Annotated in this window: 46 protein-coding genes and 2 riboswitches (1 of these 48 running past the window's edge); of the genes, 28 read left to right on the top strand and 18 right to left on the bottom strand. The window is 61.2% G+C overall.

Features of this window, described 5'->3' with window-relative positions; genetic code table 11:
* On the top strand, positions 1 to 287 hold the final stretch of the coding sequence (locus tag EJD88_RS00230) for a GNAT family N-acetyltransferase (protein WP_099582784.1). It extends 295 nt beyond the left edge of the window; only the last 287 of its 582 coding nucleotides appear in the window; its start codon lies beyond the left edge, outside the window; its stop codon occupies positions 285 to 287.
* On the opposite strand, the gene EJD88_RS00225 is transcribed toward EJD88_RS00230, so the two are convergent.
* A complete protein-coding gene (locus EJD88_RS00225; RefSeq protein ID WP_112194975.1) occupies positions 284 to 1,177 on the bottom strand; it encodes a LysR substrate-binding domain-containing protein in 894 nt (297 codons plus the stop codon). The two genes, EJD88_RS00230 and EJD88_RS00225, sit on opposite strands and share 4 nt — an antisense overlap.
* A gap of 181 nt (positions 1,178 to 1,358) precedes the next feature.
* Between EJD88_RS00225 and EJD88_RS00220 the strand changes: the two genes are divergently transcribed.
* Positions 1,359 to 1,694: a hypothetical protein gene (locus EJD88_RS00220; protein WP_099582786.1), complete on the top strand. Its 336-nt coding sequence runs from the start codon at positions 1,359 to 1,361 to the stop codon at positions 1,692 to 1,694.
* Positions 1,695 to 1,755: 61 nt separating this feature from the next.
* On the opposite strand, the gene EJD88_RS00215 is transcribed toward EJD88_RS00220, so the two are convergent.
* A complete protein-coding gene (locus tag EJD88_RS00215) occupies positions 1,756 to 1,992 on the bottom strand; it encodes a hypothetical protein (RefSeq protein WP_099582787.1) in 237 nt (78 codons plus the stop codon).
* Between the two features lie 228 nt (positions 1,993 to 2,220).
* Here EJD88_RS00215 and EJD88_RS00210 point away from each other — a divergent pair, with 228 nt between their 5' ends.
* Positions 2,221 to 2,778: an NADPH-dependent FMN reductase gene (locus EJD88_RS00210; RefSeq protein WP_158876174.1), complete on the top strand. Its 558-nt coding sequence runs from the start codon at positions 2,221 to 2,223 to the stop codon at positions 2,776 to 2,778.
* Between the two features lie 169 nt (positions 2,779 to 2,947).
* Here EJD88_RS00210 and poxB read toward each other — a convergent pair whose 3' ends face one another.
* Together poxB and EJD88_RS00200 are read right to left on the bottom strand one after the other, a co-directional pair.
* Positions 2,948 to 4,672, bottom strand: coding sequence for a ubiquinone-dependent pyruvate dehydrogenase (gene poxB, locus EJD88_RS00205; RefSeq protein WP_099582789.1), 1,725 nt, complete (start codon positions 4,670 to 4,672; stop codon positions 2,948 to 2,950).
* 77 nt (positions 4,673 to 4,749) lie between these two features.
* Positions 4,750 to 5,982: an NADH:flavin oxidoreductase/NADH oxidase family protein gene (locus EJD88_RS00200; protein WP_158876173.1), complete on the bottom strand. Its 1,233-nt coding sequence runs from the start codon at positions 5,980 to 5,982 to the stop codon at positions 4,750 to 4,752.
* Positions 5,983 to 6,053: 71 nt separating this feature from the next.
* On the opposite strand from EJD88_RS00200, the gene EJD88_RS00195 reads away from it, so the two are divergent.
* Positions 6,054 to 6,458, top strand: a complete 405-nt coding sequence (locus EJD88_RS00195; protein WP_158876172.1) for a MerR family transcriptional regulator — start codon at positions 6,054 to 6,056, stop codon at positions 6,456 to 6,458.
* A gap of 40 nt (positions 6,459 to 6,498) precedes the next feature.
* On the opposite strand, the gene EJD88_RS00190 is transcribed toward EJD88_RS00195, so the two are convergent.
* On the bottom strand, positions 6,499 to 6,993 hold the full coding sequence (locus tag EJD88_RS00190; protein ID WP_003235539.1) for a DUF934 domain-containing protein: 495 nt from the start codon (positions 6,991 to 6,993) through the stop codon (positions 6,499 to 6,501).
* Positions 6,977 to 8,635: a nitrite/sulfite reductase gene (locus EJD88_RS00185; protein WP_099582792.1), complete on the bottom strand. Its 1,659-nt coding sequence runs from the start codon at positions 8,633 to 8,635 to the stop codon at positions 6,977 to 6,979. Before EJD88_RS00185 ends, EJD88_RS00190 begins: the two co-directional genes overlap by 17 nt.
* 422 nt (positions 8,636 to 9,057) lie before the next feature.
* Here EJD88_RS00185 and EJD88_RS00180 point away from each other — a divergent pair, with 422 nt between their 5' ends.
* Positions 9,058 to 10,125: an ABC transporter substrate-binding protein gene (locus EJD88_RS00180; RefSeq protein WP_158876171.1), complete on the top strand. Its 1,068-nt coding sequence runs from the start codon at positions 9,058 to 9,060 to the stop codon at positions 10,123 to 10,125.
* On the opposite strand, the gene EJD88_RS00175 is transcribed toward EJD88_RS00180, so the two are convergent.
* On the bottom strand, positions 10,122 to 10,337 hold the full coding sequence (locus EJD88_RS00175) for a DUF2970 domain-containing protein (RefSeq protein ID WP_158876169.1): 216 nt from the start codon (positions 10,335 to 10,337) through the stop codon (positions 10,122 to 10,124). The genes EJD88_RS00180 and EJD88_RS00175 overlap by 4 nt on opposite strands.
* A 132-nt stretch (positions 10,338 to 10,469) precedes the next feature.
* Between EJD88_RS00175 and EJD88_RS00170 the strand changes: the two genes are divergently transcribed.
* The gene (locus EJD88_RS00170; protein ID WP_158876167.1) at positions 10,470 to 17,624 is read left to right on the top strand and encodes an NEL-type E3 ubiquitin ligase domain-containing protein; all 7,155 of its coding nucleotides are present in this window, start codon (positions 10,470 to 10,472) and stop codon (positions 17,622 to 17,624) included.
* A 20-nt stretch (positions 17,625 to 17,644) separates the two neighbouring features.
* On the opposite strand, the gene metH is transcribed toward EJD88_RS00170, so the two are convergent.
* Complete coding sequence (gene metH, locus EJD88_RS00165) at positions 17,645 to 21,355, bottom strand: methionine synthase (RefSeq protein WP_099582796.1); 3,711 nt, start codon at positions 21,353 to 21,355, stop codon at positions 17,645 to 17,647.
* Between the two features lie 165 nt (positions 21,356 to 21,520).
* Here metH and EJD88_RS00160 point away from each other — a divergent pair, with 165 nt between their 5' ends.
* Positions 21,521 to 23,812: a fatty acid cis/trans isomerase gene (locus tag EJD88_RS00160; RefSeq protein WP_158876165.1), complete on the top strand. Its 2,292-nt coding sequence runs from the start codon at positions 21,521 to 21,523 to the stop codon at positions 23,810 to 23,812.
* 219 nt (positions 23,813 to 24,031) lie between these two features.
* Entirely contained in the window at positions 24,032 to 24,616 is a 585-nt protein-coding gene (gene nfuA, locus EJD88_RS00155; protein WP_032887092.1) for a Fe-S biogenesis protein NfuA, read from the top strand.
* A gap of 185 nt (positions 24,617 to 24,801) precedes the next feature.
* On the opposite strand, the gene cobM is transcribed toward nfuA, so the two are convergent.
* The 4 genes from cobM to EJD88_RS00135 all read right to left on the bottom strand — a co-directional run bounded on the left by cobM (position 24,802) and on the right by EJD88_RS00135 (position 26,911).
* Complete coding sequence (gene cobM / locus EJD88_RS00150; RefSeq protein ID WP_158876163.1) at positions 24,802 to 25,548, bottom strand: precorrin-4 C(11)-methyltransferase; 747 nt, start codon at positions 25,546 to 25,548, stop codon at positions 24,802 to 24,804.
* A gap of 69 nt (positions 25,549 to 25,617) precedes the next feature.
* On the bottom strand, positions 25,618 to 26,010 hold the full coding sequence (locus tag EJD88_RS00145; RefSeq protein WP_099585259.1) for a cobalamin biosynthesis protein: 393 nt from the start codon (positions 26,008 to 26,010) through the stop codon (positions 25,618 to 25,620).
* The gene (locus EJD88_RS00140) at positions 26,007 to 26,711 is read right to left on the bottom strand and encodes a CbtA family protein (RefSeq protein WP_158876161.1); all 705 of its coding nucleotides are present in this window, start codon (positions 26,709 to 26,711) and stop codon (positions 26,007 to 26,009) included. The genes EJD88_RS00145 and EJD88_RS00140 overlap by 4 nt, the downstream gene beginning before the upstream one ends.
* Before the next feature lie 11 nt (positions 26,712 to 26,722).
* A complete protein-coding gene (locus tag EJD88_RS00135) occupies positions 26,723 to 26,911 on the bottom strand; it encodes a CbtB-domain containing protein (protein ID WP_112194995.1) in 189 nt (62 codons plus the stop codon).
* A gap of 95 nt (positions 26,912 to 27,006) precedes the next feature.
* A riboswitch (cobalamin riboswitch) is annotated at positions 27,007 to 27,213 on the bottom strand.
* Between the two features lie 42 nt (positions 27,214 to 27,255).
* Positions 27,256 to 27,457, top strand: a riboswitch (cobalamin riboswitch).
* A 92-nt stretch (positions 27,458 to 27,549) separates the two neighbouring features.
* Between EJD88_RS00135 and cobW the strand changes: the two genes are divergently transcribed.
* Genes cobW through EJD88_RS00115 form a run of 4 tightly spaced genes read left to right on the top strand, consistent with a single transcriptional unit; the run spans position 27,550 to position 34,030 of the window.
* Complete coding sequence (gene cobW, locus EJD88_RS00130; protein ID WP_158876159.1) at positions 27,550 to 28,611, top strand: cobalamin biosynthesis protein CobW; 1,062 nt, start codon at positions 27,550 to 27,552, stop codon at positions 28,609 to 28,611.
* A gap of 3 nt (positions 28,612 to 28,614) precedes the next feature.
* Positions 28,615 to 32,376, top strand: coding sequence for a cobaltochelatase subunit CobN (cobN, locus tag EJD88_RS00125; protein WP_158876157.1), 3,762 nt, complete (start codon positions 28,615 to 28,617; stop codon positions 32,374 to 32,376).
* A complete protein-coding gene (locus EJD88_RS00120) occupies positions 32,376 to 33,374 on the top strand; it encodes an ATP-binding protein (RefSeq protein ID WP_158876155.1) in 999 nt (332 codons plus the stop codon). The genes cobN and EJD88_RS00120 overlap by 1 nt, the downstream gene beginning before the upstream one ends.
* Positions 33,375 to 33,427: 53 nt before the next feature.
* Positions 33,428 to 34,030, top strand: a complete 603-nt coding sequence (locus tag EJD88_RS00115) for a VWA domain-containing protein (RefSeq protein ID WP_099585266.1) — start codon at positions 33,428 to 33,430, stop codon at positions 34,028 to 34,030.
* A gap of 107 nt (positions 34,031 to 34,137) precedes the next feature.
* Here EJD88_RS00115 and EJD88_RS00110 read toward each other — a convergent pair whose 3' ends face one another.
* Positions 34,138 to 35,088, bottom strand: coding sequence for a DUF1853 family protein (locus EJD88_RS00110; protein WP_158876153.1), 951 nt, complete (start codon positions 35,086 to 35,088; stop codon positions 34,138 to 34,140).
* Positions 35,089 to 35,234: 146 nt separating this feature from the next.
* Between EJD88_RS00110 and EJD88_RS00105 the strand changes: the two genes are divergently transcribed.
* From EJD88_RS00105 to EJD88_RS00050, 12 genes are all read left to right on the top strand, one after another.
* The gene (locus EJD88_RS00105; RefSeq protein ID WP_032887076.1) at positions 35,235 to 36,125 is read left to right on the top strand and encodes an NAD(+) kinase; all 891 of its coding nucleotides are present in this window, start codon (positions 35,235 to 35,237) and stop codon (positions 36,123 to 36,125) included.
* Positions 36,122 to 37,096, top strand: a complete 975-nt coding sequence (locus tag EJD88_RS00100) for a metallophosphoesterase (RefSeq protein ID WP_371926525.1) — start codon at positions 36,122 to 36,124, stop codon at positions 37,094 to 37,096. Before EJD88_RS00105 ends, EJD88_RS00100 begins: the two co-directional genes overlap by 4 nt.
* A gap of 38 nt (positions 37,097 to 37,134) precedes the next feature.
* Positions 37,135 to 38,484, top strand: a complete 1,350-nt coding sequence (locus EJD88_RS00095) for a 26S protease regulatory subunit (protein ID WP_099585250.1) — start codon at positions 37,135 to 37,137, stop codon at positions 38,482 to 38,484.
* Complete coding sequence (locus EJD88_RS00090; protein WP_112195007.1) at positions 38,484 to 38,969, top strand: hypothetical protein; 486 nt, start codon at positions 38,484 to 38,486, stop codon at positions 38,967 to 38,969. The genes EJD88_RS00095 and EJD88_RS00090 overlap by 1 nt, the downstream gene beginning before the upstream one ends.
* Positions 38,969 to 39,892, top strand: a complete 924-nt coding sequence (locus tag EJD88_RS00085; protein ID WP_112195009.1) for a lipopolysaccharide assembly protein LapB — start codon at positions 38,969 to 38,971, stop codon at positions 39,890 to 39,892. Before EJD88_RS00090 ends, EJD88_RS00085 begins: the two co-directional genes overlap by 1 nt.
* A gap of 62 nt (positions 39,893 to 39,954) precedes the next feature.
* Positions 39,955 to 40,215 carry a YeaC family protein gene (locus EJD88_RS00080; protein WP_158876149.1) on the top strand — a complete coding sequence of 87 codons (261 nt, stop codon included), beginning with the start codon at positions 39,955 to 39,957 and terminating at the stop codon, positions 40,213 to 40,215.
* Positions 40,212 to 41,042: a DUF2797 domain-containing protein gene (locus EJD88_RS00075; RefSeq protein WP_099585247.1), complete on the top strand. Its 831-nt coding sequence runs from the start codon at positions 40,212 to 40,214 to the stop codon at positions 41,040 to 41,042. The genes EJD88_RS00080 and EJD88_RS00075 overlap by 4 nt, the downstream gene beginning before the upstream one ends.
* 13 nt (positions 41,043 to 41,055) lie before the next feature.
* Positions 41,056 to 43,713, top strand: a complete 2,658-nt coding sequence (gene pepN, locus EJD88_RS00070) for an aminopeptidase N (RefSeq protein ID WP_158876147.1) — start codon at positions 41,056 to 41,058, stop codon at positions 43,711 to 43,713.
* 161 nt (positions 43,714 to 43,874) lie between these two features.
* Positions 43,875 to 44,591 (top strand): YafY family protein, encoded by a 717-nt coding sequence (locus EJD88_RS00065; protein ID WP_099585245.1) that lies wholly within the window; start codon positions 43,875 to 43,877, stop codon positions 44,589 to 44,591.
* 52 nt (positions 44,592 to 44,643) lie between these two features.
* Complete coding sequence (locus EJD88_RS00060; protein WP_099585244.1) at positions 44,644 to 44,979, top strand: nuclear transport factor 2 family protein; 336 nt, start codon at positions 44,644 to 44,646, stop codon at positions 44,977 to 44,979.
* A gap of 15 nt (positions 44,980 to 44,994) precedes the next feature.
* Complete coding sequence (gene zapE / locus EJD88_RS00055; RefSeq protein ID WP_112195015.1) at positions 44,995 to 46,107, top strand: cell division protein ZapE; 1,113 nt, start codon at positions 44,995 to 44,997, stop codon at positions 46,105 to 46,107.
* A gap of 158 nt (positions 46,108 to 46,265) precedes the next feature.
* Positions 46,266 to 46,760, top strand: a complete 495-nt coding sequence (locus EJD88_RS00050; protein ID WP_158876145.1) for a GNAT family N-acetyltransferase — start codon at positions 46,266 to 46,268, stop codon at positions 46,758 to 46,760.
* A 98-nt stretch (positions 46,761 to 46,858) separates the two neighbouring features.
* On the opposite strand, the gene EJD88_RS00045 is transcribed toward EJD88_RS00050, so the two are convergent.
* The 4 genes from EJD88_RS00045 to EJD88_RS26940 form a co-directional block, all read right to left on the bottom strand.
* Positions 46,859 to 47,068 (bottom strand): hypothetical protein, encoded by a 210-nt coding sequence (locus EJD88_RS00045; RefSeq protein WP_099585241.1) that lies wholly within the window; start codon positions 47,066 to 47,068, stop codon positions 46,859 to 46,861.
* Positions 47,069 to 47,213: 145 nt separating this feature from the next.
* Positions 47,214 to 49,442 (bottom strand): TonB-dependent siderophore receptor, encoded by a 2,229-nt coding sequence (locus EJD88_RS00040; protein ID WP_158876143.1) that lies wholly within the window; start codon positions 49,440 to 49,442, stop codon positions 47,214 to 47,216.
* A gap of 114 nt (positions 49,443 to 49,556) precedes the next feature.
* Positions 49,557 to 51,314: a phosphoethanolamine transferase CptA gene (locus tag EJD88_RS00035; RefSeq protein ID WP_158876141.1), complete on the bottom strand. Its 1,758-nt coding sequence runs from the start codon at positions 51,312 to 51,314 to the stop codon at positions 49,557 to 49,559.
* Between the two features lie 160 nt (positions 51,315 to 51,474).
* Positions 51,475 to 51,654 (bottom strand): DUF6026 family protein, encoded by a 180-nt coding sequence (locus tag EJD88_RS26940; protein ID WP_256592840.1) that lies wholly within the window; start codon positions 51,652 to 51,654, stop codon positions 51,475 to 51,477.
* Between the two features lie 271 nt (positions 51,655 to 51,925).
* On the opposite strand from EJD88_RS26940, the gene gnd reads away from it, so the two are divergent.
* The 3 genes from gnd to EJD88_RS00020 are packed head-to-tail and all read left to right on the top strand — an operon-like array spanning position 51,926 to position 55,250.
* A complete protein-coding gene (gene gnd / locus EJD88_RS00030) occupies positions 51,926 to 52,909 on the top strand; it encodes a phosphogluconate dehydrogenase (NAD(+)-dependent, decarboxylating) (RefSeq protein WP_122310264.1) in 984 nt (327 codons plus the stop codon).
* Positions 52,906 to 54,429 (top strand): glucose-6-phosphate dehydrogenase, encoded by a 1,524-nt coding sequence (gene zwf / locus EJD88_RS00025; protein ID WP_158876139.1) that lies wholly within the window; start codon positions 52,906 to 52,908, stop codon positions 54,427 to 54,429. The genes gnd and zwf overlap by 4 nt, the downstream gene beginning before the upstream one ends.
* Positions 54,426 to 55,250 carry an HAD family hydrolase gene (locus EJD88_RS00020; RefSeq protein WP_158876137.1) on the top strand — a complete coding sequence of 275 codons (825 nt, stop codon included), beginning with the start codon at positions 54,426 to 54,428 and terminating at the stop codon, positions 55,248 to 55,250. Before zwf ends, EJD88_RS00020 begins: the two co-directional genes overlap by 4 nt.
* Before the next feature lie 69 nt (positions 55,251 to 55,319).
* Here EJD88_RS00020 and EJD88_RS00015 read toward each other — a convergent pair whose 3' ends face one another.
* A complete protein-coding gene (locus EJD88_RS00015) occupies positions 55,320 to 55,580 on the bottom strand; it encodes a hypothetical protein (protein WP_158876135.1) in 261 nt (86 codons plus the stop codon).
* 356 nt (positions 55,581 to 55,936) lie between these two features.
* Between EJD88_RS00015 and EJD88_RS00010 the strand changes: the two genes are divergently transcribed.
* A complete protein-coding gene (locus EJD88_RS00010; protein WP_099585234.1) occupies positions 55,937 to 57,259 on the top strand; it encodes a sigma-54 dependent transcriptional regulator in 1,323 nt (440 codons plus the stop codon).
* Positions 57,260 to 57,671: the final 412 nt, after the last annotated feature.

Genomic DNA, 57,671 nt, shown 5'->3' with positions numbered 1-57,671 from the left:
ATGGTTTTGCCCATGTGGATGAACTGGCGGTGGTCCTGCCGGCACGGCGGCACGGCGTGGCCAAGGCGTTGCTGGATGTGGCGCAGTTCTGGAGCCGCAAGAAAAACCTGCCGGGCATGATGCTCGAAACCCAAAACAACAACCTCGGCGCCTGCCGTCTTTATGAGCGCTGCGGTTATGTGATGGGGGGGATCGACCACCTGCGTTATCGCGGCATCGACCCGCAAACGCGCGAAGTGGCGATTTTCTGGTATCGGTTGTTCAAGTCCGAAGTCGACAAGACTTAACCCAACAGCAGGCTTTCAGCCTTCTGCGTGACAATCTCCAGCAATGCATTCAAGGCTGCAGAAGCCATCCCATCCTTGAGGGTCAGCGCGTACAGATGGATCGTGATCGGCGGCGACACCGGGCATGCATCCAGCCCGGCCTCCCGTGCGCCGAACGCGGTGAACGGGTCGACAATCGCCAGGCCTTCTCCCGCTTCCACCATGCTGCGCATCATCTGGTAGGTCTGCACGCGGGTTTGCACCACCGGCAGTGGCCGAAGGGCTTGCAGCTTGGCGTCCAGCAGGCGGCTGAGTGGGTCTTGCCCCTCCAGCCCGATCATCGACTGCCCGGCCAGGTCCTGCAGCGCAATGTACTTTTGCTTGGGCTTGAGCCAACCGTGGGGTGCGAGTAGCTGCAGTTTGCCCTGGGCGAGCACGGTGCTGAGGATTTGCGGGTGTTCCGGGTCATGCAGGCTCAGGCCGACGTCGGCCTCGTGCAGCAACAGGCTCCTGACGATTTCTCGTGTGGGCTGGCTCGACAGGTTGCAGGGGGTGTCCTGGAACCGTCGGCGCAGCACCGCGATGCTGTGCGGCAACAGTTGATTGGCCAGGGGTGGGGTGCAGAGCGCTCGCAGGGGTGGGGCGTGATGGTGTTTCAGGCGGCTGGCCAGCCGTTGCACCGGCTCCAACGCTTCGTACACATGGGCGATTTCTGCCTGCAACGCCAGGGTTTCCCGCGTTGCCTGCAAGCGCCCGCGCACGCTGGCGAACAGCATAAAACCCAGTTGCTGCTCGGCTTCCTTGAGCGACGCCTCCACATCGCCCACGGGGAGCTGCAACCATTCGGCGGCCGTGCCGAGGTGTCCGGTCTGCAGAATGGCCTGAATCACTTCGAGATGACGTAAACGCATGGCCGGAGTCTATGTGCAGTGCAGTGGGGTTTCAATGGTACAAGTGGTCGTGCGTAAAAAAGACGGTGCAGGTCGCCTGTGCCACTGGCGTTCAATCACGACCTCACTAGAATGGCTTGTCTGATCATCAACGACCAAAGCCGGATACCGGCACTTACAACAAAAACAGGTCTGGTCTCAAATGCCTATTCCCTCGACGTTCTTCGGGGTAACGGCCAAGCAACTCCTGGTCCTGGTGACCGTAGGGTGCGCGGCGGCTTATCTCTTCAGCAATCACGACGACACACCGCAGAGCCTCGCGCTCGAAGCGTTTATCCGTGCCCAGGAACAGGTGGGCGAGCAGGTGGGGGCGGTGTTGGGGGTTACTCTGGTCAGGCAGGTGGAGGCATATCCCGCCTACAACACGTCAGGCTACACGCGCACCGTGTACGCCGTTGAAGGGGAGCGGGGGCACTTGCTGGTGACGCTCAAGCAGAGCGAGCAGGGTCTTGAAGTCACGGAGATCCGCAGCCCTTGATCACCCCGGCCCAGTCGATGCCATCAATGGCCAGGACTGAGCAGGTCATCAAGGCGAGATCTTATGACGCGAGGGTGGTTTGCGATTCGCGGACAATAATGATGCCCGACTGGATCAGTTTGAACTCATCGCCTTCCAGTTTTTCTACACGGTCGCCAATGGCCAGCTTGTAGGTCGTGGTGGGCGTCGAGCCAGCCAAGTCGGCTTGCGCCGGGTTGGATTCCTGGAACTCATGCACGGAATACACGCGGCCTTCCGCGTCTCTGGCATGGAACTGTCCGACAAGTACTGCTGCCATCTGTTTAGAACCTCTGGAGATAAACACTCGATTTACGGTTCTGTAGACCGCCATAAAGAGAGGTAGTTTGCCTACACAAAAAAAATACTATTCATTGAGGTTTTCAGACACTTCCTACGCAGCAGCGTGCGACGCAAACGCCTGGAGGAATCTCAAAACCTTCTGGTGAACCCGTCGTGAAGTCTCTATAACTACAAGCTCCATTAGTCAGACATCGGGAAAACCTCCATGAGCAAGGTCTACACGATTGCCGTCCTGGTTGGCAGCTTGAGAAAACAGTCGATCAACCGCAAGGTCGCGTTGGCATTGGCCGAACTGGCTCCGGCCAATCTGAAGTTGAGCATTGTCGAAATCGGCGATCTGCCGCTCTACAACGAAGACATCGACGCTGATTCACCGCCGGCAGCCTACAGTACTTTCCGCAAACAGGTGAGTTCATCCGACGCGGTGCTGTTCGTGACACCGGAATACAACCGCTCGGTGCCGGCCCCATTAAAGAATGCGATTGACGTGGGTTCCCGCCCTTATGGAAAAAGCGCCTGGAGCGGCAAACCGGGAGCGATCATCAGCGTGTCGCCGGGCGCCATTGGCGGCTTTGGCGCCAACCACCATCTGCGCCAGTCCCTGGTGTTCCTGGATGTGTGGTGCATGCAGCAGCCGGAAGCCTACCTGGGTGGGGCGGGCAGTGTGTTTGATGAGTCGGGCAAGGTGTCAGAAAAGACCAAGCCGTTTTTGCAGACCTTCATTGATGCCTACGCACAATGGGTAGAAAAACAGACCGCATAGGTATCTACGCAAGTTCCACAGGATAATGCGAAGCGGCTGCCAAGTATCCCCGTCACCCGTAGCAGCTGCCGAGCGCAAGCGAGGCTGCGTTGGGCGCCCCGCAGATCGCGGGGTGTCAATACGTCCGCCACGCAGCCTCGCCAGGCAAGCCCCTCTTCACCTGTTCAGATCAGCGCAGCCAGTTGGTCCGCGCTAATTCGATCACCTCATCGCCACGCCCACTCATCACCGCCTTGAGCATATACAGGCTGAACCCCTTGGCCTGTTCCAGCTTGATGCTCGGCGGCATCACCAGTTCCTGAGTGGCGGTTACCACATCCACCAGCACCGGGCCATCGTGGGCCAGGGCGCGGCGCAGGGCGGGTTCCAGATCTGCGGATTGCTCCACGCGAATGCCGAGGATTCCCATGGCGTTGGACATCGCCGCGAAATCCGGATTCTTCAGCTCAGTGCCCGTGTCCAGATAACCCGCGGCCTTCATCTCCATGGCGACAAATCCCAGTGACGAGTTATCAAATACGATGACTTTGACCGGCAACTTCAGCTGCGCCAGCGAGATGAAATCCCCCATCAGCATGGCGAAACCGCCGTCGCCGGACATGGAAATCACTTGCCGACCCGCAAATGCGGCCTGCGCGCCAATCGCCTGGGGCATCGCGTTGGCCATGGAGCCATGGTTGAACGAGCCGATCAGGCGGCGCTTGCCGTTCATCTTCAGGTAGCGCGCCGCCCAGACCGTGGGCGAGCCGACATCGGCGGTAAAGATCGCGTCATCGTCGGCCAACTCACTGAGCAGTCGCGCAACGTATTGCGGGTGGATCGGTCGATTGGCCTTGGACGGTTGCGCAAGGTCGTCCAGCCCCTGACGGGCTTTTACGTAATGCTTCAACGAGGTTTCAAGGAAGCTGCGATCCGTCTTGCGGGTCAAGCGCGGCAGCAGGGCATCGATGGTTTCGCTGACATCCGCGGCGATACCCAGGTCCAAGGTGGCGCGACGGCCCAGTGCCTGCGGATTGCGGTCGACCTGGATGATTTTTGCGTCGGTGGGGTAGAACTGGCGATACGGGAAGTCGGTGCCGAGCATGATCAGCGTGTCGCAGTCGAGCATGGCGTGGTAACCGGAGCTGAAACCGATCAGGCCGGTCATGCCCACATCAAAGGGGTTATCCCATTCCACATGTTCCTTGCCGCGCAAGGCGTGCACCACCGGCGCGCCCAACATGTCCGCCAGGGCCACCACCTGCGCATGGGCGCCGGCACAGCCGCTGCCACACAGCAGCGTGACTTTTTCACTGCGCGAGAGGATCTCGCTCAATTGCAGCAGATCGGCCTCTGCCGGCAAGGTGCGTGGCGCGTGCAGGGCCGGCCACGGCTTGAGGGTGTCTTCGACTTCCAGCAGCGACACATCCCCCGGAATCACCACCACCGCCACGCCGCGATTGAGGATCGCCGAGCGCATGGCGCGGTGCAGCACCTGGGGCATCTGCGCGGGGTTGGTGACCAGCTCGATGAAATGGCTGCACTCCTTGAACAGTTCCTGGGGATGGGTCTCCTGGAAGTAGTTCAGGCCGATTTCCGAGGATGGAATCTGTGCGGCAATCGCCAGCACCGGCACATGGTTGCGATGGCAGTCGAACAGACCATTGATCAAGTGCAGATTTCCCGGCCCGCAACTGCCGGCGCACACCGACAACTCGCCGGTGGCGGCGGCCTCTGCACCGGCGGCAAAGGCCGCGACTTCTTCGTGGCGCACGTGCATCCACTCGATACTGTCCATGGTGCGCAGCGCATCGGTGAGACCGTTGAGGCTGTCGCCGGTCAGGCCCCAGATGCGCTTGATGCCCGCCTGTTCAAGGGTGGTCGCCAGTTGCTGGGCCAGGTTGATTTTCGCCATGAAGCACTCCAATCGTCAGTGAGGTTAAAAGCTGCTGATCAATAGGGGACAGTTCGATCACGACGAATGCTCCTTCTTTAATGTGAAGATTGCGTCATGGCAGCGCGGTATTGCCGTGTGCGGCGGGCGATAAACCATTGGTCACACGCCAGTGCCAACCAGGGCATCACCTTGGGGTTGGGCCGCCGACCACGGCTGAGGCGGCGCATCTGGTTGCGCACCACGGCGAGCGTGGCGAGCGAGGCCAGGGGTTTGCGCTTCCAGTCGATCGGCTTGAGTTGCGGGTTGAGGTCGCGACCTTCGCGCCAGTGTTTGATCAGTTGCGGTTCCAGCGTCAGGGCGGTGGCGATACCGGCCATGGCAATGCCGCTGTCCAGCACTTGCTGCACGATAGGCAGGCGGCGAATGCCCCCGGTGACCATCACGGGCATGCTGGCGACGCTGGCCATTTGGGCGGCAAATTCAAGGAAGTACGCTTCACGGGCGAGCGTGCGACCGTCCCGTGCTTCGCCTTGCATGGCGGGCGCTTCATAGCTGCCGCCGGACAGTTCCAGCAGGTCGATGGGTAATGGGTTGAGCATTTCCACCACTGCCCGCGCATCGGTTTCGTCAAAGCCGCCACGCTGGAAATCCGCCGAATTGAGTTTGACCGCCACGCAAAACGACGGGCTGACGCTGGCGCGCACGGCGTGAATCACTTCCAGCAGCAGGCGTGCACGGTTGTCCAGCGAGCCGCCCCAGCGGTCAGTGCGGTGGTTGCTCAAGGGCGAGAGAAACTGACTCAGCAAATAGCCGTGGGCGCCGTGGATCTGCACGCCGGTAAAGCCGGCTTTCTCGGCCAGGCGTGCGCTGGTGGCGAAGCGCTGGATCACGTCCTGGATTTCGTCTTCGCTCATGGCTTTGGGCTTGGCGAACATCTTGGAAAAACTGCCCAGGTCGAGGGCAATGGCGGACGGCGCCAACGCTTGCTGGCCGAGATTGGCCATGGTCTGGCGCCCTGGATGGCTGAGCTGCACCCAGAAGTGCACGCCCTTGTTGCGCGCCACATCGGCCCATTCGCGAAAGCTGTCCAGGTGTTGCTCGTTTTCCAGGGCCACGCCGCCGGGGCCGGTCATGGCGTGGCGGTCGATCATCACATTGCCGGTCAACAGCAGGCCGGGTTCGCCGTCTGCCCAGGCCTTGTACAACTGCTTCAATTCGCGGGACGGCGCCTGGTGGATATCGGCCATGTTTTCTTCCATCGCCGCCTTGGCGATGCGGTTGGCGATGACTTGGCCGTTGGGCAGTTGCAAGGCTTCAAAAGGTGACATGCGTTGACTCCTGAGTAGGGGAGGCCTCAGGCTAAGCTTAAAGTTAACTTTAATGTCAAGCAGGCGTTGTGATGAATATTGGTGAGCTGGCAAAACAGAGCGGCCTGGCGGCTTCGCGCATCCGCTTTTACGAGAGTGAAGGCTTGATCAGTCAGGTGGGACGCCAAGCCAATGGCTATCGGCGCTATTCAGAAGACGCGTTGCAAACCTTGCAGTTGATCCAGAGCGCGCAACAGGCCGGGTTTACCTTGCAGGAACTCAAGGCGTTGATGCCCGCGCCGGGGGAGCACAAGCGCGACGAACTCATCGTGGCCTTGGAGAGCAAGGTGGCGCAGATCGAAGTGATGCAGGCGCAACTGGTCCACAGCAAAGCCCAGTTGCTGGGAGTGATTGAGGCCGTACGTGCGCAGCCGGAAGGCGTCCCATGCTCCATGGGGCAGAAACAGGTGCTGGCGTCGATCAAACTCCAGCCATGAAAAAGCCCTGGCATGCCAGGGCTTTTTCATGTCCGCAAACTTACCGGCGACGAAACAGCGGCAGCGGCTCATCCGTTGCAGCCTGGTACGTCACCGAGAAGTCCTTGAGGCTTTCCAGCGCTTCGTACGGGTCTTTGTCTGCGCGCAGGGCGAAGGCATCGAACCCGCAGCGGCGCAGGTAGAACAACTGGTCGCGCAGCACGTCGCCAATCGCCCGCAGCTCGCCCTTGTAACCGTAGCGGTCACGCAGCAGGCGGGCGTTGGAGTAGTTGCGACCGTCGGTGAAGGCCGGGAAATTCAGCGCGATGACCTGGAAGTGTTCCACGTCGGCGCCGATCTCTTCGGCTTCTTCATCGGCGTCCAGCCACACACCCAGGCCGCCGTCGCGGGCCTTGAGGGCGTGGCCGTGTTCGCGCCACAGCGCCAACGGCACGATCAGGTCGTCGCAGTTGGAGATGCCGTCGAAGCTTGCGTCCTTGGGCAGCAGGTGCCAGGTTTCGTCGAGGACTTCGTTGTTCTTAATGATTCGCTGCATAGACGCGCTCCTTGAACAGGTCAATGCCGATGCGCTGGTAGGTGTCGATGAAACGCTCATCTTCGGTGCGCTGTTCGATGTACACATCGATCAGTTTGCCGATCACCTCGGGCATGGCTTCCTGGGCGAAGGACGGGCCGAGGATCTTGCCCAGGCTCGCATCGCGGCTGGCGCTGCCACCCAGGGACACTTGGTAGAATTCTTCGCCTTTCTTGTCCACGCCCAGGATGCCGATGTGGCCGACGTGGTGGTGACCACAGGCGTTCATGCAACCGGAAATGTTCAGGTCCAGCTCGCCGATGTCGAACAGGTAGTCCAGGTCGTCGAAACGGCGCTGGATCGATTCGGCAATCGGGATCGACTTGGCGTTGGCCAGGGAGCAGAAGTCGCCACCCGGGCAGCAGATGATGTCGGTCAAAAGGCCGATGTTCGGCGTGGCGAAACCGCCTTCGCGCAGCTCGCCCCACAGGGTGAACAGTTGGCTCTGCTCAACGTCCGCAAGGATAATGTTCTGCTCGTGAGATGTACGCAGTTGGCCGAAGCTGTAGCGGTCAGCCAGGTCGGCGACGGCGTCAAGCTGCTTGTCGGTGATGTCGCCCGGTGCAACACCGGTCGGTTTCAGCGACAGGGTCACCGCCACATAGCCCGGCTTTTTGTGCGCCAGGGTGTTGCGGCCACGCCAGCGGGCAAAGCCTGGATGCTGGCGTTCCAGCTCGGCGATTTCGGCGTCCTGGTTGGCCAGGGCCTTGTATTCGGGATCGACGAAATGCTTGGCAACGCGATGCACTTCGGCTTCGGTCAGGGTGGTCTGGCCGCCGCGCAGGTGTTCCATCTCGGCGTCGACTTTCTGGGCGAACACCTCGGGGGTCAGCGCCTTGACCAGGATCTTGATCCGGGCCTTGTACTTGTTGTCACGACGGCCGTAGCGGTTGTAGACCCGCAGGATGGCGTCGAGGTAGCTCAACAGATCCTGCCACGGCAGGAACTCGTTGATGAATGCGCCCACCACCGGCGTACGGCCCAGGCCGCCACCGACCAGCACACGGAAGCCCAACTCGCCAGCGGCGTTGTACACCGGCTCCAGGCCGATGTCGTGGACTTCGATGGCTGCGCGGTCCGAGGTCGAGCCGTTGACGGCGATCTTGAACTTGCGCGGCAGGTAGGCGAATTCCGGGTGGAAGGTGGTCCATTGACGGATGATTTCACACCATGGGCGAGGGTCGATCAGTTCGTCGGCAGCAACGCCGGCGAATTGGTCGGTGGTCACGTTGCGCAGGCAGTTACCGCTGGTCTGAATGGCGTGCATCTGCACGGTGGCCAGTTCAGCCAGGATGTCCGGCACATCTTCCAGGGCCGGCCAGTTGAACTGCACGTTCTGGCGGGTACTGATGTGGGCATAGCCTTTGTCGAAGTCGCGGGCAATCCTGGCCATCATGCGCATCTGGCGCGAAGTCAGTTGGCCGTAGGGCACGGCCACCCGCAGCATCGGCGCAAAGCGCTGAACATAAAGGCCATTTTGCAGGCGCAGAGGGCGGAACTCTTCTTCGCTCAGTTCACCTGCTAAGTAGCGTCGGGTCTGATCACGGAACTGCTTGACGCGGTCCTCGATGATGCGCTGATCGTATTCGTCGTATACGTACATATAGGTCCTGTTCTCGGCAAATCTGCGCGCACGGCCGCGCACTCCCAACGGAGCCGGCGCACGATACCAGTTTGCGTTTATGCGCAAAAGTGATGTTTGGGTATATGGAAATAACCAAAATGACTAATGAGAACGGTTATCGGGATATCCACATTTGTCATGCGGGCAATCGTCGACTTTACTGTGAGCGAGTCTTAGTGCAATCACCTATAAAACCGACAAGAGGCGATGCGATGAGCAATCCGACAAAAGCCCGTAAACCCGACAGTACCGTGGATGCCTGGGCCATTCTGTTCTTGATCATTCTGGTGGTGGGAACCGCCGTTTTCTGGGTCAGCCACCAATAAAGGACGTTGATTGAGCCTCGATTGGTTTAGGCATTGCCACTATCATGGCGGCCTAATTTCGAGGCTCAAGCGTCCATGTTGAAGGTGTTGATTACGTGTGTCTGGTTGCTGGGATCGACGTACGGGGCGATGGCCCATGCCACGTCGGTGGTGTTTCTCAATCCGGGCATGTCGACCGAAACCTTCTGGGTCAGCTACACGCAATTCATGCAGGCCGCCGCCAAGGACCTCGGCCTGGATTTGCGTGTGCGTTATGGCGAGCGCGATGTTGCCAACACGCTGCTTCAGGCGCGTGAGGTGCTGCAAGGCAGCCAGCGTCCGGATTACCTGGTGCTGGTCAATGAGCAGTACGTCGCCCCGCAGATCCTGCGCATGGCCGAGGGCAGTGGCGTCAAGTTGCTGATGGTGAACAGCGCACTGACCGTCGATCAAGAGCAACTGTTGGGCACCCGCAGTGGTATCCGTTTGATCGGCAGCCTGGTCGCTGACGATGAAGAGGCGGGCTACCTGATGCTGCGTGACCTGTTGCGCCAGCACGGGCCGGTTGCGCCGGGCCAATCCCTCGACCTGTTGGCCTTTTCCGGCGCCAAGACCACCCCGGGAGCGCAGTTGCGCGAGCGGGGCCTGCGTCGAGCACTGGCCGAGCATCCCGAGGCGCGCCTGCGCCAGTTGGTCTACGGCGAGTGGAACCGCGAGCGCGCCTTCGAGCAAGCGACGCAACTGTTCAAGCGCTACCCGCAGACGGCGCTGGTGTGGTCGGCCAACGATCAGATGGCCCTGGGCGCCATGCAGGCGTTGCAGGCCAGTGGGCGGTTACCGGGTAAGGACGTGCTGTTCAGCGCGGTCAACAGTTCACCCGAGATCCTGCAGGCGCGCCTGGACGGTCGCTTGTCGAGCCTGGTCGCCGGGCATTTCACCGTAGGCGGGTGGGCCATGGTGCTGATCAATGATGATGCCAAGGGCGTGGATATCAGCGCCCACGGTGGGCGCGACCGCCAGTTGGCGTTGTTCCAATTGATCGACATTCCCCAGGCGCGGCGCTTGTTGGGGCACACGGCACCGGTGAATTTTCGTGCGCTGTCCGCCCAGGGCAAGTCAGCATCCTACCGTTACCCGTTCAGCCTGCAGTTGCTGCTGCGCTAGGCAGCGGCCAGGTGCAGCACGAGCTTGACGATGCCAAACAAGGTCAGCGCAAACACGGCTGTGAACACAATCCCCAGGACCACGAAGTGGCTGGGTTTGCCGTGGGTGAAGTCGCGCGCGCGGTTCTTGCCGCTTTGCACGCCAATGGCCGCAGCCATGACGCTCTGCAGCATCTGCCATAAGGTCGGCGGTTTATTGTCCGGGGTGTCCATGAAGCCTCCGCAGGTCGGGTGGTATCGGCGCGGTGCCACCCACAGGATAGTTCAGGAAACGTCATAGCTAAGTACTTCGGATGCGCCCGCGCGCGGTGATCAACTGGTCTCTTCATTATCAGGAGAGTCAGTATGTCGGTAGTTCCCCAGACAAACGTGCCTGCACGGGCGGCAGGCGCATCCGCGAGCATTCATGCCAAGTCATTGATAGCGGCTGTCCCACCGTGGCTGATCGATGCCACACCTCAGCGTCGTGAGGCACTCAGTAAAGCCGATACAACGCTGGCGCAGGCGTATTGGCGCGCAGCCCCACAGCGGCGTCAGCGAGTGCACGATTGCGTACTTGAGAGCTTCACCGAACAAACGGTGCTGGATAAGACGATGTCAGCCTTGCAGGACATCGAGACGTTCGGCCGACCGTTACTGGTAAAGGCACTCAAGGATCAGTACGGCGTTGAGCTTGCCGGCGGGCTGTCCACCTGGATAAGTCTCAGAAAGTCGCTGCAAGTGAGCTATCTGAATATAGAAGCGCGCACCTATGATTATTTGAAGCTTGAGCTGTTTCAGGCCGCGCTCCACAACTTCGAGGCGAGCGAGTGTGAAGAGGGTTTTTTTCATTCGTCCTCCGGCTTCAGATGGCAAACAGGATCGCTTTCTGAGCCGTTGTTACCGGTGCGCCTGGGGGGGCTGAAAGTCCATCAATTTCTGACACTGTGCCGGCAGTTGAATATTGGCGGGCAGTATCAGGCCTATCTCAAGCGGTTTTTTCACCCCACCGAGGCTTCTGTCGAGGCCACCCTGAGGTTGCAATTCGCCCTCAGCCAAAAGGCCGCAATGCGGGCCGCCGCCGAATTGGCTTTGTTGCAGCAGGATATCGACGACGATGTCTACGCCATGCTGCTTCGCGTCATTGAAGGCGAGCGCTCACCCCGTATCGGGGCGCAAACCGTGCTGGTTCGCGACGTTGGCCTGATGAATCTGCGAATTACCGGCTGCGTGATGTTTCAGGTCATGGCGGGTGAGAAGGTTGATTACCCCATTCTTTACGTACCCCATGACCCGTATCACCCGCTGAAGCGCTATCGCGATTACGACCACATGCTTGCGACGTTGAATGACCGGTTTATCACGCCAGGCGCCCCCACGCAGCGGGTGACAGGCCCCACGGCTTACCAGCGTTTTTTCAGTCAGTTCGTAAGCCATGCCGATTGGCCGCGTTACTTCAGTGAGTTCACGCAGGATGCCGCAGACGCGACTTTTCGCGAGAAAATCGGTTCCACGTTTCCCGGCATAGGCGATATGTATGAGTTGGTCAGTCGCATGACGCCTTTTCGACTCAAAAATTTCCCACCCTTGCCTCGATCTCCCCAGGTGCCAAACCCGACGCCCTATCTGGCGCCCGCAGCCCTGGTGTTCAAGGACAGTCCGGCGGGCGCTGACGCCATTGATCTTTGGACGTATCTCTACAATCAAAACCGAGACAAGGTTGTGTCGGACGCCGCCAGTTATGCCGTCCCCACCGCGGACGTCGATGCCAGAGTGCGTCAGCGAAAACTGGCGATGTTTCTCAATGTGGGGGTGTTCATACTGGGTTTCGTTGCCGGCTTCGTGCCTGTGTTGGGTGCAATCATGCTGGGGGTCATGGTCGCACAGCTGTTGTACGAGACATTTGAGGCGGTGTCAGAGTGGAGTGAAGGCGATCGCAAAGCGGCCAAGGTGCACCTGATCGACCTGGCAGAAAACCTCGCCTTGATCGGGGTGACGGCCGGCGTGGGTAAAGCCCTGAGCAGGCCAAGGGTCGAACCGGTCATTGAAGGCACGGTAAGGGTCAGCCTGCCTGACGGTAAGGCGCGTCTGTGGAAGCCTGACCTGGCACCCTACAGGAGCGACGTGGTGTTTGATTCAGCAGTCCGGCCTGATGCGACGGGTCAGTACATGCGTGGAGGCAAGACTTACATCCGTATCGATGGATCATTCTACGAAACGAGCTTTGACGCCGATCTGCGCAAATGGCGAATCAGACATCCGCACGTCGACACCGCTTACCAGCCGATCCTTGAGCATAACGGCGAAGGTGCCTGGCGACATATTCATGAGTATCCGCTGTCGTGGGAGCGCCTGAAGCTGCTGCGTCGCCTGGGGCATTGCGCGGAGGGTTTTTCTGATGAAACCCTGAGCGCCGTGGGTGAAATAAGCGGTGTCAGCGACGACCAGTTGCGAAAAGTGCACATGGACGGCTTGCCTGTGCCGGCGGTGCTGGCCGATACCCTGGAGGATTTCAAGGTCGACCAGCAGGTTGATGAGCTGATTGGCCAGATTCGTCGGGGAACACCGAGGGACGCTGGCTATGAGTACGCGTTGGGTCTCGTGGTCGAAATGCCAGGCTGGCCGCAGGCAAAGGTATTGGAGGTGTTTGCAGGTTCTGAACCCGTGGGGCACCCGCGTGTCGATGTCGGCAAGACGCCCATCGAGCAACTGGTGGGTAGCACTGGCCCGCTAGGCGAGGACGCGGCTAACTGCGCGTTGGGCCAATTGGGCAGCCGTTTCGAACCGGTTACCCCGCTGATCGATGAGTGGTCTGGTGCCCCTTTGAAAGAGCCACTTCAGGTCCAGGAAACGAGGATTTTCAGCGGGCGCTCCGTGCGCCATGGTCGGCCTCTTTCACCGGGCGCTAACCAGGCCACTCTCAAAATCAGTATTGACGATGTATTCCAAGGCAAGCTCGCATCGACTGTCTTGGCTGGCCTGAGCGAAGACGAAGCTGCCCAGCTGTTAGGCAGCGAGTCAACCTGGGGTGGGGCCACCAGAACGCAGGTCTTCAATGAGAGGCTTGCAGACGTGGCGCTGCAAAGACAGCAGGCCTTGTTCAGCGCTCTGTTGCGTGCAAGAAACCCGCACCACGCCGCCACCGGTTCGCTGCACCGGCGGTTCCCCACGTTGTCAAGACGAGCGCACGCGCAACTGCTCGACCTGGATACCGGCACCGCCGCAGAGCGCCTTGATCTCGCCGCGCGTATCGCTGTGCAACAGGGGCGCCTTGGACGGGCACTCAGCGGGCTGCATCGGGACAGGCTAGCCGGCGTCGACAGCGACTGGCTGGCCCTGCATACCCTTGCGCGCCTGCCAGGGTGGCCTGAGGGGCTGCGCCTGGAAATACGCGAAGGCCATATCAACGGACCATTGAAGGCCGGCATAGGCGAAGAAAGCGCGGCAATGCGCAGATACCTGATCAAGCTCGACGAGCGTTTTCAAGCCGTTGACGCGGCCGGCAATGCGCTGAATGAATTGCCCCCCCATGGTCGTAACTTCTATGCGTCAATCATGCATGCCTTGCCGGACGAAACCCGTCAAGCGCTGGCGCTGCCGTCGACCAGCCAGGGTGCCGATTTACAACAGGCGTTGGCCGCGTATGCCAGATCGCACCGAGACGTTGTGGCCAATCAAGTATTCAAGCTGCGCATCCCGAGGTCAAAGCCCTCATGGCGTCTGCCGAGCGGGCGTTTGGGCTATGAGTTGTCGGGCAGGAGCAAGGCTTTTTTCCTGAGTGAACAGTTGATTCGTCAGTTACGCAGTGTCTATCCGAATATCCCTGAAGAGGAGGCTGAGGCATTTTTGTGGTCTCGAAGGCGCGACGGTGAAAGCGATGCGCAGGTTTCGCAGATGCTTTCCTCGCGTCAACGCGAACTGGCGGCATTACAGCTCAGGCTCGCGCAATGGGCCGGGCAGGATGGTTATCGCTCACGTGTTGCCGACGATGTGATCGGCTGTTGGCGCCAGGGCCTGGACCGGGATCGCACGCCCAGTGCGGTTCTGAACATTCGCGGGGCGCAGCCGCTGCCGACGCTGGAGGCAGACTTTTCCCATGTGCGTACAGTGTCGTTATCAGGCGCCAGATTGCTTGCCGAGGGGAGCGAGGCTTTGCACCGGTTGTTACCCCGTTTACAGCGTCTTGAACTCTACGTTAACCCCATGGACCTGGACGCGGTGGCCGCTCGGTTGCCAAGCCTGCCCGGTATTACCGAACTGTTGATTCAAGGGCCTTCACTCACGTATTCCAGTGAGGCGTTGCAGGCTATCAACCGAATGGCGGGGCTGGAGCAGCTGGTTCTCGGGGGGGCTCTTCAAACGCTGGACGTCAGCCAGTTGACATCATTGCGTCGCTTGACCGTGTCGGGGGCCCTGGGGGCTTGGCCGCGTGGCGTCACTGCGCTTGAGCACCTTGAATCCCTCGATCTCTCGGGTACCCGATTGCATTCGGTGCCGCCTGAGATGTTCAGCGGGCATGAGCGCGTGTGGCGCGGTTTGCAGATGAATTGGGCAGGGTTTGAATCCCAGGACTTCAAGGCGGTGTTTGATCACTTGCAGGGCAACCCCGCCCATCTGATGGATGAGGCCCGGCTGGTGCGGGACTATTGCGAGGGGGTGCTGAGAGGCCTCTGGAACGGTGATCCGGTTTTTGTTTCGAGTGCCATGGCCGAATTCAGCGAGCAGGGGTTGTCGCCGCTGATGCGTGTGGCGCGTGTGAACACGGTCCGTGAAGAATATCAGCGACTGGCCGCAGAGCTTGAACAATGGCGGCAGCAAGATGCGTCCCGGGAAATGGCCGCCGAAAAGCTGCTGGAGTGTTGGCGTGCGGGTTTAGCGCAGCGTTTTATCACCCCTGGTCAGCCCGGCCATTTCGAGGGCGATGCGCCGGCAGGCTCGCGGCTCGATCTGTCAGGAAGTCGGCTGGGTGCTTTGCCGCCGTTGCCGACGGCCGGTTTTGCCCATGTTCGCGACCTGAACTTGAGCGGTGCAGGTGCCCCCATCGAAGCCATCAACCCGTGGCTCGACCATTTTACCGGGCTCCAGGCCGTCAGCCTTGCAGGGAATAACCTGACGGAACTGCCGTCGACACTCGCTCGATTTGAAACCCTCAGGCAGTTGGACCTTTCGCGCAACAGGTTGGTCATTACTGCGTCCACACAAGCCCGGTTGAACACGTTCGCGCAGCTTTCATCCTTGCAATTGCAGTACAACCCAATCGGCAGTCTGGATGCGCGCAGGCTCGAACAGCTGCGTAGCCTGGACCTGAGTCACAGTGCAATTAACGCCTGGCCGCAAGGCTGGCAACACCTGGAACGTCTGGACCTGAGCCACAGTGCGGTGACCGCTATCCCCGAGGCGGCCTTGCAGGGGCATGATCCCTTGCTGCTCGGCACCAGCCTGCGGGGCTGCCGCCTTACCACTCAAGCACGTGCGCAAGCGCGGTTGTTTGCGCGACGCTACACCCAGGATCACCCAATGGACACGTTGGAAAACCCATTGGGCATACCCCACGACCTGCTGTTTCAGGGATTGACCGGAGGCGACCCTGAGTATTTTCCGGATGACCTTCACCAGCGTCCCGAGTGGCTCACTGCGCTGCCCGGTATCTCAGACCCCGCGCGTGTCAGGCCAACCCCAGCCGAGCGACTGCAACGTCTGAACCCTTCGCTGGACGACGCCCAGGCGCAGGCATGGATGGATGAGTCGGGTGTCAGCGGTCACGACGCGTTTAAAGTCGAGGCCAAATTGGTCGAGTGGGAGAGGCAATACGACGAGTGGGTATTGCTGTTGAATCAGTGGATCGGTGCTGAGGATTATCAGAGTGAAAGCGGGATCAGTGCGCTGGACCGGCGCAGGGCGGCGGATCGATTGCTGCAGGGTTGGCGTTTCACATTGCGGGCAGAACCCTCGGCGTTTGTGCCAGAGAGCGCTCAACAACTGAACTTGTCGGGCCTGACGTTGGGGGATCTACCTGCCGTGCCGGCATATTTCGCGCATGTAAACGAGCTTGACCTGAGCGGCGTCGCCCTGACGGCAGAGGGCTCCAGCGGGTTTCTGCGCAGTTTCGCCCATGTAAAAAACTTGACGCTCAGTCATAACGCGCTGCCCGTCTTGCCGAACGTGCTCAACGAGTTTCATTCGTTAAGCCGGCTGGACTTCAGCGGTAACCGACTGCGTAACTCGATCGTATTACAGCCGCTCCTGGGCAATATGCCTGAACTGGCATGGTTGGACCTGAGCGGCAATATCCTTAGACGGGTGGATGCCACGGGCTTGAACAGGCTTGAAACACTGAACCTGCAGCACAACCTCCTGGAGGATTGGCCGAGCGCTGTGCTTGAGCTGCCACGGCTGCGTCAGATGGACCTGGGCAACAACTGGATCGAGACTATCCCTGCCGCCGCCCTGGAGCCGCGGCATCAACAATTGATGGCCGGCACCACGCTCTCGGGAAATGAGCTTGGGCTGCATGAGCTTGAAGATTTACGCACCTATCTGCTCCAGACCGGCAATGGCCTGGGGTATTCCGCCCAGGAGCTGGAAGGCCTTATCAACCCCTCTCGCTCGACCAGTGAAGCCGAGTTTTCCGGGGCGGAGCACGTCTTTCAAAATCACCCGGACATTGAGCCTGTGCACGTCCAGAAAAACCGTTGGTTTGCAACGCTGGAGGCTGACTCCCCCAGGCATGCCGCGTGGGATGTACTCGTGGCTGAAGAGGGCAGCGCGGACTTTTTCTTTGTGCTTTCCCGGTTGGCGGACACCGTAGACTTTCTTCAGTTTCCTGCCGAGTTGAGGCGGCGAGTATGGGCGGTGCTGGACGCGATGGGCGATAGTCTGCAACTGAGGCGGTACATATTCGCCAGGGCGACGGCCCTTGTACCGGGTGCTACGTGCGGTGACGGTCGAATCCTGATTTTCAACGAGCTTGAAACGAGCGTCCTGGAGTTCGATGCGCTTAGAGAGTCTGAGCTGGCGCAAGACGGCGCTGCGCTGTTGGCACTGGCCAGGAGCATGATCCGTCTGGAGGCGGTGGAGGACATTGCCCGGGCCGCTATCGAGCGCAGCCCGCATATCGATCCCGCCGAAGTACGGCTGGCTTACCGTATCGGCCTTGCCGAGCGTCTACAGTTGCCCAGGCAGCCCTCGGGCATGTTGTATGCCGACCTGGCACAGGTCAGCCAGGCCGATATCGACGATGCCTACGTTGATGTCCTGGCGCGTGAACGCGAACCAGGTTTCGATGAAAAACTGATCACCCGTGAATATTGGCTTAATTACTTGAAAAACAAATACGCCGACGAGTTCTCGGCGCTGGCCCACGCGCTCGATAAGCAGATTGATGCACTTGAGGAGCGTTTTCCGGAGGTAGGCCCAGCGTATTTGAAGGAGTACGCAGAACTGGGTGCCAGGCGCAGCGAGCAACAAACCGCGCTGGCTATCCGGCTGACGCGGCAGGAGCGAGAGCGACTCCAGCGTTAGTGGTCGGGCCGATGCAGGCCTTAGTTGTCGTAACCCAGGTTCGGCGCCAGCCAGCGTTCGGTCACGGCCAGGTCCTGGCCCTTGCGTGCGGTGTAGCTGGTCACCTGGTCCTTGTCGACCTTGCCCACGGCAAAGTACTGCGCCTGCGGGTGGGCGAAGTACCAGCCGCTGACCGCCGCCGCCGGGAACATCGCGTAGTGCTCGGTGAGGAACACGCCGCTGCGCCCGGCCTGCATCTCGCGGGCTTCAGGGTCCAGCAGTTGGAACAACTGGGCTTTCTCGGTGTGATCCGGGCACGCCGGGTAGCCTGGGGCAGGGCGAATACCGCTGTACTGCTCCTTGATCAGCGCTTCGTTATCCAGCTGTTCGTCCTTGGCGTAACCCCAGTGTTCTTTACGTACCTGCTGGTGCAGCCACTCGGCACAGGCCTCGGCCAGGCGGTCGGCCAGGGCCTTGACCATGATCGAGTTGTAGTCGTCGCCCGCGTCCTGATAGGCCTTGGCCACCTCTTCGGCGCCGATGCCGGCGGTGGTGATAAAGCCGCCGATGTAGTCGGTCACGCCGCTGTCCTTGGGCGCGACGAAGTCGGCCAGGGAGAAGTTCGGCTTGCCGTCGGTCTTGATGATCTGCTGGCGCAGGTGGTGCAGTTTGGCAATCGGCTGGCCATCTTCGCCGTAGACTTCGAGGTCATCGTCCTGCACCTGGTTGGTCGGCCAGAAACCGAATACTGCACGGGCGCTGATGAGTTTTTCGTCGATCAGCTTCTTGAGCATTTCCTGGGCATCGGCGTACAGCGCGGTGGCGGCTTCACCCACCACTTCATCGGTAAGGATGCGTGGGAACTTGCCGGCCAGGTCCCAGGAGATAAAGAACGGGGTCCAATCGATGTACTCGGCCAACACGTTGAGGTCGATATTGTCCAGCACCCTGGAGCCGGTGAAGGTCGGCTTGACCGGCGTGTAGCTGCTCCAGTCGAACTGCGGCTTCTTGGCGATTGCCACCGGGTAGCTCAGGCGCTCGGTGCGCGCACTGCGGTTGGAGGTGCGCTCACGTACATCGATGTATTCCAGGCGAGTCTTCTCGACGAAGCCGGCCTTCAATTCCTTGGACAGCAACTGCGTAGCCACGCCCACCGCGCGGGAGGCGTCGGTGACGTAGATCACCGCGTCGTTGCTGTACTTGGGCTCGATCTTCACCGCTGTGTGCGCCTTGGACGTCGTCGCACCGCCGATCATCAGCGGCAGGTGGAAGTCCTGGCGCTGCATCTCGCGCGCCACGTGCACCATCTCGTCCAGGGACGGGGTGATCAGGCCGGACAGCCCGATGATGTCGCACTTCTGTTCCTTGGCCACCTGCAGGATTTTCTCGGCCGGCACCATCACGCCGAGGTCGACGATGTCATAGCCGTTGCAACCGAGCACCACGCCGACGATGTTCTTGCCGATGTCATGCACGTCGCCCTTGACCGTGGCCATCAGGATCTTGCCCTTGGCTTCGGGCTTGTCGCCTTTTTCCAGCTCGATGAACGGAATCAAGTGGGCCACGGCCTGCTTCATCACGCGGGCGGATTTGACCACCTGGGGCAGGAACATTTTGCCCGCGCCGAACAGGTCGCCGACGATGTTCATGCCGGACATCAGCGGGCCTTCGATCACTTCGATCGGGCGTGCGAACGACTGTCGGGATTCCTCGGTGTCTTCAACAATGTGCGTGGTGATGCCCTTGACCAGCGCATGTTCCAGGCGCTTGTTCACCGGCCAGCCGCGCCATTCCTCGGTCTCGGCTTCTTTGACGCTGCCGTCGCCCTTGTACTTGTCGGCGATGGCGAGGAGGGCGTCGGTGCCTTCCGGGGTGCGGTTGAGCACCACGTCTTCCACGGCGTCACGCAGCTCGGCCGGGATCTGGTCGTAGATCTCCAGCTGGCCGGCGTTGACGATGCCCATGGTCAGGCCGTTGCGAATTGCATACAGCAGGAACACCGAGTGGATCGCCTCGCGCACCGGGTTGTTGCCACGGAACGAGAACGACACGTTGGACACGCCGCCGGAGGTCAGCGCGTACGGCAGCTCGTCGCGGATGTAGGCGCAGGCGTTGATAAAGTCGACGGCGTAGTTGTTGTGCTCTTCGATACCGGTGGCGACCGCGAAGATGTTCGGGTCGAAGATGATGTCTTCCGGCGGGAAGCCGACTTCATTGACCAGGATGTCGTAGGAGCGCTTGCAGATTTCTTTCTTGCGCGCCTCGGTGTCGGCCTGGCCGGCTTCGTCGAACGCCATTACCACCACGGCGGCACCGTAGCGCTTGCACAGCTTGGCGTGATGAATGAACTGCTCGACGCCTTCCTTCATGCTGATGGAGTTGACGATGCCCTTGCCCTGGATGCACTTGAGGCCGGCTTCGATCACTTCCCACTTGGAGGAGTCGATCATGATCGGTACGCGGGAGATGTCCGGCTCGCCGGCAATCAGATTGAGGAAGGTCACCATGGCCTTCTTCGAATCGAGCATGCCCTCGTCCATGTTGATGTCGATCACCTGGGCACCGGCTTCCACCTGTTGCAGGGCGACTTCCAGGGCTTCGGTGTAGTTGTCTTCGCGGATCAGACGGGCAAAACGCGCGGAACCGGTGATGTTGGTACGCTCGCCGACGTTGACGAACAGCGAGCTGCGATCAATCGTGAACGGCTCCAGACCCGACAGGCGACAGGCCTTGGGAATGTCCGGGATCGGGCGCGGCGCGTAACCGGCCACGGCCTTGGCGATGGCTTCGATATGGCCCGGTGTGGTGCCGCAGCAACCGCCGACGATGTTGAGAAAGCCGCTCTGAGCGAACTCTTCGATGACCTTGGCGGTTTCCGATGGCAGCTCGTCGTATTCGCCGAATTCGTTGGGCAGGCCGGCGTTGGGGTGCGCCGACACATGGGTGTTGGCCTTGTTCGACAACTCTTCCAGGTACGGGCGCAGCTCGCTGGCGCCGAGGGCGCAATTGAGGCCCACGGAAATCGGCTTGGCATGGGCGACCGAGTTCCAGAATGCTTCGGTGGTCTGGCCCGAGAGGGTACGGCCAGAAGCGTCGGTGATGGTGCCGGAGATCATGATCGGCAATTCGATATCCAGCGCTTCAAACACGCCCTGCACGGCGAAGATCGCGGCCTTGGCGTTGAGGGTGTCGAAGATGGTCTCGATCAGGATCAGGTCGGCGCCGCCTTCGATCAGGCCTTTGGTAGCCTCGGTGTAGTTTTCCACCAGTTCATCGAAGGTGACGTTGCGGTAGCCGGGGTTGTTCACATCGGGCGACAGCGAGCAGGTGCGGCTGGTCGGGCCCAGGACGCCGGCAACGAAGCGTGGCTTGTCCGGGTTCTCGGCGGTCTTGGCATCGGCGATCCTGCGCGCCAGGCGTGCGCCTTCGACGTTCAGCTCGTAGGCCAGCTCTTCCATGCCGTAGTCGGCCATGGAAATGCGCGTGGCGTTGAAGGTGTTGGTTTCGAGGATATCGGCGCCGGCATCCAGGTAGGCCTTCTCGATCCCGCCGATCACGTCAGGGCGGGTAATCACCAACAGGTCATTGTTACCCTTGACGTCGCTTGGCCAGTCAGCGAAGCGTTTGCCACGGTAATCGTGCTCTTCCAGCTTATAGCTCTGGATCATCGTGCCCATGCCGCCGTCGAGGATCAGGATACGTTCCTTGAGGGCGTGGTGAAGGGCGTGCAGACGAGCGCTACGATCGGACATGGGACTACTCTGGTCAGGCATTACGGAGGGCGTGGATCATAGCAAACCTGTGCGGATTTGCGGCATGTCAGGCTTTTGCATGAATATCGCTCATGTTGTGAGGGGCGATGGCCCGGTAGAATCATCGCAATTTTTCAGCGCATGCATTGAATCGGGACCGGATACATGTCACTTCGTCTTATCGTCAGCGCCGTCCTGGCCTTGATCGCCAGTACTGCGCAGGCAGCAGGTCCCGCTCCGGCGATTTCCTACACCCGCGACATTCAACCGATTTTCACCGAGAAGTGCGTGGCCTGCCATGCCTGCTACGACTCCGCCTGCCAGCTCAACCTGGGCAGCGCCGAGGGCGCGGCGCGGGGCGCGAGCAAGATGCCGGTGTATGACGGCGAACGCAGCCAGGCCGCGCCGACCACCCGTTTGTTTTACGACGCATTTGGCAAGCAGGCTTGGCAGCAGAAGGGCTTCTATTCGGTGCTGGACGCCCAAGGCAGCCAGGCCGCGCTGATGGCGCGCATGCTGGAACTGGGGCATAACGCGCCTTTGCAACCCAATGCCAAGTTGCCCGATGACATTGTGTTGGGCCTGAACCGCGAAAACATGTGCGCCACCCCCGGCGAATTCAGTGCCTATGCCGGCGCCCATCCCAGAGAAGGCATGCCCCTGGCGGTCACGGGCCTCACCGACCAGCAATACCAGACGCTGCAACGCTGGCTCGCGTCCGGCGCGCCGATTGATCAGCAGGGCCTGGCGCCGAGTGCCAACGAAGCCTTGCAGCTTCTACAGTGGGAAAACCTGCTCAACCAGCCCGGCGCCCGTGAAAGCCTGGTGGCCCGCTGGTTGTTCGAACACTTGTTCCTGGCCCATATCTATTTCGAGAACGGCGAGCCAGGGCATTACTTCCAGTGGGTGCGCTCGCGTACGCCGAGTGGGCAGCCCATCGACCTGATCAACACCCGTCGCCCCAATGACGACCCAGGCACGCGGGTCTACTACCGCCTGTGGCCGGTGCAGGGCGTGATTGTGCACAAGACTCACATCACCTATCCGTTCAGCGCTGCAAAAATGGCGCGCATCAAAGACCTGTTCTACAGCGGCAACTGGCAGGTCAACGCCTTGCCGGGTTATGGCCCGGGCCGCCGCGCCAATCCGTTCGAAACCTTCGAGGCGATCCCGGCCAAGGCGCGCTATCAGTTCATGCTGGATAACGCCGAGTACTTTGTACGCACCTTTATTCGCGGGCCGGTGTGCCGTGGGCAGATCGCCACGGACGTGATCCGCGACAACTTCTGGACGCTGTTCCAGGACCCGGACCACGACCTGTACATCACCGATGCGCGGTACCGCGGCCAGGCCACGCCGTTGCTGGCCATGCCGGGGCAGAACGACGATGTGGGCAGTGTGCTGAGCCTGTGGTTGGCCTATCGCGACAAGCGCAACAGGTACGAGGCGTTGCGTCGGGACAGTTATGCCGATTTACCGCCGCCGAGTTGGTCGAGCCTGTGGGCGGGCAATGACAACGCGTTGCTGAGCATCTTTCGCCACTTCGACAGTGCATCGGTCAACAAAGGCCTGATTGGCGAAGTGCCGCAGACGATGTGGCTGTTCGACTATCCGTTATTGGAGCGCACCTATTATCAGTTGGCGGTGAATTTCGATGTGTTCGGCAACGTCTCGCACCAGGCCCAGACTCGGTTGTACTTCGATTTGATCCGTAACGGTGCAGAGCAGAACTTCCTGCGCTTGATGCCGGCGGACGCTCGTGAAGGCTTTATGGATGATTGGTATCAGAACAGCGGCAAGATCAAGCTGTGGCTGGATTACGAAGCGATTGATGACGATAAACCGACAGGCTTGCACTTGAATGAACAGGACCCCAAGCGGGACTTCGCCAACCAGTTGATCGCCCGTTACGGTGATCTGAATGCGAGCCCGGACCCGATTAATCGGTGTTCTGGCGCGTATTGTTCGCGTGACGGGATTGACCCGGCCTTGCAGGATGCTGAGCAGGCGCTTAGCCGGTTGACGTCGCGTCCGGCGGCGGGGCTCAAGGTGATTGATCAGTTGCCTGAGGCGACGATGCTGCGGGTTGAGACTGCCAGCGGGCAGCGTGTGGTCTATAGCCTGCTGCGCAACCGTGCCCACAGTAATGTGGCGTTTTTGCTGGGCGAGGCGTATCGCTATCAGCCGGGGCTGGATACCTTGACCCTTTATCCGGGGGTGCTCAGTAGTTATCCGAATTTCATCTTCAATATTCCGGCAGGGGACGTGCCGGCGTTTGTGGCGCAGATGGAGCAGGCCAAGGACGCCCAGCAGTTTGAGAGGATCGTTGATCGTTGGGGGGTACGCCGGAGCCATCCGTTGTTCTGGCAGTATTTCCACGATTTGTCGGAGTATGTTCGGGAGACTACGCCGGTTGAGGCGGGGGTCCTGGATATGAATCGGTATGAGAATTTGTGAGTGGTGGGTTGCGGGGGGGCGCTCTCAGATCAAAAGCAAGCGCGGCGGCCTTAGAGCCGACCGGGTTGTTAAGTCGAGCCCCCTCCCACATGTTGATCTCCATATATCAGGTAGGTGTCACACCACCACCCGCCAAAACCTAACCCGACAAAAACACTGGGACTTTGTACCTCCGTAATAATTTGGCGTAAACTCCGGGCAAGCCTGTGAGGAGTTTCCATGACTGCCATAACCATTACCGACGCCGCCCACGATTACCTGGCTGACCTGCTGTCCAAGCAGAACACCCCAGGTATCGGCATCCGCGTCTTTATCACCCAGCCCGGCACCCAGTACGCCGAGACCTGCATTGCCTACTGCAAGCCTGGTGAAGAGAAACCTGAAGACACCGCCCTGGGGCTCAAAAGCTTCACCGCGTACATCGACCACTTCAGTGAAGCTTTCCTGGACGATGCCGTAGTCGACTATGCCACCGACCGTATGGGCGGCCAGTTGACCATCAAGGCGCCCAACGCCAAGGTGCCGAGCGTCAACGCCGACAGCCCGGTCAACGAGCGCATCAACTATTACCTGCAAACCGAGATCAACCCTGGGCTCGCCAGCCACGGCGGTCAGGTCAGCCTGATCGACGTCGTTGATGACGGTATCGCGGTGCTCAAGTTCGGCGGCGGTTGCCAAGGCTGCGGCCAGGCGGACGTGACCCTGCGTGAAGGCATCGAGCGTACCCTGCTGGAGCGCGTCCCGGAGCTCAAGGGCGTACGTGACGTGACCGACCACACGCAGAAAGAAAACGCCTACTACTGAGTAAGGCGTTCACTGCGAACAAAAAAACGGCGCCCCGTGAGCGCCGTTTTTTTTGCTTAAAATTCATTGCCTTACGCAATACATCTAACAAAGAAGATCAACTGTGGGAGGGGGCTTGCCCCCGATAGGGTCATATCAGCCGCCACCTAAGCAAGCTGGTACGCCGCCATTTGTGAGGTAAAAACTCATGGCCGATAAAGGTGCGCATGCCCCGCCCGATACAGCGACGATTCACTGAAACTGTCACTCGCCAACACCCGTCCCACCACAATCAGCGCCGTACGCCGAAAACCCTTGGCCTCGACTTTTCCGGCAATGTCACTGAGCGTGCCCACCGCCCAATCCTGATCCGGCCACGTGGCCCGGTGCACCACGGCAATCGGGCAATCAGCGCCATAGTGCGGCAGCAGTTCGGCGACGATTTTCTCCAGATGGTTGACCCCCAGATGAATCGCCATGGTTGTCCCATGCCGCGCCAGACTGTCGAAGTCCTCGCCGGCCGGCATGCTGGTTTTATCGGCATAGCGGGTCAGGATCACGCTTTGGGCGATGTCCGGCAGGGTCAGTTCGGTCTCCAGCAGCGCGGCGCAGGCCGCTACGGCGGTGACGCCAGGGATGATCTGGAATGGGATGCCCAGTTCACGCAAATGACGGATTTGCTCGCCGATTGCGCCGTAGAGGCTCGGATCACCGGAGTGTACGCGCGCGACGTCCTGGCCTTTGCCGTGGGCAGTCTTGATCAGGTCGATGATCTGCTCCAGGTGCAGTTCGGCGCTGTTCACCACCTGTTCTGCCTGATGCCCCTCCAGGACCGCAGCGGGCACCAGCGAACCGGCGTAAATGATCACCGGGCAACTACGGATCAGCCGCTGGCCTTTGACGGTGATCAATTCCGGGTCGCCGGGGCCTGCGCCGATGAAGTAGACGGTCATTGGGGAGTTCCTGTCAAAAACGGGCGAGCATGAAGATTGCTCATGATCGGGGAGGGCGATTATCGGGGTTTAACCGGCGCAGGCCAACGCAAAGGTGGCTTGGGCGGTTTTTTTGCGGGTGATGAGCAACCGGGCAGGCGCGCCGCAGAGCTGTTCCGCAAGGGCCAGGGCGGCGCTTTCGGCGATGCCGTAACAGCCCGTATGGGCGAACGCGACGGCGGACTTGTGGCTGAGTCGGTCTGCATAAGCGGCCAATTGCTCGGCGCTGAAGCATTGCAAAGGCAGATTCAACTGCCGCGCCAGCGCCAGCAAGCCTGGCTCGTCCTGTTTGCGGTCGATGCTGGCCAGTGCGGTGATGCTGTGGCGATCAATCCCGCCCTCGGCGAGGGCGGTATCCAACAGCGCCAGCAGGGCGTGAGCCGCACAACCGCGCTGGCAACCCAGGCCGACCACGTAGGTCATGCCGAGTATTGATCGTCGCGGTTGCGGCGGAACAGCCACGCGCTGATCAGGCCCAGGGCCAGCCAGAACGCCACGTTGGTCAGTTGCGAGGCGATTTTGAACTGCGTTTCCAGGGCTTGCGGCGCGAGCATCGCATGCACTTCCGGTTGCGGCGCGCCGATCACGTGCGGTACCGCAAGGATGGCAGCGCCGAGCACTTTGAGCAGCCAGTTGCGGCCGAACACGATGAGCGCAATCCCGGCAGCGGTGGAGGCCGCAGTGCCGATCCACCACGTCTGGCGCAGCGCCAGATCAGCGGCTGCCGTGCCCGGCAACTCGGGCGGCAGGCCCATCGTCGGCGCCAGCACAAAGGTCGCGTAACCGGCCAAACCCCACAGCAGGCCTTGTGCCGTGCGGGTGGGCGCACGCAAGGTGTAGAGGCCGGCCAGCATCAGCGCGAAACCGACCGCTACCACCAGGTTGCCACCCGTAGTGGACAGCACGCGCTGCCAGCCGTCTTCCGGCTCCCAGGCTTCGGCATCGTGGGTGTGGGCAGCAGCGCCGGCGGCGTGTTCGTGCACCACTTCGGTGGCTGCTGGGGCTTTTTCAAAGGTTTCCGCCTGCAATATCAGCGGGGCGACCCAAAAGCTCTGCAGCAGGGTCAGCAGCAGGGCGGCCAGCAAGCCGGTGAACCCTGCGGTTTGCGCAATACGCTTGATCATGTCGGCAGGTCTCAGTGGCACGGGAACGCGGCGCTGTGGCGAGTATCGTGGGCAGCGTTGTGCACCGCCTCGATATGCGAGAAACCGGCGAAATACACCAGGCACGCGCCCAGGATCGACGCACCGATGGCGGCGGTCAGGCGTTGGCTCAGGGTAGAAGTGCTGCTGGCGGAGGGCGAAGTGCTGCTGATGATCGACATGGCGCGTCCCTTTCAGGTGTCTGGGTGAAACGAGCGCATGAAAACCCCGCGAGCCAGGCACGCAGGGTTCCGAACAGCGCCCGCCCACCGCGGGTTTGTTATCTGATTTTTCGGGCCGGTCTCCGGGCTTGCGAGGGACACTGGGTCTATAAAGCATCGCCTTCCCATGCCGTACTGGCACAGTGGATCTGACGCTTCACTCGCTTACCGTTGCGGGGGCAGCACCGGACTGGTCATGGCGTGCATGATTTACCGGTTTCCCGTTTCACCCCGTGAGGGGCACCCGAAACAAGATGTGTAGGAGAGCATGGGCGGGGGACGGTAGTCAAATGCGGCAAGCCCCTGTAGCCTTGCACCTTCGAGGTTCTTCGGCCCAGGCCGAAGCTAAGAAGGGAACGCGGTTCAAGCCGCGGCTGCCCCCGCAACTGTGAAGGGTTCATCCGACTGCCACGCCACTGCCATCAACGGCGGGAAGGCGCAGCCGGCGCCGGTCTCGCGACCCGCAAGCCCCAAGCCAGGAGACCTGCCTCGCAACCGATTTTCCAATTCAACCGGGCGGGGTGATCCGGTGACGAAATCCGCTTCTGCGCCATGCCGCAGGGCCTATCGTCCCGTATGCCCGCCCCCAAGGGCATCCGATGAAAACACTGGCCAAACTTCCCGTCACCATCGTTACCGGCTTCCTCGGCTCGGGCAAAACCACCTTGCTGCGCCATATGCTCGACAACGCCCAGGGCCGTCGCATCGCCGTGATCGTCAATGAGTTCGGCGAGCTGGGCATTGATGGTGAAATCCTCAAGCAGTGCTCCATTGGTTGCACCGAAGAAGAAGCCAACGGCCGTGTCTACGAACTGGCCAACGGCTGCCTGTGCTGCACCGTGCAGGAAGAATTCTTCCCGGTGATGCGCGAATTGGTCGCCCGTCGCGGCGACCTTGACCATATCCTTATCGAAACCTCGGGCCTGGCCCTGCCAAAACCACTGGTACAAGCCTTCCAGTGGCCGGAAATCCGCAGCGCCTGCACGGTAGACGCGGTGATTACCGTGGTCGACAGCCCGGCCGTGGCCGCTGGCACCTTCGCTGCGTTCCCCGATCAAGTGGACGCCCAGCGCAAGCTCGACCCGAACCTGGACCACGAGTCGCCGCTGCACGAGCTGTTCGCCGACCAACTGGCCAGCGCCGACCTGGTGATCCTCAACAAGTCCGATCTGATCAGCCCGCAAGACCTGGCCCGTGTGCGCCTGGAAGTCGCCGAAGAGCTGCCGCCAGCCGTGAAGATCATCGAAGCCAGCAGCGGTCGCGTACCCCTGGACGTGCTGATTGGCCTGGGTGCTGGGTCCGAAGAGCACATCGACGGTCGTCACAGCCATCACGATCACCACCACGAAGGTGAAGACGACCACGATCACGATGCGTTTGACTCCATCTCCATCGACCTGCCTCAAGCCGATGAAGCGCTGCTGCTCGACGCCTTGACCCAACTGGTGGTGCAGCACGGCATCCTGCGCGTCAAAGGCTTCGCCGCGATCCCGAACAAACCGATGCGCCTGCTGATCCAGGGCGTGGGCACCCGTTTCGACAAACACTTCGACCGCGCCTGGGCGGCCGATGAAGCCCGCATCACGCGCCTGGTGCTGATCGGCCAGGACCTCGACGCGGCCGGCCTCGAAGCGCAATTGCGCGCCGCGCTCAGCGTTTAACCCATGCACCTGCTCAGGACTCAGCCCGGTGGTTTCGTCGCGGACGACAATATTGCCGACCTTGGCCAAACGCCCGCCGAGCTGGTGATCCTGTGCAGCGGTGATTCCAGCCTGGCATTGTTGGCCGAAGCGGCCCAGCAGTTGCCTGACGACTATCCCAGCCTACGTCTGGCCAACCCGATGCAAGTGCAGAACCATGCCTCGGTCGACCTGTATGTCGATGAGGTGCTGCGCCACGCCAAGGTCATCCTGATTTCCCTGCACGGGGGCATCGGTTATTGGCGCTACGGCATCGAACGCTTGGTGGAGTTGGCGGAGCGTGGCGTGCAGCTGATCCTGGTGCCGGGAGATGATCGCCCGGATCCGGAGCTCAGCGGCCTCAGCACCGTCGGCGTCGAGGTACGGGATCGCCTGTGGCAGTTTCTGCGTCAGGGCGGGCTGGCCAATGCGCTGGATTTCTATCGCTGCCTGGCCAGTGGCTATCTGGACCGCGATTACCCGTGGGCCGAACCGCAAGCCCTGGCGCGCACGGCGATCTATCACCCCCATAAAGCCAATGCCCGGCTCGACGACTGGCAGGCGGATTGGCACGCCGAGCAACCTGTGGCGGCCGTGCTGTTCTACCGCTCGCACTTGCAGGCGGCCAATACCGGTTTTATCGACGTGTTCTGCCAGCGCTTGCAGGCGGCGGGCCTCAATCCGTTGCCGATGGCGGTGGCCAGCCTGAAAGAGCCCGGCTGCCTCGCGGCGGTCGAGGACTGGTTGGATGAAGCGCAGGCCTCGGTGATTCTGAATACCACCGGTTTTGCCCAATCCAGTCCTGAAGCCCCGCATTTGCGCCCGTTTCGCCGCAATATTCCGGTGATCCAGGCGATTTGCGCCCAGGACAACCAGCCCGGCTGGGAGGCCAGCGAACAAGGCCTTGGCCCGCGTGATCTGGCGATGCACATTGCCTTGCCGGAGCTGGACGGTCGCATTATCAGCCGTCCGATCAGCTTCAAGGACCTGGCCTGGCGCAGCGAACGCAGCCAGTCGGACGTGGTGTGCTACCGCGCAGCACCCGAGCGCATGGATTTTGTCGCTGAGTTGGCGCGGCGCTGGGTCGAACTGGCGCGAGTGCCGAATGGGGATAAACGCATCGCGCTGATCTTGGCCAACTACCCGACCCGCGACGGCCGTATCGGCAATGGCGTCGGGCTGGATACCCCTGCGGCGGCGCTGAATATCCTGCTTGCGTTGCAGGCTGAAGGTTACCCGGTGCCGACGGCCCTGCCGGAAAGCGGCACCGCCTTGATCCACGAGTTGCTGGGCGGCGTCACTAACGACCTGGACAGCCTCGACCTGCGCCCGTGCCATCAAAGCCTCGGCCTGGATGACTACGAGGCGATGTTCAAGCGCCTGCCTGCTGCCAATCAACAGGCCGTGCTGGAGCGCTGGGGCACGCCCCACAACGATCCGATGTTCCGTGACGGTCGTCTGATGGTCGCCGGTCTACGCCTGGGCCTGACGTTCGTCGGCATCCAGCCGGCACGGGGTTACCAGGTGGACGCGAGTGCGGTGTACCACGACCCGGATCTGGTGCCACCCCACGGCTACCTGGCGTTCTATTTCTGGTTGCGCCACACCTATGGCGCACATGGCGTGATCCATGTGGGCAAGCACGGCAACCTGGAATGGCTGCCGGGCAAGGGCGTGGGCCTGTCGGAATATTGCTGGCCTGATGCGTTGCTGGGGCCGCTGCCGAATATCTACCCGTTTATCGTCAACGACCCCGGTGAAGGCGCACAAGCCAAGCGCCGTACCCAGGCGGTGATCATCGATCACCTGATGCCACCGCTGACCCGCGCCGAAACCTACGGCCCGCTACGTAACCTGGAGTTGTTGGCGGACGAATATTACGAAGCCCAACTGCTCGATCCACGCCGCGCCCGCGAGCTGCAAAAAGACATTCTCAAGCTGGTGCGTGAAGCCTGCATCGACCAGGAACTTGAACTGGATGGCGACGCCGATGCGGCGGTCTGGTTGCCACGCCTGGACACCTACCTGTGTGACTTGAAGGAATCGCAGATTCGCGACGGCCTGCATATCTTCGGCGAGTCGCCCCAAGGCCGCTTGCGCATCGACACCTTGCTGGCGTTGCTGCGCATCCCCCGTGGTGATGGCCGTGGCCCGCAATCGAGCCTGTTGCGCGTGCTGGCCAAGGCGTTTGAGCTGGGTTTCGACCCACTGGACTGTGCCCTGGCCGAACCGTGGACTGGACGCCGCCCGGCGGTGTTGCAGAGCATCGACGCGCAGCTATGGCGCACCGCCGGTGACACCCGCGAGCGCCTGGAACTCTACGCGGCGCGACTGATCGATCAGGCGCTGGAAGGCCCGCTTGAGCAGTTGGAAGAACCCGGTTGGGAAGACGTGAAAGCGGTTATCGAAAGCCTGCGTATTGTCGTAGCGCCACGCCTGGATGCCTGCGGTCCGGCGGAAATGCGCGGTTTGCTGGATGCCCTCAGCGGCCGCTTCGTACCGGCGGGGCCGAGTGGCGCGCCGAGTCGGGGCCGCCTGGATGTACTGCCCACCGGGCGCAACTTCTTCACCGTCGATGTGCGCAACCTGCCCACCACCACGGCGTGGCGCATCGGCTTCCAGTCGGCCAGCCTGATACTGGAGCGGCATCTGCAGGACCACGGCGATCATTTGCGCCAGTTGGGCCTCTCGGTATGGGGCACCGCCACCATGCGCACCGGCGGTGATGATATCGCCCAGGCCATGGCGCTGATGGGCGTGCGCCCAGTGTGGGCCACGGGCAGCCAGCGGGTGGACGACTTCGAGATCCTGCCGGTCAGCCTCTTGGACCGCCCGCGTGTGGATGTAACACTGCGGGTGTCCGGGTTCTTCCGCGATGCGTTTGCCAACCTGATCCGCCTGTTCGATGCGGCGGTTCAAGCGGTCGCGGCCCTCGACGAGCCCGACGACATGAACCCGCTGGCGGCCAAGGTGCGCAGTGAGCGCGCCGCGTTGCTGGCGTCTGGCCTGGACGCAGAAACCGCCGCCAGGCAAGCCGGCTGGCGGATCTTCGGCGCCAAGCCCGGTGCCTACGGCGCGGGCGTGCAGGGCGCGATTGATGGTCGCCTGTGGCAAAGCCGCGAGGACCTTGCCGAGGTTTACCTCAACTGGGGCGGCTACGCCTATGGCGGCGCCGATGAAGGCACCGCTGCCCGCGAGCAGTTCGCCCAGCGCCTGAGCCAGGTGCAGGCCGTGCTGCAAAACCAGGACAACCGTGAGCACGACCTGCTCGACTCCAACGATTACTACCAATTCCAGGGCGGCATGCTTGCCGCCGTGGAAACCCTGAGCGGCGACAAGGCTGCCAGCTATCACGGCGATCACAGCCAACCGGACTTGCCGAAGATCCGCACCTTGAAAGAGGAGCTGAACCGAGTGATCCGTTCTCGCGCCGCCAACCCCAAGTGGATCGACGGCGTGAAGCGTCATGGCTATAAAGGTGCGTTTGAAATGGCCGCGACGGTGGACAATCTGTTCGCTTTCGACGCCACCACGTCGCTGATCGACGACCATCAATACGCCTTGCTCGCCGACGCCTACCTGCTCGACCCCGACACTCGAGATTTTGTGCAACAGCACAACCCCGCAGCGCTGCGCGACATGACCGAGCGCATGCTGGAGGCCCAGCAGCGTGGCCTGTGGCAAGAACCGGGGGCGTACCGCGAGGCGTTGGAAAACCTGTTGCTGGATATAGAAGAAGACAGCTGATGACTGATACCCCCCATTTCCCGCTGTCCGCCGTGGTCGGCGCCGACGCGTTGAAACTGGCGCTGTGCCTGACTGCCATCGACCCGAAGATCGGTGGCGTGCTGATCGAAGGCCCGCGTGGCATGGCCAAGTCCACTTTGGCCCGTGGCCTGGCGGACCTGCTCGCCAGCGGCCAGTTTGTCACGTTGCCGCTGGGTGCGACCGAGGAGCGCCTGGTCGGCACCCTGGACCTGGACGCTGCGCTGGGCGAGGGCCGTGCGCAGTTTTCCGCCGGCGTATTGGCCAAGGCCGACGGCGGCGTGCTGTATGTCGATGAAGTCAACTTGCTGGCCGACCACTTGGTCGACCTGCTGTTGGACGTGGCCGCCAGCGGCACCAACTTGATCGAGCGTGACGGCATCTCCCATCGGCATTCGGCGCGCTTTGTGCTCATCGGCACGATGAACCCGGAGGAGGGTGAGTTGCGTCCGCAGTTGCTCGACCGTTTCGGTTTTAACGTGGCCTTGAGCGGGCAGACATTGCCGGCCGAACGTGGCCAGATCATCCGCCGTCGCCTGGATTTCGACAGTGACCCTGTTGCGTTCTGCGCCCAGTGGGCCGAACCCCAGGCAGCCTTGCGCGAGCGCTGCACCCAGGCGCGGGCGCGGCTCGACAGCATTGCGCTGGATGATCGGGCCCTGGCGCAGATCACCGAGCGTTGTTTTGCCGCTGGCGTGGATGGCTTGCGCGCCGACCTGGTCTGGCTGCGCGGTGCCCGGGCGCATGCGGCGTGGCGCGGTGCCCAGGCGATTGCCGAAGAAGATATCGACGCGGTGGCCGAGTTTGCCTTGCGTCATCGGCGCCAGGCACAGTCTCCGCCGGCCAGTCCGCCGCCTGAAGGCCAGTCGCCCAGCTCCAGCGAGACCTCCGCCGGCCAAGGCCAGTGGGGCGATATGCCCGCGCCGCCGCTGCCCACCGGTGCGCGTCGCGAAGTGCCCACCTGGCCAAAAAAGCCTTAGGCATTCGTCCCCGACCTGACGCGGGGGCGGATGCCCGGCCCAAGGCGGGGCGACTGGACAGGGGCAGGCAAGGCAAGGCACGCAGCGCGCAACACGGCGCGATCAACTGGCCGGGCACCTTGCTCGGTGGTCGGCCGCAATCCCGTGAGGATCTGCTGTTTCACCTGCGCAGCCGTTCGGCCCAGGAGCTGTGGCTGGTGATTGTCGATGCATCGGCCTCCACTCGGCGCCACCACGCGTTGAGCGATGCCAAGGGCTTGCTGGCCCAGCTGTTTGATGACGCGTACCGGCAACGGGCACGCATGGCCTTGCTGACCGCCAGCGGGCAGTCGCCCAAATGGCAGGTGCAGGGCTTGAAGGCGGCGAAGAGTATGGCGGGTTGGCTGGAGCGACTTGGCGCGGGTGGCGGCACGCCGTTGCTGGCGGCACTGACCGAGGCCGGGCACTGGTTGCAGGCGCGGCGCAGGCGTTATCCGGCTGAACAGCAGAAACTGCTGGTGATTACCGATGGCCGGCTCAAGGACATCGCCGGGCTGCCTTTGTTGGAATGTTCAGGGTTGCTGGTGGATATCGAACGTGGGCCGATCCGATTGGGTAGGGCTCAGGCGCTGGCGGCTGGGTTGCAGTTGGATTATCGGCATATCGATAGGGTGTAGTGCCGGTGGCGCCGCCATCGGGGGCAAGCCACCTCCCACAGGTTGAAATGCATTTCAAAGGTGGGAGGGGGCTTGCCCCCGATGAGGCCATCACCTACACCTCAGATCTATCCGCCAGCCCCCGGCACATTCGGCCAAAGATCCGCCACCAGGAACAACCGCTCCGCTTCCTCCCAGTCCTCACCGTTCTGCACCATCCGCACCAACAACTGCGCCGGCGCCATTGGATCAAGTGCGGTCAGCCAATGCTGCATCCGCTCCTCGCTCCACACGTCATCCGCCAGGTAGTGCGCCGGCGCCAGCCAGGCATGCCGGGGCAGGGGTTGCCAGCGCCCGGGTGCGCTGGCGCTGGCAAACGCCTGCCAATCCCGTTGATGCAACCAGCGTCCACGCAAATGCTGCGGGTGGGCGCCGTCCGGTGGTTCGGCCAGGCCGGGCCAGGGATAGAGCAAATACCCGCCGAGCCACAAATGCGCGTCGAGCTGCTGTATATCCAGCGCCGCCAAGACTTCGCGGCTTTCCGGCCGCGCCGAAATCGGCAGCTGATGCTGGGCCAGATGTGCCAACTTGCGGTCCAGCCGGTCATGGCAACCCGGCCCCAGCCACTGCGCCGTGTCCTGGCCATTTCCGTTCTGCGGCCCCAGATACAGCTTGATCGCCAGTTCCAGGTGGTGCACGCCATCACGATCGCGCAGCAGCATGTCCAGCTCACCCAAGGTATGCCCGGCGCGGCGGATCGGCAGGTTGGCGGCCAGCAGTTCCACCCCCGGCGCGTGCTGCACGGCAAATTGCCACAGTCGCTCGTAGTACAGGCCCAGGCGGCGAGTGCGGGCCAGGCTCAGCCAATACTGCAAAGCCCGGCTGTCCTGATCCAGTTGCCGCAGCCAATGTTCCAGGCGGTCGGGCGCCTGCACCCAGTCGCTGCCGGCCAACGGATGGCGCTGCGGCCAGGGCGTCTGCGCGAGCATCGGCGGGGCGAGCACCACCCACGCCAGGTCGCGCACCTCAGGGTGACGCAATTGGCGGGGCAGGGTATGCAGGTCGGGGAATACAGTCATGGTCCGAGCATAGCCTTTTAAGCCAGGGGTGGGCGTGTGAGAACCATTGTCATCAAGACGTAGCGGTGACAAAGGATTTTGTCTGTGGCGGCCTTTCGCCCATAATCGTTTCTTTTTTGCCACACCCCACATCCCGCAGGAGCCCCATGGAGCACTTTCGCAATATCGGCATTATCGGTCGCCTGGGCAGTACCCAGGTGTTGGACACCGTCCGCCGGCTGAAAAAATTCCTGCTGGATCGCCACCTGCACGTGATCCTCGAAGACACCATCGCCGAGATCCTCCCCGGCCACGGCTTGCAGACCTCGTCGCGCAAAATGCTCGGCGAAGTGTGTGACATGGTCATCGTGGTCGGCGGCGACGGCAGCCTGCTCGGCGCCGCCCGTGCACTGGCGCGGCATAACGTGCCGGTGCTGGGGATCAACCGGGGCAGCCTGGGGTTTCTCACCGATATCCGCCCGGATGAGCTGGAAGTCGAAGTGGCCAAGGTGCTCGACGGCCATTACCTGGTGGAAAACCGCTTCCTGCTGCAAGCCGAAGTGCGTCGCCACGGCGAAGCCATCGGCCAGGGCGACGCCCTCAACGATGTGGTGCTGCACCCCGGCAAGTCCACGCGGATGATCGAGTTCGAGCTGTACATCGACGGCCAGTTCGTGTGCAGCCAGAAGGCCGACGGCCTGATTGTCGCCACGCCCACCGGTTCCACGGCCTACGCGCTGTCGGCCGGCGGGCCGATCATGCATCCCAAGCTGGATGCCATTGTGATCGTGCCGATGTACCCCCATATGTTGTCGAGCCGGCCGATTGTGGTCGACGGCAACAGTGAGCTGAAAATCGTGGTGTCCAAAGACATGCAAATCTACCCGCAGGTGTCCTGTGACGGGCAGAACCACTTCACCTGCGCCCCCGGTGACACCATCACCGTGAGCAAAAAGGCGCAGAAGCTGCGGTTGATCCACCCGCTGGATCACAACTATTACGAAGTGTGCCGCACCAAGCTGGGCTGGGGCAGCCGCTTGGGGGGTGGAGGCGACTGATGCTCGATCCCGCGCGTAGCTACGACCTGATTGGTGACGTGCACGGTTGCGCCCATACCCTTGAGCACTTGCTCGACCAGATGGGTTACCACAAGCAGGGCGGCACCTGGCGTCATCCGTCGCGCATGGCGGTGTTCCTCGGCGATATCATCGACCGTGGCCCCCGCATCCGCGAGGCGCTGCATATCGTCCACGACATGGCCGAGGCCGGCCAGGCGCTGTGCATCATGGGCAACCACGAGTTCAACGCCCTGGGCTGGACCACACCGGCGCCGCCGGGCAGTGGCAAGCAGTTCGTGCGTGAGCACAACCCACGGCATGCGCGGTTGATCCACGAGACCCTGACCCAGTTCGAACACCACCCGGCCGATTGGCACGACTTCCTCGGCTGGTTCTACGACATGCCGCTGTTCGTCGACGCCGGGCGTTTCCGCGTGGTGCATGCGTGCTGGGACGACGGTTTTATCGCGCCACTGCGTGCGACCTTTCCGGACGGCTGCATCGACCAGCATTTCCTGCAGGCCGCCGCCGTGCCCGGCAGTTTTGCCTGCAACGCCTTCGACCGCCTGCTGCGCGGCACCGACATGCGCTTGCCCGATGGCCTGACGCTGACCGGTGGCGACGGCCTGACGCGCTCGTTCTTCCGCACCAAGTTCTGGGAAGACGACCCGAAGACCTACGGCGACATCGTGTTCCAGCCCGACGCACTGCCCGAGCCGGTGGCGCGCACGCCGCTGTCCTCCACCGAAAAAAATTCACTGCTGCGTTATGGCGTCGACGAACCGTTGCTGTTCGTCGGCCACTACTGGCGCAGCGGCAAACCAGCGCCGATCCGCGACAACCTTGCCTGCCTGGACTACAGCGCGGTGCTGTACGGCAAGCTGGTGGCGTATCGCCTGGACCAGGAAACCCGCCTCGACCCGCGCAAGTTCGTGTGGGTCGATGTCGAGCGGCCGCAGGTGCTGAAATGAGCCCCTGCGCGACGCACATGCACTTTTGAGGAACCTCCATGGATGATTCGACGTTCGACCAACTGGAGGCCGCGCTGTCCGCTGCCCCCGGTAACGTCGCGCTGCTGACCCTGCTGCTCGGCGCCAGCCTTGAGCGTGGCGAGCACGAGCGCGGGCTCAAGCTGTTGCCTGCTGATCTGGAACACTTGCAAGACGCCTCTGCCTTGAAACTGGCGGCGGCCCAGTTGTTGCTGGCTGACGGCCAGGCGCAAAGAGCGCTGCCCCTGATTGAAGGTGACGATCCCGCAGCGCGTCTGCTCAAGGCGCGCGTGCTGGCGGCTTTGGAGCGCCTCAAGGAAGCCCAGGTGGAGTACCGCGCAGCGGTGGACGCCAACCCGGCCCTGGAAGACATGGCGCTGTGGCGCCGCTTGAATGTGTCGGTGGTGGATTTTCCGGGGGCCGAAGGCCGCCCGCGCTTGCGGGTGATCTCCAATGACGACACCGACCAGAGCGAAGTGGTGCGCCTGCTGGTGCCGGAAAACGAAACCCTGACCTTCGACGACATTGGCGGCCTGGATGAGCTGAAAAAGACCATCCACAAGAAGATCATCCTGCCGTACCAGAAGCCGGGGCTGTTCCAGCGCTTTCGCAAGAAAGTCGGCGGCGGCGTGCTGCTGTACGGTCCGCCGGGTTGCGGCAAGACCATGCTCGCCCGCGCCACGGCCGGGGAGTGCAAGGCGACGTTTTTCAACGTGGCAATTTCCGACGTGCTGGACATGTACATCGGCGAGTCCGAGCGCAAGTTGCATGCGCTGTTCGAACAAGCGCGGGCCCAGGCGCCGGCGGTGATGTTTTTCGACGAGGTGGAAGCCCTGGGCGGTAAACGCTCCAACACCCGCGAGTCCACGTCGTCCAAGCTGGTCAGTCAGTTCCTCTCCGAGATGGACGGCTTTACCAACGACAACCACGGCGTGCTGATCCTGGCCGCGACCAACGTACCGTGGTCGGTGGATTCGGCGTTCCGTCGCCCCGGTCGTTTTGACCGCGTGCTGTTTGTGCCGCCACCGGATCGCCCCGCGCGGGAAAGCATGCTCAAGTCGATGATGAAAGGCCGACCGATGGCCGACGATATCGACTTCGCCTTTCTCGCCAAGAATACCTCGGGCTTCTCCGGCGCCGACCTCAGTGAACTGGTGGAAACCGCCGCCGATGAGGCGATTGAAGCGTCCATCGAGAGTGGCGCCGAGCAGTCCATCTGCGACCGGCATTTCAAGGCAGCCTTGAAAGACGTGCGCGCCACCACCCTGGAATGGCTGACCACCGCGCGCAACTACGCGCGCTACGCCAACGAAGGCAACCAGTACGACGAAGTGCTGGCGTTCCTCGACAAACACGGGAAGGGCCGCTGATGGCGCAGTACGGTGGTTATCGCATCGAAGATGAACCGCGTCCGGGGGCCTTGGCCAAGTTTGCGGTTTCGCCCTTCTGGCCGCTGCTGGGCCTGATGCTGGGCGGCGCCTGGCTGGGCTTGCCGTGGTTCGTGTTCAACTCGATTGCGGTCGGCAGCCCGACGCGGGTGCGCGAGTGGATACTTGCCGGCGTGGCGCTGGTGGGCAGCATCGTGATCGGTTTTGCATTGCTGCAACTGGTGGGCGCCGGTTATATCCAGACCCCGGCCGAGATTCAGTACGCCTTGCTGGTGCTGGTGGTGTGGAAACTCACCATCGGCTACCTGCTGTACATGCAGCAAAACGCGACCATTGAGATTTACCAGTATTACGGCGGCGAGCTGAACCGCTTTGGTCTGCCCTTGGCGTTAATTGGTGGCTTCGTGCTTAAAGGCATGGTCGTCAAATGGCTGCCGTACACCCTGTGGTATCTGGTGGTGAGCTGATGAATACCGACTATCTGCTGCAACTGGCTTACCAACGCCTGCAAGCCGACCACAACGACGGCGCCATTGATGCCCTGCGCCAATTGCTCGCCAGCGATCCGCATTCGGCCGAGGCCCATGCCTTGCTGGCGATCTGCTTGATGAACATGCGCCGGGTGCATGCCGCCAAGCGCGAAGTGCAGTTGGCGCTGGTTTGCGACGCGCAATTGCCGTTGGCCCACTATGCCGCCGCCCAAGTGGCGATTGCCCAGCGCAAATTCAAGCTGGCCCAGGAGCATGTGAACCAACTGTTGGACATGGAGCCGCTCAACCCGGTCAACTACCGCTGCCTGGCCGACCTGTATCAACTCACCGGCCGCCTGGCGCAGAGCCGCGAGCCGTTGGAAAAGGCCCTGGAACTCGGCCCGGACGATCCGGCGAACCTGGTGGCCATGGCGCAGTTCCATCGCGCCAGCGCCCATTGGGACCAGGCCTACCAGTTTGCCCGCCAGGCGTTGCAGGCCGATCCATCGAACGCCGCCGCCGTGGTGGTGCTCGGCCACCTGTTGCTGCGTGAAGGCGACCTCAACGGCGCCCGCGAGCATGCGATCTGGGCCCTGCAGGAAAACCCCAGCAACGTCTCCGCGCTGCACTTGCTCACGGCCGTCAAGGCGCGCAGCAATGTGTTTCTCGGCACGTGGTGGCGCTTCAACAGCTGGATGAACGAGCGCAGCGCCACCGGCGCCATTGTTCTGCTGCTGCTGATGTTTGTGGTCTACCGTGTAGTGGTCATTACCCTCACGGCCCAGGGCTATCCGCAGGCGGCCGAGATGATCAATTGGCTGTGGCTGGCCTTTGCCGCGTATACCTTTGCCGCGCCGCAGATTTTCCGGCGCTTGCTCGACAAGGAGCTTGTCCAGGTCAAGCTCTCCAAGGATTTTTGACGGGCCAGGCCCCGTCGCCCATGCACTCGCTGAACCAGCGACCGTTACCAGAGGTTGTCTACATGTCGTCTTTTTTTGAAATGATCGAAAACATCACCCCGGACATCTACGAGAGCCTCAAGCTCGCCGTAGAAATCGGCAAGTGGTCCGATGGCCGCAAGCTCACCGCCGAGCAGCGCGAGCTGTCCCTGCAAGCGATGATCGCCTGGGAACTCCAGAACCTGCCGGAAGAACAGCGCACGGGCTACATGGGCCCGCAGGAATGTGCGTCCAAATCCGAGCCGGTGGCGAACATTCTGTTCAAGTCGGATGCGATCCATTGATTGAAATTGGTCGCGGTGCAGTCAGCAAAATGTCGGCGCAACTCGGTGAGCCGACCGTTCAATATGCGTTTCGCCTGGGCGACACCGAGGTGCCGGTCAATCCATTGATCGGTACTCATATTCGCCTGGAGTACCTCGGTGCCATCCATTGCAGCCATTGCGGCCGCAAGACCAAGACCAGCTTCAGCCAGGGGTATTGCTACCCGTGCATGACCAAGCTGGCCCAGTGCGACCTGTGCATCATGAGCCCCGAGCGTTGCCATTACGACGCCGGCACCTGCCGTGATCCAGGCTGGGGCGAGCAGTTTTGCATGACTGATCATGTGGTCTACCTGGCCAACTCGTCGGGCATCAAGGTCGGTATCACCCGCGCTACCCAGCTGCCCACGCGCTGGCTGGACCAGGGTGCGAGCCAGGCGTTGCCGATCATGCGTGTGGCCACGCGCCAGCAGTCCGGCTTCGTCGAGGACGTGCTGCGCAGCCAGGTGGCCGACAAGACCAACTGGCGTGCGTTGCTCAAGGGTGACGCGGCGAAGGTGGACCTCAAGCACGTGCGCGATGAGCTGTTCGCCTCCTGCGCCGAGGGGCTGGAAAACTTGCAGGAACGCTTTGGCCTGCAAGCCATCCAACCAGTGACCGACATCGAGCCGATTGAGATTCGCTACCCGGTGGAGCAGTATCCGGCCAAGATCGTCAGCTTCAACCTGGACAAGAACCCGATTGCCGAAGGCACGCTGCTGGGGATCAAGGGCCAATACCTGATCTTCGACACCGGCGTTATCAATATTCGCAAGTACACGGCCTATCAGCTCGCCGTGCATCAGTAGAAGGATGCCACCCATGCGCACCGAACAACCGAAGATGATTTACCTGAAGGACTATCAGGCGCCGGACTACCTGATCGACGAGACGCACCTGACCTTCGAGTTGTTCGAGGACCACAGCCTGGTCCACGCGCAACTGGTGATGCGCCGTAACCCCGAGCGTGGCGCTGGCTTGCCGCCGTTGGTACTCGATGGCCAACAGTTGGAGCTGTTGAGCGTTAACCTGGCCGACCAGGAGTTGACTGGCACTGACTACCAGTTGACTGACAGCCACCTGACCGTGCACCCCAAGAGCGACACGTTCACCCTCGACACCACGGTCAAGATCCACCCGGAAACCAACACCGCCCTGGAAGGCCTGTACAAATCCAGCGGCATGTTCTGCACCCAGTGCGAGGCCGAAGGTTTCCGCAAGATCACCTATTACCTCGACCGCCCGGACGTGATGAGCACGTTCACCACCACGGTGATCGCCGAGCAGCACAGCTACCCGGTGCTGCTGTCCAACGGCAACCCGATTGCCAGCGGCCCCGGTGAAGACGGCCGCCACTGGGCGACCTGGGAAGACCCGTTCAAGAAGCCGGCCTATCTGTTTGCCCTGGTGGCCGGGGATTTGTGGTGCGTCGAAGACAGCTTCACCACCATGACCCAGCGCGAAGTGGCGCTGCGCATCTACGTCGAGCCAGAAAACATCGACAAGTGCCAGCACGCCATGACCAGCCTGAAAAAATCCATGCGCTGGGACGAAGAAACCTACGGCCGCGAGTACGACCTCGATATCTTCATGATCGTCGCGGTGAACGACTTCAACATGGGCGCCATGGAGAACAAGGGCCTTAATATCTTCAACTCCAGCGCCGTGCTGGCCCGTGCCGAAACCGCCACCGACGCCGCGCACCAGCGTGTCGAGGCCATCGTCGCCCACGAATACTTCCACAACTGGTCGGGCAACCGCGTGACCTGCCGCGACTGGTTCCAGCTGTCGCTCAAGGAAGGCTTTACCGTGTTCCGCGATTCGGGCTTCTCGGCCGACATGAACTCGGCCACGGTCAAGCGCATCCAGGACGTGGCGTACCTGCGGACCCACCAGTTCGCCGAAGACGCCGGCCCGATGGCCCACGCGGTGCGCCCGGACAGCTTTATCGAGATCTCCAACTTCTACACCCTGACCGTGTACGAAAAGGGCTCGGAAGTGGTCGGCATGATCCACACCTTGCTCGGTGCCGAAGGCTTCCGTAAAGGCAGCGATCTGTATTTTGAGCGCCACGACGGCCAGGCCGTGACCTGCGACGATTTCATCAAGGCCATGGAAGACGCCAACGGCGCTGACCTGAGCCAGTTCAAACGCTGGTACAGCCAGGCCGGTACGCCACGTCTGGCGGTAAGCGAGTCCTACGACGCGGCGGCCAAGACCTACAGCCTGACCTTCCGCCAGAGCTGCCCGGCCACCCCGGACAAGGTCGAGAAACTGCCGTTCGTGATTCCGGTCGAACTGGGCTTGCTGGACGGGCAGGGCGCCGGCATCGCCTTGCGCCTCGCCGGTGAGGCGGCGGCGGGTGCCACGTCCCGCGTGATTTCGGTAACAGAAGCCGAGCAGACCTTCACCTTTGTCGACATCGCAGAACAGCCGCTGCCATCGCTGCTGCGCGGCTTCTCGGCGCCGGTGAAACTGAGCTTCCCGTACAACCGCGATCAGCTGATGTTCCTGATGCAGCACGACAGCGATGGCTTCAATCGCTGGGATGCCGGCCAGCAACTGTCGGTGCAGGTGTTGCAGGAACTGATTGGCCAGCATCAGGCGGGCCAGGCGTTGAAGATGGATCAGCGCCTGATCGACGCGCTGCGCACGGTACTGAGCGACGAAAGACTGGACCAGGCCATGGTCGCGGAGATGCTCTCGCTGCCGGGCGAAGCCTACCTGACGGAAATCAGCGAAGTGGCCGATGTGGATGCAATCCACGCCGCCCGCGAATTTGCGCGCAAGCAACTGGCCGACCACCTGTTCGAAGGGCTGTGGTTGCGTTATCAGGCCAATCGCGAGCTGTCCAAGCAAACCCCTTATGTGGCCGCGGCCCAGCACTTTGCCCGGCGCGCCTTGCAGAACATCGCGTTGTCGTACCTGATGCTCAGCGGCAAGCCTGAGGTATTGGCGGCGACCCTGGAGCAGTTCGACAGCAGCGACAACATGACCGAGCGCCTGACCGCGCTGGCAGTGCTGGTGAACTCGCCGTTCGAGGCGGAAAAAGCCCAGGCGTTGGCGGTGTTTGCCGAGAACTTCAAGGACAACCCGTTGGTCATGGATCAGTGGTTCAGCGTGCAGGCCGGCAGCAACTTGCCGGGCGGGCTGGCGCGGGTGCAGGCGTTGATGGAGCACCCGGCATTCACGCTCAAGAACCCCAACAAGGTGCGTGCCCTGATCGGCGCCTTCGCCGGGCAGAACCTGATCAACTTCCATGCGGCGGATGGCTCCGGCTACCGCTTCCTGGCGGACCTGGTGATCCAGCTGAATGGCTTCAACCCGCAGATCGCGTCGCGCCAATTGGCGCCGTTGACCCGCTGGCGCAAATACGACAGCGCGCGGCAGGCGCTGATGAAGGCCGAGCTGGAGCGCATTCGTGGCTCGGGCGAGCTGTCGAGCGATGTGTTTGAGGTGGTCAGCAAGAGCCTGGCATAACAGGCAATGAACAACCTGTGGCGAGGGGGGCAAGCTTCCTCGCCACACGTGTCCTTCCCTCAACTGATTGGTACTCATCTGATCAGTCCTTTTCCTGCTGACGTTTACTGACAGTAGGCTCTGCTAAGCTGCCGCACTTTTCCTTTTTCGGCGGGATCAACGTGTCGCGTACCACTCGTCTACTGACCTTGTTGCAGGCCCTGCGGGGCAAGAAACGTCCGGTGACCGCTGCTGTGCTGGCGGCGCAGTTGGAAGTGTCCGAGCGCACGTTGTACCGTGATATCGCCGAGTTGACCGCCCTTGGCGCCCCCATCTTCGGTGAGGCCGGTGTCGGGTATGTGCTGCGCAGCGGGCTGTTTCTACCGCCCTTGATGCTCAACGCCGAGGAGACGGAGGCAGTGGTGCTGGGCTTGCGTTATGTGGATCAGCGTGGGGATGAGGTGTTGAGTCGGGCGGCAGCCAATGCGCTGGCCAAGATTGCCGATGTGCTCGACCCCGCCGCCCAGGAAGCCTTGCGCAACCCGACGCTGCTGCCTGGACCGCCAGGCTTCGGCTACCCGGAAAACCGCGTGCCCCTGAATGTGTTTCGTGAGGCTATCCGCAACCAGGCCAAGCTGCATATCGACTACGCCGATGCCAGCCAGACCCAGAGCCAGCGGCTGGTCTGGCCGCTGGCCCTGGGTTTTCTCAATGAAGCACGCGTGATTGTGGCCTGGTGTGAATTGCGCGGCGCTTACCGCACCTTTCGTACCGACCGTGTGGCGAGCGCTCAAGCCCAAGGTGAAAGGTATCCGGGGCGGCGCAGTGATTGGCTGAGGGCCTGGCGCACGCTGATGGAGCAGAATGAGTCTGCACCGTTCACTCCTGACAAAAGCTGACACAGCCCTGGCTTAGCATGGCGCCATAAATCACCAAAAAAGGAGCTGTGTCATGCCCCAGTCTCAGTTGGCCCCGGCCATCCAGGCCTATATTGCGGCGACCAATACCCGCGACACCTCAGCGGTTGCCCAGTGGTTCGCCGACGATGCGAATGTGTTCGATGAGGGCGAGCACCAGGTCGGCCCCGCCGCGATTGCGCGCTGGATGGAGGACACTGCACGGCGTTACCAGCCGCGGGTCGAGGTGCTGAATGTGCAACACCGCACCGGTAAAGTGCTGGTGAGCAACGTGGTCTCCGGCAATTTCCCCGGCAGCCCGCTGGAGTTGCGCTACACCTTCCGCCTTAACGAGCAGGGCAAGATTTCACGGCTGGATATCTCGCTGTAGGTCATAATCGCGGGCATGACTTTCGACTCGCCCCTCGCTGCCTATCAACACGCCATCGCCCAACAAGGCTTCGTCGCCGACGACGCCCAGCGCCGGGCGGTGGATGCCCTGCAAGCCTGTCATGACGCCCTGCACCAAGGCCGCTCGCCGATCAACGGCGTGTACCTGTGGGGGCCCGTCGGGCGCGGCAAGACCTGGCTGATGGACCAGTTCTACCAGAGCCTGCGGGTGCCGGCGCGGCGGCAGCACTTTCATCACTTCATGGGTTGGGTGCATCAGCGCTCATTCCAGCTGACGGGCACCGCCGATCCTTTGCAGGCCCTGGCGCGGGAACTGAGCCAGGCAGTGCGTGTGCTGTGCTTTGACGAGTTGTTCGTCAATGACATTGGCGACGCGATCATCCTGGGTCGGTTGTTCCAGGTGATGTTCGAGGAGGGTGTGGTGATGGTCTGCACCTCCAACCAGCCGCCCGACCTCCTGTATGCCGAGGGTTTCAACCGCGACCGGTTTTTGCCGGGTATCGCAGCCATCAAGCAACATATGCGGGTCGTAGCGGTCGACGGCGTTGAGGACCACCGCCTGCATCCGGGTGTCGGCCTGCAGCGCTATTGGGTCAATCAACCCGAGGCGCTGGCGAATGTGTTCGGGCAACTGGCGCAGGGGCAGAGGGTGAGCCACGAGCCGGTCGTGGTCGGCCACCGCAGCATCGTGACGGTGCGCTCCAGTGACAGCGTGCTGTGGTGTCGTTATGCCGACCTGTGCGAGCAACCCTTGGCCGCGATGGACTTCATGCTGCTGTGTGATCGCTTCAAGGCAATCTTGCTCGGCGACGTGCCTGACCTGAGTGCGCAGCAGCGCCCTGGCCGGATCGCCCGAGGCACCGAAGACGGCGCCGAGCGGGTAGTGGCGGGTGATCGCGAATTGCCGCAGTTGTCCGTGCATGATGACAGCGTACGTCGGTTTATCGCCCTGGTGGACGAGTGCTACGACCGCAAGGTGCCCCTGTTCATTGAGGCACGCGTGCCGCTGGAGCGCCTCTATACCGAGGGCTACCTGGCGTTTCCCTTCCGCCGTACCCTCAGTCGCCTGCAGGAAATGCAGCTGGAACGTTTCGGCGCGGCGTTGTAAGACCCGGCAAGGCTTGCCTGGCGCTGTTTCCCGCGCATACCGTGCGCACTTCAGGCAGATATTTGTAGTTAATCTCCTTCATCTACCGCCGACTCCGCGCTTACAATCGTGCCCCTCAAAGGGAGCCGGTTCCCTTGTTGTCGTGATCGAGGAAGGCAATGGAAACCTCAGATATCCTGGTGCTGCAAGCCAGCTACACCAACCCCGTGCACGCTGAAGCCATAGGCCACGTGCTGAACCACTACGCCAAAGACCCGATGGGCGGTGGCCATAGCCTGCCCGCTGACCTGTTGGAGCAACTGCCGGCAGAACTGGCAAAACGCCCGCACGCCTTCAGTGTTCTCGCGTTTGTCGGCGGTGTGCCGGCAGGGCTGGTGAATTGTTTTGAGGGGTTCTCCACCTTTGCCTGCCGGCCACTGGTCAATATTCATGACGTGGCGGTGATGAATGATTTTCGCGGCCTGGGCCTGAGTCAGAAAATGCTGCAGAAGGTCGAGGAAATTGCCCGCCAGCGTGGCTGCTGCAAAATCACGCTTGAGGTGCTTGAGGGTAATGCTGTCGCCCAGTCGGCGTATCGAAAGTTCGGTTTTGATGATTCGAAGTTTGATCCAGTCCATGGCCGCATGTTGTTCTGGAACAAACCGCTTCAATAAATAACAGGCAAAAAAAGGGCGCCATTAAATGGCGCCCAATAAACCATTGGCCAATGGAGCGGAATGGCCATGGGTGTTGCGGATTAACTAAACATTAATTAACTCTTCGGTTGTTCCTGATCGGTGGTGCTGGTCTTTGACGTCTTGCCGTCGGCGGAAGCGGTTTGTTCATTTGTGCCGTGAACGCTCTGCTGGGTGAAGGTGAAGTTGTTGTAGTACTCCTTCATCCGCTCGGAGCCATCCTCTGCAAACGCGGCGGCGGAGGCCAGGGTCATCAGGCTGGCAAGCATCAAGGTCGAGAGTTTCATCGGGGTATTCTCATTAAGTGTGATCGATTTATCCGTTCTGTCCTTGAGCAGATTCTTGGGGCGATTGTGGAGTGATCTTATTAAGTGGGAATTAACCCGAGCAATATCCGAAGTTAACGATTTGGTTAACTTCGGATGGGGGGCTTTAAAGTTTCCAGTCCAGCGCGAGGGTAATGGAGCGTGGATCACCCCAGTACACGCCGTTATAGAAGCCGACACGCTCGTAATATTTTTTATCAAACAAATTGTTGACGTTAAGCGACGCTGAAACGTGTTCGTCGAACTGATAGCGGGACATCAGGTTGACCACGGTGTAGGCCTGCTGCGTAATTTTTGCCCGGGTGGTGATCATGTCGCCGTCGCTGTCGCGCTCACCGGTCGGTCGATTGCTGAAGTCGTAGATATCGCTCTGCCAGTTCACTGCGCCGCCCACGGTCAGGTTGCGCCATGCGCCCGGCATCCGGTAAGCGCTGGACACCTTCAGCAGGTTCAGCGGTTGCCCGGTGTTGTTGCGTTTGCCAGAGCCGTTCACTGAATGGGTGTAGGTGTAGCCGGCCGTGAGGTTCCAGTCGGGCATGATTTCCCCGGACGCTTCCAGTTCGAAGCCGTTCACCTTGTTGCCTTTGCCGCCTGACTTGTAGTACTCCTCGCCGGTCGCTGGGTTGCGTGGGACGGTGTAGTCGCGCTCGGCAACGTTGTCCTGGGTGCTCCAGAAATACGCTGCCGCCAGGTTCAGGCGCTCTTGCAGCACGCTGCCCTTGATGCCGACCTCGTAGTTGCTGCCCACCACCGGCTCAAGGTATTTCTTGTTGGCATCCTTTAGGCTTTGGGGTTTGAAAATATCGGTATAGCTGGCGTAGACGGTGTACTCCGGCGAGATGTCGTACAGCAGCCCGGCGTAGGGAGTCCACATGTCATTGTGGGTCTGGCTGGTTTTGCCGGCGGCAGTCAGTCGGTCGTTGTCATCGTAATCAGGAGCGGCGCTTTTCAGTTCCCAACTGCCATAGCGGCTGCCCAGCACCGCATGCAGGCGGTCGGTGAGGCTCAGTCGCGTGGCCAGGTAGCCGGCCTTCTGTTGCTTGCTGCTGTGTTCGCCTTTGAGGTCGGTGACGGTGTCGCCGAACTTGGCGATCGCACCCATGTATTTCCAGTCTTCAATGCTGTAGTAGCCAGCGGGAATGTTGTCGCGCATAAACGGCGAACTATCGCGTTGCGCGGCCTCGCCATAGCCCATCATCAGCGCGTGTTCGCGGCCCAGTAATTGATAGCTGCCGGCCAGGTTGAGGTCGATGGCCTCCATGCGCGAAGTGCCGCGCATGTGGCTGGCCCAGGCGGCCATGCCGCTGCGGTCGTCGTTGGGGAAGCCTGAGCCGCCGTAGTAGACCTTGCCATCTGTGTCGCTCTGGCGATGGGTGTAGGCGGCCTTAATATGCCAATCGCCGCCCAGGCGATGGTCAAGGGTGGCGAAGGTAGTCTTGTCCGTCAGCGGCCAGGAACTCCAGTGCGCCGCCATATTGGTGGAGCGCGACAGCCCGGCCTTGCCGCCCTGGCTGTTCCAATAGGGCACGGTGCCCCAGGAAGTGCCCTGGACTTGTTTGTTCTGGTAATCGAAACCTACAGCCAGCACGGTGTCGTCTGACAGATCGCCTTCGAGAATGCCGTAGCCGACCGCCCGCTGCAGCCCATAGTTGTCACGGAAGGATTGGCTGTCGCGGTAAGCCAGCACCGTGCGTCCGCGCAACTTGCCGTCGAACGCCAGCGGGCCGCCCACGTCCACGTAGCTGTAGTAGTTGTCATGGCTACCTGCGCTGATGCCGGTTTTCGCCTGCCATTGGGCGGTGGGGCGTTTGCGCACCATATTGATGGTGGCCGAAGGGTCGCCGGCACCTGTGGTCAAGCCCGTAGCGCCGCGCACGACCTCGATATGGTCGTAGATGATGGTGTCGGCGTCAGACTTCATGTAACCGAAGGTGTTGAGCATCCCGTCAACCTGATAATTGGTGATGCCATAACCCCGGGCCGAATAGGACACACGGTCAGAGTCATTGTGCTGCACGTTGATACCGGTGGTCTGGCGCAGCACGTCGGTCAAGGTATTGAGATTGAAATCATCCATCTGCTGGCGCGTGATCACCGAGATCGATTGCGGGGTTTCCTTGACGGACAGGTTGAGGCGGGTGGCGGTGCTCATCGAGCCGGTGGTGTAGGCCCCGGTGTGTTCGGTGGTGGCGCCGAGGCCATCGGCAGTGACCCGGGTGGCGCCGAGTTCGAGCGGGGTCTGTTCGGGGGCTGTTTCAGCCAGCAGCTCCGGGCTCAATGCGGCGCTGCACAGGCCAAGCGTGAAGGTCATGGAACGGGTAAAGGGCGCTAACATCGCGGAGGACTCCTTGTCGTCTTTGCGGCCACCCCGGAAAGGGAAGGTCTTGGCTCAAAGACGAAAGGAGGGGAGGAACTTTAGGCTTAAACGAGAATGATTGTTATCTTTCTGTTACAAGGCCGGCGCTTCCTGAAGCACCACATTGGTCGGGTCAACCTTCTTCGGCTTGATCAGGCTGAAGTCGATCAAGGCTTTCTGCTGGCGCATATACGGATTGCCGATCAGCTGTGGGCGCGGTTTGAAGCTGTCGCTCACCAGGCTTTTGCTGCGGTCCAGTTCATTGAAGCTCAGCCCGGCCAGGTCGGCCCAGGTGTGAATCAGCTGTGAGCTGGTGTACGGGCGTTGCAGGTCGCTTGCGAAACTCCAGTCGTGGGTTTCGCGCCATTTTGGCGAGGCGTAGGCCATGAAGGGAATGGTGTACATCGGCGCAGTCGGTTTGCCTTCGTTACGTCCCAGCGTGGCGTGGCCCGCGGAGTCGAATACGTCTTCGCCGTGGTCCGACAGGTACAGCAGGAAACCGTTTGGATCGGTCTTGGCGTAATCCTTGATCAGGCTCGACACCACGAAGTCGTTGTACAGCACCGCATTGTCGTAGCTGTTGTAGGTGGGCAATTGGTCATCGCTGATACCCGCCGGCACGCCTTGGCGATCAGTGAACGTGTCGAAGGTCGGCGGGTAGCGGTACTGGTAGCTCATGTGGGTGCCAAGCAGGTGCACCACGATGAACTTGCGTTCGGCCGGATCGGCCAGGGCCTTGGAGAAGGGCGCAAGGACGTCGCCGTCGTACTGGCGGGCGTTCTGGTTACGGTTGTTGTTCAGGTAGACCTGTTCGTCGGCCTGCTCGGAAAAGGTCGTGAGCATGGTGTTGCGCTTGGTCATGGTCTGCTGGTTGGTGATCCAGTAGGTCTTGTAGCCGGCCTGTTTCATCACGCTGACAATCGACGGCGTTTTCAGGTACAGGTCCGGGTTCTCCTCGTCGGCAAACGTCAGCACCTGTTGCAGCGCTTCGATGGTATAGGGGCGCGGGGTGATGACGTTGTCGAACACGGCCAATTGGTCGCGCAGCTTGTCCAGTTCCGGCGTGGTGTTGCGCGGGTAGCCATAAAGGCTCATGCGCTGGCGGTTGGTGGACTCGCCGATGACCAGCACCAGGGTCGAAGGCTGGCCGGCCATGGTGTCCTTGAGATTGGTCAGGGGCGGGATCTGGCTGGCGCTGTCGAGCATGCCTTGCATGTTGTCGAGTTGTTCGGTGTAGCGCCGATAGGCAACGATCATCTGCCAAGGCACGGCAGGCTCGATGCGCGATTCGAAGCGGTCGATTGCGTCGTCCATCGTGTCGCTGCGGGCGATCTGTTTGACCAGCGGGTAACCGATAATGGCCACCAGGATCGCAGTTGCCGCCACCAGGGCCTGGCCGCGTGGCAGGTACACGGGGCGCACTCGGGTCCACAGGAAAATCGCCACGGCGGTATGGGCAATAAATGCCAGCACGATCCACCAGGCGAAGTACTGGGTGGCGTACTCGCCCGCTTCAGAGATGTTCGATTCGAACATGATGAAGATGACGCTTTGGGAGAATTCCTGCTGGTAAATGAAGAAATAGCCCAGGCTGGCCATGGAGCAGGCCCACAGCACCACACCGATCAGGGCGGCAAGCAGGCGCGTACGGCGCGGGAAAACGAGCAGGGGGGCAAGCCACAATGCGCTCATGAAGAACGCTTGGCGAAAACCACTGAAGCCGGACGTGCCGCTGAGTTGAATCAGCAGCTGGGTGATACCGGAGAAGTACCAGAAAAACAGGAATAACCAGCCAAGACCGGCCCAATCAAAGCCTTTCGCAGACTTAGTGCTGCGTTCGAACAGTGCCATCCAGCGCTCCAACCCGGTAATTTTTCAGTCGCGCGCAGGGCTGCGCGCAACGGAGGCCACCCTTGCATGGGATGGCCCTTGGGGGCGGGAGTATCGGGAGGTGCGTGTGAAAACTTTGTGAGATTTTTGTAGCCGTTATCTTACAAAGTGATGACGGGGCTCAGCAGAGCGCAGGTTGCGCGCCGGAAGGCTGGTCCAGTTGGGCTTGAATGATATGAGCACGCAGGCGCATGACCTCGTGCTGCAACTGGTCGCGTTCGTCTTTCAACTGGCGCAGTTCATCGCGACGGAGCGTGACGTAGAGGGTCTGGGGAGGACGGGTCATCTGTGCAGTGCTCATTGCTTACCTCGCAAATAGCCGGTGTGTCGCGGTGTGCCAGAACGCTTGAGTCGAGGTTCTCGGCATCAGTCGGAAGCAATTCTGAATTCTTTTTCAGTGCAATGGAACTTTTTTATTTTTGGCGGTCGTGTGACTTTTGCTGGCGTGATGGTGAAACGATGGCAACATTTTCTCATGAAACTACATGGATCTGCCCCTGACTAACCCTCATTAGCCTCATTGCGCTATAAACTATGTCACACATTTATTTAGTAGTTAGGAGCATCAGCACATGCAACTGGGGATTATCGGACTAGGCCGCATGGGCGGGAATATTGCACGGCGCCTGATGCTCAATGGGCATTCCACCGTTGTTTTCGACCGTAACGAAGCATTTGTCAAAGGCTTGAGCGAGGAGGGCGCCACGGGCGTCGCCGACTTGAAAGCCCTGGTTGCCGGGCTGCAAAAGCCTCGCGCCGTGTGGGTGATGTTGCCGGCAGGCGACCCCACTGAAAACACCATCAATGAACTCAGTGAGCTGCTCGAAGACGGTGACGTGATCATCGATGGCGGCAACACCAACTATAAGGATGACGTTCGTCGCGGCAAGGCACTGGCGCAAAAGGGCCTGCACTACGTTGACGTCGGCACCTCCGGCGGCGTCTGGGGCCTGGAGCGCGGCTACTGCATGATGATCGGTGGCGACACCGAAACCGTACAGCGCCTCGACCCGATCTTCGCCGCCCTGGCGCCGGGCCTGGGCAGCATCCCACGCACCAAGGATCGTTCGGCAACCGCTGACAAACGCGCCGAGCAGGGCTACATCCACGCCGGCCCGGCGGGTTCCGGGCATTTCGTCAAGATGATCCACAACGGCATCGAGTACGGGATGATGCAGGCCTTCGCCGAAGGTTTTGACATCCTCAAGACCAAAAACTCGGACAACCTGCCCGAAGACCAGCGTTTCGACCTCAACGTGGCCGATATCGCCGAAGTCTGGCGCCGTGGCAGTGTGGTCTCGTCCTGGCTGCTCGACCTGACCGCCGACGCCCTGGCCACCGACCCGAAACTCGACGGCTACTCCGGTTCCGTTGCCGACAGTGGCGAAGGCCGCTGGACCATCGAAGCCGCCATGGAACAAGCCGTGCCGGTACCGGTGCTGTCCACCTCGTTGTTTGCGCGGTTCCGTTCGCGCCAGCAGAGCACTTACGGTGACAAGATGCTGTCTGCCATGCGCTTCGGCTTTGGTGGTCACGTGGAGACTTCCAAAAAATGACCGCTAACGGCAAGAAACCCAAGGCCGAACCCGCTCCACCGACCACCTTGTTTCTGTTTGGCGCCCATGGCGACCTGGTCAAGCGCCTGCTCATGCCGGCGCTGTACAACCTCAGTCGTGATGGCCTGCTGGGCGATGGCTTGCGCATCGTGGGCGTTGATCACAACGCTATCAGCGATGCCGACTTCGCCAAGAAGCTGGAGGATTTCATTCGCACCGAGGCCGCAAGCAAGGTCAAGGGCAATGCGGACAATGCGTTGGACCCGGACTTGTGGGCGCAGTTGGCCAAAGGTATCAGCTACGTCGAGGGTGATTTCCTCGACGACAGCACCTACGCCGACATCGGCAAGAAAATCGCCGACAGCGGCACCGGCAATGCGGTGTTCTACCTGGCCACCGCGCCGCGCTTCTTCAGTGAAGTGGTGCAGCGCCTGGGCAGTGCCGGATTGTTGACGGAGACTGACGACAGCTTCCGACGTGTGGTGATCGAAAAGCCGTTTGGCTCCGACCTCGCCACCGCCGAAGCACTGAACGCCAGCCTGCTCAAGGTGATGAGCGAGAAGCAGATCTACCGCATCGACCATTACCTGGGTAAGGAAACCGTACAGAACATCTTGATCAGCCGTTTTTCCAATGTGCTGTTCGAGGCGTTCTGGAACAACCATTACATTGATCATGTGCAAATCACCGCCGCCGAAACCGTTGGCGTGGAAACCCGAGGCAACTTCTTCGAAAAAACCGGCACCCTGCGCGACATGGTGCCCAACCACCTGTTCCAGCTGCTGGCGATGGTAGCCATGGAGCCGCCAGCGGCCTTTGGCGCCGACGCGGTGCGCGGTGAAAAGGCCAAGGTGATCGGTGCGGTACGGCCGTGGTCCCTGGAAGATGCACGGGCCAACTCGGTGCGCGGGCAGTACACAGCGGGCGAAATCGGCGGCAAGCAGATGCCTGGCTACCGCGAAGAAGCCAACGTCGCGCCCGACAGCAGCACCGAGACGTTCGTTGCCCTCAAAGTGATGATCGACAACTGGCGCTGGGTCGGCGTGCCGTTCTATCTGCGAACCGGCAAGCGCATGAGCGTGCGTGACACCGAAATCGTGATCTGCTTCAAACCGGCGCCGTATGCGCAGTTTCGCGACACCGAGGTCGATGAACTCAAGCCCACCTACCTGAAAATCCAGATCCAGCCCAATGAAGGCATGTGGTTCGACCTGCTGGCGAAAAAGCCTGGGCCGACCTTGGATATGGCCAATATCCAATTGGGTTTTGCCTACAAGGACTTCTTCGCGATGCAGCCGTCGACCGGGTACGAAACCCTGATCTACGACTGCATGACGGGTGATCAGACCTTGTTCCAGCGGGCCGACAATATCGAGAACGGCTGGCGTGCGGTACAGCCATTCCTCGATGCGTGGAAGGAAGATGATGGGATCCAGGCTTACAAGGCCGGTGAGGATGGTCCTGCGGCGGCAGATGCGTTGCTGGCCCGCGATGGTCGCACGTGGCATCGCCTCGGATGAGTGATGCGGCGATTCATCCCATCCGTTTTATCCTCAGCGACGTGGACGGCACGTTGCTGCACCCGGACCACAGTCTTAGCCAGCGCACGTTTGATGCGGTCAGTGCGTTGCGCGAGGCCGGGGTGTTTTTCAGCCTGGCCAGCGGTCGACCACCCAAAGCCATGCTGCACCTGATCGAGACCTTCGGGATCGATGTGCCGGTGGCCGGTTTTAATGGCGGCACCTTGATCAACCCGGATGGCAGCATTCTGGTTGCCCACCACCTGCCGGCCGAGGCGGCACTGGTGACCTTGGCGATGTTCTCGGTCGAGCCGGACGTGGAAGCGTGGGTATTTGCCGACGGTTACTGGCTGCGGCGCGGCCCGCCGGGACCGGTGGAACCGCGAGAAACCCGTGGCCTGGGGTATGGGCCGGTAGAGGTGGAGAGTTTCGAGCCTTATTTGGATCGGATCGACAAGATCGTCGCCGCGAGTAACAACTCACAGTTACTGGTGGAACTGGAAGCGCGTTTACAGCCCAAGGTGCAAGGCCTGGCGCAAGTATCGCGTTCGCAACCGATTTATCTGGATGTGACGGCCATGCTGGCCAATAAAGGTGAGGCCTTGAAGACCCTGGCGGCGCATCTTGGGGTGCCGCTGGAGCAGACGGCGGCCATCGGTGATGGGGGTAATGACCCGGCGATGTTTCATGTGGCCGGACTATCGATTGCCATGGGGCAGGCGGAAGAAACCGTCAAGCGCCAGGCCAATGTGGTCACCGGTAGTAATATCGATGACGGCGCTGCAGAGGCAATCGAGCGGTTTATTCTCGCTGCGCAATAAAAGTGTCTTAACTTAAATCAGCCAACTTCCGATCAGTGTTTTGCAGTGATCGGAAGTTGGCGTAGCGACTTACTTCGGCATGGCCCACGACTGCAACTGGTAGCCATCTTTGTCGAGTTCGGCGCGGGCCTGCAACAGCAAGTCTTCCAATTGCACCGGGTCGCTGTAGGTGTTCGACGACAATTGTTTGCTGCCGATACGGGTATTGGTACGGTCGACGACGCTCAGGCTCAGGGCGCCATTGCCATCGTGCCAGGCCACGCACTGAAAGGGCTGGAAAGCACGGTCTGCGATCAAAAGAGCTTCGTTGATGCGGAGCGGGGCGTTCATGTGGGTCTCTCTCTAAATGCCCATTCAAGTGAGTACCGGCGGTTGGGCTGACCGTGCGGCGGGTTACTTGTACTGATGCACGATGACGGGGTACGGGTCACATGTTAGAGCAACAAATTTCAACCTTTCCTGATTAACGTCATGTAAGCAGCTGTTTTGAAAGCTGAATGAAGGTTTTAGCGTTACATAACTTTTTTGCCGAAACCCGCAGATGCTGGCTTTTTGCTCGCACTTATAGCGAAACGGTACAAGGCCTGTGTCAAGATTTTGCTAGTGTTAGCGCTGGACGTCACAAGCTATTGTTTATAAATAACTTTGTCGCCACTAACCAACAATTTTGACGCCAAGGAATAGTCATGGTTGTTACACCTGCGCAACGCCGCTTGCTCGTGGTCGACCCGTGTGATGACTGCCATGGGCTATTGCCCGGTTTGCGCACCGCCGGTTGGGAGGTGGACAGCTGTGCGTTGGAGGCGGTAGGCGACCGGTCTTGTGACGTGGGTTTGCTACGCTTGCAGCCCTATCACCTGGAACGTCCGGAAGCGGTCAAGGAGCTGATTAGCCGCAGCGGCACCGAGTGGATCGCAGTGCTTAGCCAGGACGTCCTGCGCTTGCAGAATGTCGGTGATTTTGTCTGCGAATGGTTTTTTGACTTTCATACCTTGCCGTTTGACGTGTCTCGGGTCCAAGTCACCTTGGGGCGTGCATTCGGCATGGCGCGCTTGCGCGGCAAGGGCAACACCCCGGTGGATGAGGGGCATGAACTGCTCGGTGACAGCCGACCGATTCGTGAGTTGCGCAAACTCCTGTCCAAACTGGCGCCCACCGAATCCCCGGTATTGATCCGGGGCGACAGTGGCACCGGCAAGGAACTGGTGGCCAAGACCCTGCATCGCCAGTCCCAGCGCCATGCCAAGCCCTTTGTCGCGATCAACTGCGGCGCGATCCCGGAACACCTGATCCAATCCGAATTGTTCGGCCATGAAAAAGGCGCGTTCACCGGCGCCCATCAGCGCAAGGTCGGTCGCATCGAAGCGGCGAACGGCGGCACCTTGTTCCTTGATGAAATCGGCGATCTACCCATGGAGCTGCAAGCCAACCTGCTGCGGTTTCTCCAGGAAAAACAGGTCGAGCGCGTCGGCGGCAGCCAACCCATCCCCGTGGACGTGCGGGTGTTGGCCGCGACCCACGTCGACCTTGAGGCCGCCGTGGCCCAGGGCCGCTTCCGTGAAGACTTGTACTACCGACTCAACGTGTTGCAAGTCATCACCGCGCCGCTGCGCGAGCGCCATGGCGACGTCGCGATGCTCGCCAACCACTTCGCGCGCTTTTACAGCCAGGAAACTGGCCGTCGCCCACGCAGTTTCAGCGAAGACGCGCTGGTCGCCATGGGCAAGCACCCGTGGCCTGGCAACGTGCGTGAATTGGCCAACCGCGTGCGCCGTGGCCTGGTACTCGCCGAAGGGCGGCAGATCGAAGCCGTTGATCTGGGATTGATCAGCGAACAGGCAATTTCGCCACCCCTGTCTACACTGGAAGACTACAAGCACCGCGCCGAACGCCAGGCGCTGTGCGATGTGCTCAACCGGCACAGCGACAACCTGAGCGTCGCGGCCCGCGTCCTGGGAATTTCCCGGCCAACGTTCTACCGGTTGCTGCACAAACACCAGATCCGCTAGGGCGGGTAAACCGAAAAGCCCCGCAACGACCCTTATCGTTGCGGGGCTTTTCCTTTTATTGCGCTGCTGCTCTGGCTCTGGCTCTTGATTTGGCTCTTGATCTTGATCTCAGGCGCCCCGTCAAACACGCTGGCCGAACGCAGGCTTGAATCCGTGGGTAACCCGGCAGGACGCCGGGTTAGCCGCACTGGGCCATGGATGGCCCATTGCGGCGGCCCACGGATTCAAGCCGGAGTGAGGGAACACCGAGCCTAGGCGAGGTGCCGAGTGTTGGGGCAAGAGCCCTTTGGTGGACTTGCTCCCTCAAAACGTACGCCATAAAGCGAGCGTTAAGCAGTTTGCTTCAGTTGCTTTGCGTAGTCATTAGGTGAGCTGTATCCCAGCGCCGAGTGCAGCCGTGTCGGGTTGTAAA

It is taken from the genome of Pseudomonas sp. PB105 (assembly GCF_009764655.1).
GTDB classification, from domain to species: Bacteria; Pseudomonadota; Gammaproteobacteria; order Pseudomonadales; family Pseudomonadaceae; genus Aquipseudomonas; species Aquipseudomonas cyclaminis.
This window is presented reverse-complemented; position numbering and strand designations above follow the sequence as displayed.

What these genes read in the sequence shown, in the direction of transcription:
- EJD88_RS00225 (WP_112194975.1), bottom strand. Translation starts at nt 1,177, where the DNA reads ATGCGTTTACGTCATCTCGAAGTGATTCAGGCCATTCTGCAGACCGGA.
- EJD88_RS00220 (WP_099582786.1), top strand. Translation starts at nt 1,359, where the DNA reads ATGCCTATTCCCTCGACGTTCTTCGGGGTAACGGCCAAGCAACTCCTG.
- EJD88_RS00215 (WP_099582787.1), bottom strand. Translation starts at nt 1,992, where the DNA reads ATGGCAGCAGTACTTGTCGGACAGTTCCATGCCAGAGACGCGGAAGGC.
- EJD88_RS00210 (WP_158876174.1), top strand. Translation starts at nt 2,221, where the DNA reads ATGAGCAAGGTCTACACGATTGCCGTCCTGGTTGGCAGCTTGAGAAAA.
- poxB (WP_099582789.1), bottom strand. Translation starts at nt 4,672, where the DNA reads ATGGCGAAAATCAACCTGGCCCAGCAACTGGCGACCACCCTTGAACAG.
- EJD88_RS00200 (WP_158876173.1), bottom strand. Translation starts at nt 5,982, where the DNA reads ATGTCACCTTTTGAAGCCTTGCAACTGCCCAACGGCCAAGTCATCGCC.
- EJD88_RS00195 (WP_158876172.1), top strand. Translation starts at nt 6,054, where the DNA reads ATGAATATTGGTGAGCTGGCAAAACAGAGCGGCCTGGCGGCTTCGCGC.
- EJD88_RS00190 (WP_003235539.1), bottom strand. Translation starts at nt 6,993, where the DNA reads ATGCAGCGAATCATTAAGAACAACGAAGTCCTCGACGAAACCTGGCAC.
- EJD88_RS00185 (WP_099582792.1), bottom strand. Translation starts at nt 8,635, where the DNA reads ATGTACGTATACGACGAATACGATCAGCGCATCATCGAGGACCGCGTC.
- EJD88_RS00180 (WP_158876171.1), top strand. Translation starts at nt 9,058, where the DNA reads ATGTTGAAGGTGTTGATTACGTGTGTCTGGTTGCTGGGATCGACGTAC.
- EJD88_RS00175 (WP_158876169.1), bottom strand. Translation starts at nt 10,337, where the DNA reads ATGGACACCCCGGACAATAAACCGCCGACCTTATGGCAGATGCTGCAG.
- EJD88_RS00170 (WP_158876167.1), top strand. Translation starts at nt 10,470, where the DNA reads ATGTCGGTAGTTCCCCAGACAAACGTGCCTGCACGGGCGGCAGGCGCA.
- metH (WP_099582796.1), bottom strand. Translation starts at nt 21,355, where the DNA reads ATGTCCGATCGTAGCGCTCGTCTGCACGCCCTTCACCACGCCCTCAAG.
- EJD88_RS00160 (WP_158876165.1), top strand. Translation starts at nt 21,521, where the DNA reads ATGTCACTTCGTCTTATCGTCAGCGCCGTCCTGGCCTTGATCGCCAGT.
- nfuA (WP_032887092.1), top strand. Translation starts at nt 24,032, where the DNA reads ATGACTGCCATAACCATTACCGACGCCGCCCACGATTACCTGGCTGAC.
- cobM (WP_158876163.1), bottom strand. Translation starts at nt 25,548, where the DNA reads ATGACCGTCTACTTCATCGGCGCAGGCCCCGGCGACCCGGAATTGATC.
- EJD88_RS00145 (WP_099585259.1), bottom strand. Translation starts at nt 26,010, where the DNA reads ATGACCTACGTGGTCGGCCTGGGTTGCCAGCGCGGTTGTGCGGCTCAC.
- EJD88_RS00140 (WP_158876161.1), bottom strand. Translation starts at nt 26,711, where the DNA reads ATGATCAAGCGTATTGCGCAAACCGCAGGGTTCACCGGCTTGCTGGCC.
- EJD88_RS00135 (WP_112194995.1), bottom strand. Translation starts at nt 26,911, where the DNA reads ATGTCGATCATCAGCAGCACTTCGCCCTCCGCCAGCAGCACTTCTACC.
- cobW (WP_158876159.1), top strand. Translation starts at nt 27,550, where the DNA reads ATGAAAACACTGGCCAAACTTCCCGTCACCATCGTTACCGGCTTCCTC.
- cobN (WP_158876157.1), top strand. Translation starts at nt 28,615, where the DNA reads ATGCACCTGCTCAGGACTCAGCCCGGTGGTTTCGTCGCGGACGACAAT.
- EJD88_RS00120 (WP_158876155.1), top strand. Translation starts at nt 32,376, where the DNA reads ATGACTGATACCCCCCATTTCCCGCTGTCCGCCGTGGTCGGCGCCGAC.
- EJD88_RS00110 (WP_158876153.1), bottom strand. Translation starts at nt 35,088, where the DNA reads ATGACTGTATTCCCCGACCTGCATACCCTGCCCCGCCAATTGCGTCAC.
- EJD88_RS00105 (WP_032887076.1), top strand. Translation starts at nt 35,235, where the DNA reads ATGGAGCACTTTCGCAATATCGGCATTATCGGTCGCCTGGGCAGTACC.
- EJD88_RS00095 (WP_099585250.1), top strand. Translation starts at nt 37,135, where the DNA reads ATGGATGATTCGACGTTCGACCAACTGGAGGCCGCGCTGTCCGCTGCC.
- EJD88_RS00090 (WP_112195007.1), top strand. Translation starts at nt 38,484, where the DNA reads ATGGCGCAGTACGGTGGTTATCGCATCGAAGATGAACCGCGTCCGGGG.
- EJD88_RS00085 (WP_112195009.1), top strand. Translation starts at nt 38,969, where the DNA reads ATGAATACCGACTATCTGCTGCAACTGGCTTACCAACGCCTGCAAGCC.
- EJD88_RS00080 (WP_158876149.1), top strand. Translation starts at nt 39,955, where the DNA reads ATGTCGTCTTTTTTTGAAATGATCGAAAACATCACCCCGGACATCTAC.
- pepN (WP_158876147.1), top strand. Translation starts at nt 41,056, where the DNA reads ATGCGCACCGAACAACCGAAGATGATTTACCTGAAGGACTATCAGGCG.
- EJD88_RS00060 (WP_099585244.1), top strand. Translation starts at nt 44,644, where the DNA reads ATGCCCCAGTCTCAGTTGGCCCCGGCCATCCAGGCCTATATTGCGGCG.
- zapE (WP_112195015.1), top strand. Translation starts at nt 44,995, where the DNA reads ATGACTTTCGACTCGCCCCTCGCTGCCTATCAACACGCCATCGCCCAA.
- EJD88_RS00050 (WP_158876145.1), top strand. Translation starts at nt 46,266, where the DNA reads ATGGAAACCTCAGATATCCTGGTGCTGCAAGCCAGCTACACCAACCCC.
- EJD88_RS00045 (WP_099585241.1), bottom strand. Translation starts at nt 47,068, where the DNA reads ATGAAACTCTCGACCTTGATGCTTGCCAGCCTGATGACCCTGGCCTCC.
- EJD88_RS00040 (WP_158876143.1), bottom strand. Translation starts at nt 49,442, where the DNA reads ATGTTAGCGCCCTTTACCCGTTCCATGACCTTCACGCTTGGCCTGTGC.
- EJD88_RS00035 (WP_158876141.1), bottom strand. Translation starts at nt 51,314, where the DNA reads ATGGCACTGTTCGAACGCAGCACTAAGTCTGCGAAAGGCTTTGATTGG.
- EJD88_RS26940 (WP_256592840.1), bottom strand. Translation starts at nt 51,654, where the DNA reads ATGAGCACTGCACAGATGACCCGTCCTCCCCAGACCCTCTACGTCACG.
- gnd (WP_122310264.1), top strand. Translation starts at nt 51,926, where the DNA reads ATGCAACTGGGGATTATCGGACTAGGCCGCATGGGCGGGAATATTGCA.
- zwf (WP_158876139.1), top strand. Translation starts at nt 52,906, where the DNA reads ATGACCGCTAACGGCAAGAAACCCAAGGCCGAACCCGCTCCACCGACC.
- EJD88_RS00020 (WP_158876137.1), top strand. Translation starts at nt 54,426, where the DNA reads ATGAGTGATGCGGCGATTCATCCCATCCGTTTTATCCTCAGCGACGTG.
- EJD88_RS00015 (WP_158876135.1), bottom strand. Translation starts at nt 55,580, where the DNA reads ATGAACGCCCCGCTCCGCATCAACGAAGCTCTTTTGATCGCAGACCGT.
- EJD88_RS00010 (WP_099585234.1), top strand. Translation starts at nt 55,937, where the DNA reads ATGGTTGTTACACCTGCGCAACGCCGCTTGCTCGTGGTCGACCCGTGT.